The sequence below is a fragment of the Streptomyces sp. NPDC048442 genome (assembly GCF_040651475.1).
Classification (GTDB): Bacteria; Actinomycetota; Actinomycetes; order Streptomycetales; family Streptomycetaceae; genus Streptomyces.
The window spans coordinates 1-57176 of sequence record NZ_JBEZKB010000014.1 but is presented as its reverse complement, the minus strand read 5'-3'; the positions used below and the strand labels follow the sequence as shown (position 1 = coordinate 57176).

Sequence of the window (57176 nt, the reverse complement as noted above, 5' to 3'; positions counted from 1 at the left end):
GCGCTGCTCGCGCTCTGGCACCGCTGGGAGCGGGTGCGCGCCGCCGACCATCCGGCCGCGTACGCCCGTGGCGTCGTCGCCAATATGGCGCGCAGCCACATCCGCAGCGCGGTGCGCGAGCGGCGGCGCATCGCGCTGTTCTGGTCGAACCGCGACGAGGACTGCGCGGACCCGGACGTACCGGCGGTGATCGACGTGCGTACGGCACTGCGCGCGCTGCCGTTCCGCAAACGGGCGTGCGTCGTACTGCGGCACGCCTTCGACCTCTCCGAGAAGGACACGGCGCACGCCCTGGGCGTCTCGGTGGGTACGGTGAAAAGCCAGACCTCGAAAGGAATGGCGGAATTGCACAGGCGCCTCGGCCCGCACGCCACCCTCGAAGGGGTGCAGGCGGCCGCGGTGGACACGGGGGGAAGCACATGAAGGACGACGACACCGAGAACGATCTGCGCAGGCGGTTGCACGGCGCGGCCCACACCCACCGGCCCGACCGCGAGCGGATGCTCGCCCGGGTCGAGCGGGGCATGGCCGAGAGCCGCGTGCCAGGGGCCCGGGGCATGGCCGAGAGCCGCGCACCGGGGTCCCGGCGCACCGGCGGGAGCCGCGCGCCGAGGACCAGGACCGCCGATGCGCCGCGCCCGCCGATGTCCTGGCTGCGCGTGGTCACCACCACGGCCGCGGTGGCCGGAGTCTGCGCGGTCGTGGGATACGGCGCCGCCTCCGTACTGCGCACCGGGGAGCAGGACCCGCAGTCGGTGGCGGTCGGCTCCCGCCCCGACGACCTCCTGCAGACCCCCGGCCCCCGGGGCACCGGCGTCCCGGACACCCCCGCCGACGGACCGTCCGCGACCTCCGGCGGAAGCCGCCCCACCGGCCCCGCCACCCACCGCACGGTCATGCCGCCGCACACCGTGCCGCCCGCCCCGCGCACCGCGAAGCCCCCGGCGCCGGACCGCCCGGGGAAGCCGAAGTCCGTGCCGGTGGCCGAACTGCTGTGGGCGGACGGCTCGATCGCCCCGGGGGACAATCCCCACTGGGGGCAGAGCAACATCACCCTCAGGACCAAGAAGCCGCTGACCGCGCTCACCGTCGAGCTGCGCGTCGCCCAGAACGGGGGAGTCACCGACACCGGCCACTGGCGCACCCTGCCCCCCGAGGACTTCACGGTCTCGGTGGGGGAGCAGGGCGGGTTCGTCGTCTTCCGCTGGACCCTCAAGGCGGGGCGCACCGTGCCCACCGGGCAGCACGTCTTCGCGGGCCAGTACCAGCACGCGAAGGGCGAGCGGGACGCGAACGGCGACACGTACACCGTCATCGCGGGCACCCCGGAAGGCCAGGCCGACTGGAAGGGCGACTTCGCCCCCACCGGGGGCTGACGTACCTCGTGCCCGCATCCGACGACGCCCCGCACCCCCTTCCGGGGCGGGGCATCGTCAGCCGTCACACCCGCCGCTTCAGCGGTGCCGGAACCACCCGGTCGCGGGCAGCGCCCGGTCGTCGTAGTCGAACAGGGCCTGGTTCTCCCAGCCGTTGCCCGTTGCCCGTTGCCCGAGGCCGGATCGGCGGGGTCCCAGCCGTTGCCGGGGACCGCCGTCCAGGTGGCCTCCCAGGAGAAGACGCCGAGGCCACGGCCGTTCGGCACGGCCTCGACGACGCTCGTGATGTCCCGCATCCACGCCGTCCGACCGGCCGGCGTCGCGGGGTATCCGGCGACCGGTTCGGAGGGCGTGTCAATGATGTTGGTGTGCGCGTCCTCGCTGTCCAGCCGGAACGGATACGCGGTCTCGGCGACGAACACCGGCCTGGCGCAGCGGGCCGCCGCGTCGTCCAGGGTGGCCTGGAGTTTGGCTGGCTCCTGGTCTCCAGCCACTCCGGCGACCCGGTCACCGCCGAACTGCACGGGGCCGGGGTGCCGGTCGTGGCGTGCGGAAAGCCCATCGGGCAGGGGGCGAAGGTGAGTTACGTCGCCGCCGACGACCGGGACGGCGCCGCGACACCTGCTGGCCCAGGGGCGCCGCCGCATCGCCACGGTCGCCAGACCCCAGGACACCCCCGGCGGCGTCGAACGCCTCGCGGGCTACCGCGAGATGCTCGCCGAGGCGGGCGTCGAGGCGGACGAACGCCTGGTCGTGCCCGGCGACTACACCAGGGCGAGCGGTCAGGCCGCGGCCGAGGAACTGCTGCGCCGGGCCCCGGACATGGACGCCGTGTTCGTGGCCTCCGACCTGATGGCGCAGGGTGTCCTCAGCGCCCTCCAGCGGGTGGGACGGCGCGTCCCCGCGGACATCGTCGTCGGCGGCTTCGACGACTCACCTACCACGACCGCGGCGGACCTGGCCCTCACCACCATCCGCCAGCCATGGGACCGCATCAGCGCCGAGATGGTACGGGTGCTGCTCGCGCGGATCGGCGGCGAGGACCCGGCAGCGGTGATCCTGCCGATGGAGCTGGTGCTGCGCGAGTCCGCCTGACCCACGCGATACCTCCCGCGCGCGTAGTCAAGTGGCGTGAAGACACAGGTGAGTTGAAGGAAGGTTGCCCCGGTGCGCGTAGGTTGGGGGTTGCCCAACTTGCGTGCGCCGGCCCGTACGGCGTGCCGTGGCGCACGTACCGTCCGGAGCGAAGGGGAATACCTGTGGCGAACGACGACGAGATCCGAGCAGCCGGCATCGAGGACCGCGGGCACGTGGTGAAGCTCCTGTTCGGCAGCATGGTGTGCCAGACCGTGCGTGCGGCGACCCGGTTGCGGGTCTTCGAGGTTTTCGGGGAGAAGGAGCGGTCCGCCACCGAGGTGGCCGCGGAGACCGGGGCACACGAGCAGGCCACGTACCGGCTGCTGCGGGCCCTGGCGAGTCTGGGACTGCTGGAGGAGCGTGCCGTGGGCACCTTCCGCGCGACGCCCGCGGGCACCCTCCTCGACTCGGGGCGCGCGGACTCGCTCGTGGACATGGTGGGCATGTTCACCGAGCCGGAGATGCAGCGCGGCTGGGCGCTGCTCGACGACGGCGTACGGACCGGGGCCACCACCTTCGACACGGTCTTCGGCAAGGGCTTCTTCGCCCACCTCAAGGACCGCCCGGAGCTTTCGGCGCGTTTCAACGCGGCGATGAGCCAGGCCTCCGCCGAGACCGCCGCCGCGCTGCCGCACGCCTACGACTTCGGCCGCTTCCATCACGTCGCCGACATCGGCGGAGGCGACGGCACACTTCTCACCGCGGTGCTCCAGGAGTACCCGGAGCTGACCGGAGTCCTGAACGACACGGAGGAAGGGCTGGCGCAGGCCCCGGAGCGGCTGCGCAGGCTCGGGCTCACCGAGCGGTGCTCCCTGGTGACCGGGGACTTCTTCCAATCGGTCCCCGAGGGCGCCGACCTCTATCTGATCAAGAGCATCCTGCACGACTGGAACGACGAGCAGTGCGCCACCATCCTGGGCCACTGCCGCGCGGTACTGCCGCCCGAAGGACGCGTCCTGATCGTGGAGCCCGTACTGCCCGAGCTGGTCGACCCGGACAACCCCAGGCTCACCTATCTCACCGACCTGAACATGCTGGTGAACGTGGGCGGCAGGGAACGCACCCGCGCGGACTTCGAGGAGGTGTGCGGCCGGGCCGGCCTCTCGGTCGTGTCGGTCACCCCGCTGGGTGCCCCGCACGAGTTCAGCCTCATCGAGGCCGAGGCGGCCTGACAGCGGTACGGCGGCAACCTTCGCCTTCGGGTGGCGACTCCTTGAGGGGCCCACGGGTCCGTTCCCCTCATGGAGCCGCACAGGGACAGGAAGAGGAACTGCGATGAACCCCCTCACCCGCACCGGAAGCCACGGCCGCGGTCACGGCCGCACCCCCATCCGCCGCCCTGCCGTGCTGTCCATCGCCGCCGTGGCCGCCGCCGTCGGACTCGGCACCGCCCTGCCCACCCTGGCCACCGCCGGACCCGCGCCGCAGCAGGGCGCCGCCGAGACCTCCCCGGTCGGCTTCGGCGAAGGCACCACCCCGCCGTACAAGTACACCGCCGAACCGGCTTCGTCGGTCGTCGCCTCGGTGACCGGGGGCGCGGGCGCCGGAAAGCTCTGACGGCTCCTGTCCGCAACCCGAGGGGCGGCCGCCGGACAGCACCCGGCGGTCGCCCCTCCCGCTGACGCGACCCAGGCGGCCTACTGGGCGGCCAGGATCCGGTCGTACTCGGCCCGCGTCACCGGCAGGACCGTGCCGTGCCTGGCGTTCGCGGGCAGCGCGGTGTTCATCGACTCGGTCCACTTGCCCGAGTCGAGATCGGCCGTCTCGAAGAGGACATATCCGCGCCCGCCGAACTCGTCGATGAGCATGTACCACTTCTCACCGCCGGCAGAGGTATTCGCCTTGAACACCGCGGGCCCTTCGCCCCGGTCGACCGTGCCCTTTCCGATGCAGTCGGCCACGAATTCGTATGACGTGTCCGTCAGCTTCGCCGATTTCTCTGCGGTGATGAACTTGGAGCAGGGCGTGCCGGACGCGGGGTCCCGCTCGTCCTTGGTGAAGCGGTAATAGGCGCCGTTGTGCCGGATCACCGTCGAGTCGATGACCGAGTAACCGGGATCGTTCCAGACCTTGGGCTCGCTGAACGTGCGGAAGTCGCGGGTGGTCGCGTACAGCATCTTGTTGTACGTCGATCCCGTGTGGCCCGGGTCGTTGGCGGCGTACACCTTCGACGCCCAGAAGACGACGTACGCGCCGAGGGACTCGTCGTAGAACGCCTCGGGTGCCCAGGTGTTGCCCGCGGTGTCCGGGGCGACCTTCACCAGGCGCTGGTCGGTCCAGTGCACGAGGTCGGTGGACTCCCACACCATGATGGACCTGCTGCCGGTGCGCTGCACCTGGTCCCAACTGCCGCCGCTTCCCCCGTACATCCGCAGGTCGGTGGCGATCTGGTAGAACTTGTCGCCCTTCGGTGAGCGGATGATGAACGGGTCGCGCAGCCCCTTGGTGCCGAGCCCGGAGGTGAGCACCGGCCTGCCGCCGTTCAGCTCGCGGTAGCGGGTGGGGTCGTTGCCCCGGCTGAGCGCCATGCGGATCTGCTCGCCGTCGGCCGTGCCCTCGCCGGTGAAGTAGCTGAAGAGGTAGCCCGCGTACTTCTGCGGCTGCTGCGGTGTGTCCGGCTGTGCCTGACCGTGCGCGGTGCCGCCGCCGGGAACGAGGAGAAGTCCGGCGAGCAAGGAAAGCAGGGGTATGAACTGTCGGGGGCGCAAGACGGCCTCTCGGTGGTGGGAGAATGAGCGCCCGATACTAATTCGGCGGGAGCCCGGCGTGAAGACCCGTGAATTGAAGAGGTGAATCCGGATGCCCCCGCTATTCGACATCCCGAACGTGACCGAAATCCCGAACGGAAATCCGGTCGAAATACCGCAGAGATTCCCGAGCGGTCCTGGCAACCTGTCAGAACTCCAGTGGCAACTGGTGGCCGTGGCGTCCGCCGGGGCACCGGCATACGGCGTCGTCTCCGGTGTCTTCGGTGTCTTCGGGGTTCGGGGTCGGGGCCTTCGGTGAGGGGGCGCAGCCCGGGGCCCTGTACGTATACGCCAATGCCCGGACACTGCAGGGCGACACCGAGCGGGCGCTGCCGGCCCGTGCGGCGGCGTACGAGAAGGCCGAACGCGTGGGCCCGCCGCTGGTCCACCTGATGTGCCTCGCCTCAAGCAGCTATGCGCACCTGATGCGGGGCGAGGCCGACGAGGTGCGTACCAAGGTGCGGCAACTGCAGGAGCCGGCGGGGGACATCGGCGAGTTCTGGGCCGGGTCCTACGGCGATTTTCTCCTGGGTAACCTGGATATCGCCCAGGGCCGCCCCCGCGAAGCAACACCCCTGCTGCGTAGGGCACTTGAAGCGAAGTGGCTCCTGGAAGACCTGTACGGCACGGCCGCGACCCTCGACTCGTTCGCCGTCGCCGCCACCGGCGACGGGCGGGCCGAACTCGCCGCCCGGCTGCTCGTCCTCGCCGACCGGGCCTGGGACGCCCTCGGCACACCCCACCTCGGCGCCCTTCCCGTTCACCGGCGAACGAGAAGCGGTCATCCGGGAATGAATCACTACGGCCCGTGCGCCCCCATCACCCGCGCTGCTCGCCTGCGAGCGGTGCGGCCTCGGTGCGCAGGTCACGGCGAGCGACGTTCGAGTGCTCTGCCGACCGTGCCACCAGCAGCTCAAGACCGCTACGGACTTCGGTGCCCCTGCTCAGGGGACGGGAGGAGACGGAGAGAGCGGTTCCGACTCCTCCCGTCCTGCTCCAGCCGTGCGCGGCCGGCCCTGCCTCCCACTGGCCCCGCACTCGATCAACCCGACAGCAGCCAAACGCACTTGCTCTCTCCGGGCCCGCTCCTCGGCCGTCAGCCCACCACCATCGGGCTGCCGCATACCTCCGGCATGGCGCACACGACCTCAACCGTCAGCAGGACCAGAACCCCCACCATTAAAGATCCCCGACAAAAGCCGTTCCTGTGACGTCATGTCGTACCGAAGCCGGATGGTTAAAAAGCGGTCGGAGTTGGACTTACTCACTGAAAGCGCTCTCGACTGCAGGGATAAAAAGGAAAATGAGCTCCGTTTCCACATTGTGGAATTCTCAGTCAACCTCAGATGTTCCTCAAATGGAGAAAAAGCGCTGTACAGCGATGACTTTGAGGTGCATGATCGCACCATTCCCAAGAAGGGTAATGGGGATCCAGGGGTGCATCTGTGAGTTCGCTACCGGAGAACACCCCTGGGCATGAATTGAGATCGCGCTTGCAGGCCGGACCTAGCTTTTTGTGGAAGGGTGAATCGTGCGGAACAAAATGCGAACCACAATCCTGGTTGGACTTTCCTCGGCTGCCATATTTGGGCTCGGTACGGGGCCTGCGTGGGCAGGTACCAACGTCAACGTCACTGCCGTGGACTGTGGTGCGCTCTTCTGTGATGAGACTACTCATGTGGCCTCTACCAGCTTCAACAGTCACGGCGAGTACGTCAGCGTATGCGACCTTTCGTCGGACGGTGAGCGTGCCGGAGGGTCTGTAACGGCGACCTGGGGTGGCAATAGGCACTACTGGGAGGCATATGACACTGACGGAGACAATGGTGTCTGCAAGGTCGTCAACCTCAGTATTCCCGAAGGCACTAAGGTCACCGTGAGGGCATGGTCGCAGAATGGGGCGGGCGGCGCGCACCACCACGAGGCGAAGAGCTCTTCCGGCAGGGCCTGACAACTGGGCCTGACAACTGCGGACAAGGCCGCCCCTCGGCGCAAATGAACCTCCCTGCGGGTTGCGTCCTCCTCAGCAGTGGCCGCGTCCTTTCACAGCACTGGCCCTCTGGTGTGCAGTGAGCCGCCTGGGGCGCGAGGCTGCGCTGCCCCAGGCGGGAGGAGCGAGGGTTGCCTGCCGGAAACTGCTGTCGATTCACCGTCACAGAACTCTGAAGGGCTTCGAAATGAGCGTAACGCTGCGCCGGACCGCTTTGGTGGGTCTGTCCGTACTGTTCATGGGAGCGGGCCTGGGCGCCGCGCCCGCCGCGGTCGCAGATGCCACCACGGCAGCCGCCTGCGCGCATCCCCGTTGGTCCAACAAGGACTCGGGCGTGGACCATGTGCGCGACTCCCTGCTCAATGGGGCTCCGGTCAGGACCGGCCCCAACGAAGGCTGTGGCGTAGTGGGTCGCCCCAATTGGGTCTCGGACGTCTACCTGCACTGCTACGTCTTCAACAGTGCCGGAAACACCTGGAGCCATGTCCGGGCCTACAACCGCTTCACCGCCGACGAGTACAGCGGCTGGATCTACGACAAGAACCTGGAAGGAAAGGGCTCCACCCAGCCCTGCTGAACCAGAACGCCGGGCCTCTGGGGAGGGCCGAACCATCACCCGGTACAAGGAGCGGCTGGCGCGGCTGTTCGCAGACTGCAGGTCCGGAGTGGACAAGCGGATCCGTAGCCGTCGGAAGCCGTGGATCCACGCGTTCGTCCGCTCGACCAGCCGGCGGACCGAGCCCGGACCGGAGCCGTGCGGAACTCCGCGTCGGGCGATGACCGGCTTGATGCCGCGCTTCCACAGGAGCCGACGCTACGTGTCGAAGTCGTAGCCCCGGTCGGCAGCACGAACAGGATGCCCCGACCACGGTCGTCCAGTGGCAGACGGCCGGATGGCGCGGACGCCGCTGCCTGACCGGCAGCAACGGCTCGATCCGCCCCACAGGTCATCCGGCACCCTCCACGGAGGACCGTTCCCCTTCCCCAGAACTCGTTCAACAAGCAAGCCAGGAACGGGATATGGCCACGACCAGGCTTTCTGTCAGGTGCTCCGACTGTCCCAGCTGACAGCCTGGAAAATAGGGTGCGGCCGGCTGAGCCGGGGTGATAGGTAAGCGATGTGACAAAGAGTCTTGAGTTTCCCGCCCTGCTGCAACTGATCGACGAGCGGTCGGCCGCGTTCCGGAGTGCGGTTGCCGCCGCGCCCAGCCTTGATGCGCCGGTGCCGTCCTGCCCCGAGTGGACGCTGTTCGATCTGGTGCAGCACTTGGGTACGGGCCAGCGCTGGTGGGCCGCGATCGTCGCCGCGGGCCCGGCCGAGGCTCCGCCGGCCAAGGATGCCGGGCAGGCGCCGCGCGAGCTGGAGGCGCTGCTGGCCTGGTACGCCGAGTCGAACGAGCTGCTGCTGAGTACGCTGCGCGAGGCCGGCCCGGCGCGCGAGTGCTGGGCGTGGTGGGGCGCCGGCGTGTCGCCGGCGAATGCCTGGGGTGTTGCCCGGCGCCGGGTGCACGAGGTGATGGTGCACACCTACGACGCCCAGCTCGCCGCAGGCGCCGTGCAGCCGATGCCGGTGGACGTCGCGATCGACGGCGTGACCGAGTTCCTCGACACCTGCAACTCCACCCCGGCGGCCTGGCCGCACGAGGCCGCCACCATCCACTACCACGCCACCGAGGGCCGCTCCTGGCTCCTCGCGCTGGACGGCACCGGCGCCTGGCCCGCACCCCTCACGGACGACGCCGCGCCCGCCTCCGCTTCGGCCACGGGCACGGCCGAGCAACTGCTCCTCTTCGTCTGGGGCCGCCTCACGCTGAGCGACCTGAAGATCGAGGGCGACCCGCAGGTGTTCGAGCAGCTGATCGCCTGGGAGCCCGAGGAGTAGCCAGTCATTACCGCCGGCGGACGGCCGAGGAAGCGCACGGCGAGGGCGCCGTACACGGAGCCTCGGACAACTGCCGGCACGCGCGGCCGGTGGGACGAACCGCTGCGGGTGGAAATGTGCGCGCCACGCGTAGTTGTACCCGTCGTACAGCGCGAATGCACGGCCCGGAGGCCGGCCGACGGGCCCAGCAGGGAGCTGCCCACGCCCCCGGACATCCGAGATGACCACGTAGTTGCTGCTCAACGACCGTGTCGCATTGCCAACCACACGTCAGACAGGGCCTGTTGCAGTGCGTTGCCCTCTGCTGCGTCGGTGTCGGTGTCGGAATCCCATGGTCTCCGGCCCTGCAGATGATCAGCATCTCGGCTTCGGGCCGGGAGGCCTGGGATGTGGTGCGTCAGCCGCTGATCCGTGCACAGACGCCGGTTCTCATCGATGCCGATTTGCTCTTTGAGGACGCTCCCGGGTTTCCGGGGCCGACGACCGTGGTGCGTATCGGCAGGCTCCCGTCGTACCCGGGTCATTCGATTGGATCACGCGTTCAAGCGCGGGATCTCGCCGTGTGCGGCGGCCAGTCGCTGCTGTCGCCGATGCGCTCGCCACGCCGAGCGGCGGGGCGAGTTGGTGCAAGGCCAGGTTCGTGCCAGTACGCGGTCACCAGTAGCACCCGGTCCTCCAGCGGCAGCCGCCACGGCCGGCCCTGGCGTACGGGGTCCGCCCACTCGCGACGCGGCTCGGGCACCCACCTTGAACTTGGTCCGCTCGTACCCGGCGCGGGACTCTTCTGCCACCGGCTGTGCCTTCCACGCATACCCATAACCGCCGCGCAGGCGGCACCCGCACGCGGGCCTTGGGGGCGCGGGGCAACTTCCTCACCATGTGTGCGCAGGCCCGTGAGTGCGGCCGCGGTCATCAGGGTGCTGCGTACGCGCATCGCGTCCCGCCCCTCCGAAGATCACGGACTTGTCGTGATCCTCGCATCGAAGGGCATGGTGGTAACTGGGTGCAATGGCAGGGGAGTTGGCCCACCAGGGGGGTGACCGTGATGACCGGCCCGCTGGTCCGACGTCCCGCGGTCCGGCCTGCGGGACACGGTGGCCGAGGCGAGGCCAGCAGGGTGCTGGAGGCTGGATGCCGGGCCAGGGTGCCGTCCCGGCAGTACGCCGGCCCCGTGAATCACGTCACAGAGAAAACACACGTCCCGTGGGCAACTGTCGCAATTGACCGCGTTCGTTCAGGCACGTGTCGGTCGGCGGCCCCGGAGGGCGCGAATTTTCCCTTCTCCGGCCCGTCCCCCGGTCGTACGATCACGGAACCGCCGTCCGCGTGAGACACCACTCCGCAACGGCGTCCCCACTCTCTTGCTTTCTTCTTCCCTCGGGGTCTCTGCGACCGGAGACCCCCTTCCCAGAAAAGGGCCCGCGTGAAGATACGCCGCATGCTCGCGACGGCCGTTGCCGCCGCCGTCACCACGCCCGTGCTGCTCCTGTCGGCCACCTCCGCGTTCGCCGCGGACACGGTGCCGGCCGGTCAGGCGCAGGACCAGAAGCCGAAGCCGACCCCGGCCGAGCTGGAGAAGCTCAAGAAGGCCGCCGACGAGGCGAAGACGGCGTACGACACCGCCGTCACCAAGCATGCGGCGGCGCAGAAGTACGCCGACGACTACCTGAAGGACGACAGCCCCGCGCGGAAGCATCTGGCCGAACTGAAGAAGGAGGCCAAGGACGCGGAAGCCGCGTCGGACGCGGCAGACGCGGTGCTGAAGACGGCCCAGGAGGATCTGGCCAAGCTGCCCGCGGACGCCCCCGAGGCGGATGTCATCAAGGCCAAGGATGCCGTCACGAAGGCGCAGGGGAAGGCCGACCTCGCCGCCAAGGCCGAGATGGAAGCGAAGCGGACCCTCGCGTTCACCGAAGGCGGCCTCTACAAGGGGTACATGGACGCCAAGATGAAAGCCGACACCGCGGCCGGCGAGGTGACCAAGGCGAAGAAGACGTACGACGACGCGGTCAAGGCGTACGACAAGGCCAAGGCGCAGGCCGGTATTCCGGACCCGACGAAGCCTCCGGTCGACCCCACCAAGCCCCCGGTGGACCCCACGAAGCCTCCGGTCGACCCGACCAAGCCGCCCGTCGACGATGACTGCAAGGTCGACGCGAAGCTCAGCACCGCGCTGGTCGGCCTGCCGTCCAAGGTCGTCGCCGGTACGACGGTGAACTTCACCCTGCGCGTCACCAACGGCACGGGCAAGAAGATCGACGAGGTCAAGCCGTTCGCCGTGGTCTAAGGCGGCAGCAAGAGCGACTTCAACGACATCAGCGGCATGCTGCACCTGCAGGCCGCAGCCGCCGGCTCCTCCGACTGGAAGGACGTCAAGGAGGCCGAGTACGCGGGCACCGTCACCAACCTGGACGCCGGTAAGTCCGCCGACCTGAAGCTGCGCCTCACGGTCGACAAGAAGGCCCCGGCCGCCGACGGCATCGCCTTCGCGGCCGGAGAATACTTCAACGAGGACGGCTCCTGCGGTGGCAACGAGCTGAAGGATTATCAGTTCTCGATCCTCGCCGTGGGCAGCAACCCCGGACAGGTCCCGGACTCCAAGCCCACCCCGGTCACGGACGCCTCCAACGTGCCGGTCCCGCAGGGCAATGCCCACACCACGCCGGTCACCACCGACGCGGGAAACCTCGCCGCGACGGGTTCCTCGGGCACCACGCAGGTCGCCCTCGCGGCGGGCGCGGCGATCGTACTCGGTGCGGGCGCGATGGTCGTCGTACGCCGCCGGAAGGCGAGCCAGCAGGCCTGACCTGGCCTGAGCCGAGCCAGCAGGCTTGACCGGGCCTGAGCCGAGCTACTGGCACGGTTGCTGCACACGCCCGAGTTGCCGTTCCCTGATCTCCGGGTTCGCATGGGGGTCCCCGAGGACTGGATGTCACGCCGTGCCGCCAGTCCTCGGGAACGTCCCGGCGGTTCGCGTCCGGGGCCTGCCGCCGCAGATTGTGGTCGCGGGGCAGCAGTACGGGCTCCCCGCCGTCCGGGCCCTGGAGGCAGGCACGGGCGTCCCCGTACCGGGCGAGCGTGACCGGCTTGCCCGGCGCCACAACGACCAGGACCGCGACCGCCCCCACACCAGGGGCACCCGGGCACTGGGCTTCGGCGGCGCACAACCAGTGCGGCGCCCGCAAAGCCACGGGCTACGAGCAGCCGGGCCTCCACCGGCGCCGCTGGCCGGTCGTTGCCCTGCCGGCTGCGCACGCACCAGCCTGCCGGCTGCGCACGCACCAGGGAGAGTGCCTCTTCGGTGCGACCCGAGCTCTTCAGTAACTCCGCGCCCACGTGTCTCGGCACAGTCCCACACCCCCGCTCGTCCCGCGCGGATCGTGCGGGCGGCCTCGACGACAATGCCCCCCAACTTTGGCGGAAGGTTGGGGAATGCAGCCGGGGCGCCGGGGGTGCGAGGTCGGGCAGACAGATGAGTAGGAGTACGGATGCAGCGGGGCTGCCGATGTTGATGGGGTGGGGCCCATGAAGACGACGCAGAACCATGTGACGCGGCTCCCTGCCTTCCACAAGACCTGGTGGAAGGCGCCCCTCGTGGCCTCTGTGCTGGGTCTTCCGCTGCTCGCGATGGAGTACAGCGTGATCCGGGCCCACGACGGCATGGGCCAATACGGATTCGTGATCTATGGGGCCCTGTCCCTTCTTGCCCTCGCCTGGGCCCTGCCCCACCGCCGGTCCGTGCGGACGTACCGCACAGTGGCGGCTTCGCTCGCGCTCGGGTGCGTGTTTCTGCCCCTCCTGTTTGCGCTGCTGCTGTGGGCGGCACTGGCCTGAAGCTGAGCCGTGAGAAGCGTTCGAACTGAGCACCTGGCCAGCCACGGCGTAGAGGTACGCACTCGCGGCCACTCACGTCGTGGACTGCAGGGCGCTTCACGCGCCCCCTTCTCTCGGTTCGTACTGGCGGTGCCGTGCGGTCCAGCTGCCGCCTGCGACTGTCTGCCCCGCCGGCTCAGGTGCCACGGGATCAGAAACCAGTCCTTGTAGGGCAACGATCCGGTCCGGTCACGGCCGGATCCGTGCGGTAAGGCGTGCCTTCGCTCCGGGCCATTCGTCGGCGAGCAGCGAGAAGTAGACGGAATCGCGCCACGTGCCGTCCGGGCGGCGGCGGTGGCGCCGCAGCGTGCCCTCGCGCTGGGCGCCGAGGCGGGCGATGGCGGCCTGGGAGCGTTCGTTCATGTGGTCCGTCTTGAGCTGCACTCGTCCCATGCCGAGGTCCTCGAAGGCGTGGCCGAGCAGGAGGAGCTTGCACTCCGTGTTGACGGCGGTGCGCCAGTACGCGCGTCCGTACCAGGTCCAGCCGATCTCCAGCCGTTCGTCCTCCACGGCGATGTCCCTGTACGTGGTCCAGCCGACGGCCCGGCCGCTTTCCAGGTGGATGACCGCGAACGCGACGGACTCCCCGCGCCCGGCCTCCTCCAGCACGGCGCGGAGCTGCTGTGCCAGCTCGTCCTCGGTCTGCGGGGCGGGGCCGCCCTGCCACCGCCAGACCTCCTCGTCCTGGCCGCCCGCCAGGAAGAGGTCGCCGAGGTGATGCTCGGTCAGCGGTTCGAGGCGCACGTGGCGGCCGGTGAGCGTGAGGGGCTGCGGAGTCTTTGCGGGCATGATCCGTAACGTAACCAAGGATTGATCTAGATTCAAGACCTTATTGCTCTAGTGCAATATGCGGGAGGTGGGGGCCCGCCCTCTTTCGAGGGTCCTGAGGTCGATGCGGGGAGCGGCGTCAGGACCGGCGCACGGATCCTCACCGAGGTCGGTGACGGCAGTACCTTCCCGACTGCCGGCCACCTCGCCGCCTACGCGGGGCTCGCCCCCACGACCCTCCGTTCCGGGTCCTCGATACGTTGGAGGGAAACTCTGTGCGGTCGTGCCAGACCTGAGCGAAGGCGACCAGAAGGTTCCACGAGGCGGTTGCATGCAACTCGGTCTCTGCCGCCCGCTCAAGCGGAGCGGATCGATGGAAGCGCAGCGCCATGATCTGTTTGAGTGCGGCCAGACGCAGAGCCATGGCCGCGCGTCTGGCTTCGCCTTGAAGCAGGAGCGGGTCGGGGATGCGTCCCCACACGAAACTGCGGCCAACAAGCCTGTTTGCCTGGTGCGGCGCTTACTGGCCCCCGCGTACGGCCATGCTTCAGCGGTTCCGTCGAAGGCGATCCGCACCTGGTCATACCTGTATCGGGCATCGCGCACTGGCTGTTCAGCCCGACACGCTTGTCTCCGGCTCGATCAGGCCCTCGCGGTATGCGATGCCGACGGCTTCGGTACGGCTCGCGGCACCCAACTTGGCGAGGATGTGGGAGACATGGACGCTTGCCGTCTTGCCACTGATGTACAACTCTTCGCCGATCTGACGGTTGGTGCGCCCCCGGCCGAGCAGCCGCAGTACCTCGCTCTCCCGGGTGGTCAGGTCGGAGATCCGCTCCCCGGCGGCCGGCGCGTCGGCGAGACGGCCGCGTCGTACCAAGGCATCGAGCGCCTCCCGCAGCGGTACGGCGCCGAGCTGCACGGCCGTGTCCCGGGCCGCATACGCCTGCTCGGCCGCTTCGTTCCGGCGGCCGGCGGTGAGCAGGGCCTCCGCGAGCCGCCTTCGGCACCGGGCGAGTTCGTATGGTTCGCCGTAGCCGAACGCTGTCACGGCCCGCTCCCAGGCGGCGACATCCGGGCCGGTGGCGGCGCGCACTCCCTCGGCCTGGGCGCGGGCCAGCCAGGCCAGGCCCTCGGGTCCCTGCTCAGTGCCGTCCTCGTGGGCCGCCGTGGTCCGGGCCAGCTCTACGAGCTCGGCCGCAGTGTCCGTCCAGCGACTGGTGCTCGGCACGTCACCGGCCAGGCGGGACTCCTCCGCCGCGTCCGCGACGGCCGACAGGCCGAGCGCGGCCAGCCGGACCACGGCGTCGGGCCTGTCGGTAGGCGTGCCCTCCGTGAGTGCGTCGACCGCGGCGCTCAACTGCCGTACACAGTCCTCGGCATCGCCACGCAGCGCCGCGGCGTCGATGAGCACGATGCTCGCGACGAGCGAGGCCATCCAGTCCGGAGGGCCGTCCAGCAGTGCCCGGGAGCCACCGACCGCCACGTCGAACTCACCGCGCGCCAGGGCGACATACAGTGCGGGTGCGGTCGCGAACCCTGGCTTGGCCGTGAGCAGGGCGACATCGTCGGCGGCCGCCCGTGTGCACTCGTCCCAGCGACCCAGCGTGTAGAGCAGCAGGGACTGCAGATAGTGCAACTCCACGGCGTACGGCGAGGAGAGGAGGCCGGCCCGGCGGGCACGGTCGAGCCCTTCGCCGACCCAGGACAGGCACTGGTCCATCTCGCCGCACTCGTAGCAACCGAGCGCCAGGTTGTACAGCGCCCGCATTTCCACCTGGAGATTCCCGGCGGTGCGGGCCAGCTCACGGGCTCCGAGGAGCCGTTGCCGACCCTGCTCAGTACGCCGGTTGGGTGCCTCAAGACCGACCAGCGAAATCACCAGATCGGCCTGGGCGTCAGCCAGCCGGAGCCGCTCGGCGATGTACAGGGCCTGCCGGGCGACGCGTTCGGCTTCCTCGACACGGCCCACGGAACGGGCGGCCATGACATGGGTCGCGGCCGCCCACACCCAGGTGCGCGAGGGCGGCTCGGCCGGGATCAGCCCGAGTGCCTCGCTGCTGTACGCGAACGCGGCCTCCAGATTGTCGATCCGCATCAGGTTGCCCGCGAGGGTGTAGCGCACTCGGGCGGCGAGTTCGGAGTCGGCCTCCGAGCCGGCCCGCGCGAGCGCGGAACGGGCGAGCTGGACCGCGCGATGGGGATCCCCGGCGTGTGCGGCGGCGGCCGAGGCACGCAGGGTGAGAGTGACCGGGTCGCTGTGCTCGGGGTGCGCGGACGCGTCGACCACGGCCAGAAGTTCGAGCGCGGCCTCCAGGTGGCGCAGTTCTTCGGCAGGTGCACGGAGGTGCTGGGCGTGGTCGGCGGCTTCGAGGGAGGCTGCCAGCGCGTCGGCCAGGTCGTGGCTCGCGCGTGAGTGATGGGCCCGCTCCGCCGCGCTGTTCGCCGAACGGCCCTCGCCGGCGAGGATCGCAGCGAACACCCCGTGCAGTCTGACCCGTTCGCCGGGCAACAGATCCGCGTACACGGCCTCGCGGGTGAGGGCGTGCCGGAAGGAGTACGTCGCGGCGTCGTCGGTCACCAGCAGTTGGTGACCCACTGCCTCGCGCAGCGCCGATTCCAGCTCCTCCTGCGGCAGTTGCACGGCGTCGCGCAGCAGGTCGTGTCCTACCCGCCGCCCTGCCACAGCCGCCGTGCGCAGGACCTGCTGGGCAGTCTCGGACAGCTGCTCGATCCGGATGAGCAGGACGTCGGCCAGGCCGCTGGGCATGGCCGAGTCCGCTCCCTCGTCGCCCTCGGGCAGCGCGGCGAGCAACTCCTCGGCGTAGAAGGCGTTGCCCTCGGCGCGGTCGACGATGCGGCGGACCGCACTGTCGGAGACGGGGCCCGTGCGTTGCGCGTACACGAGCCGGGCCACGTCCGCGTCGGCCAGCGGGCGCAGTTCCAGCCGGTCGACGGCGGGCAGCCTGACCAGCTCGGCGAGCAGAGGCCGCAGCGGGTGACGGCGGTGCAGGTCGTCCGTGCGGTACGAGGCGAAGAGCGCGAGCCGGTGGGGCTGCCCGCTGGGCGTGGGTCGTTGCAGGACACCCCGGCTCAGCAGAAAGCGGAGCAGGTCACGGGACGACTGGTCCGCCCAGTGGAGATCCTCGATGACCAGGAGAAGCGGAGTCAGGATCGTCAGGTCCGCGAGGAGGCCGGCGATACCCTCGAAAAGCTGGAGGCGGCCGCCGGCGTCGGGCACGGGACCTGCCCCCGCTGCGGTGCCCATCAGGCGCTGCACCGCGGGGTACGCGGCGAAGGCCGGGGCGAGCCGTTCGTCGGCGGCGGCTGCGCCGAGGATCTCCGTGAACGGGAGATAGGGCAGGCCGACGTCCCCGAGGTCCACGCAGTGGCCGGTCAGTACGGTCATGCCCGTGGTGGCGGCGTGCGCCGCGGCCACGGTCAATGTGCGGGTCTTGCCGACACCGGCGTCCCCGGCCACGAGGACGACGCGCGGGTCGCCGGCCACGGCCCGCTCCAGCACGCCGGTGAGACGGGTGAGTTCGTTTGCCCGGCCGACGAACGGTGTATCGATTATCTGGGCCACAGGTCCATCCAAGCACGCCGTACCAGTACCCCCTCTTGCAGAACCTGGGGAATGGCACGATCCGCACGATCCGCACGAACGGCTCGGACCGCGGAGACCGTCGTGTACGAGCGCCCGCCCCCGGGGACGGGCGCCGCGATGACAGCCGCTGACAGGCTGACAGACCGACAGCGGGCTTGCTGTGCGTGGCGAGAGAGTCTTCGCGCTGTTCTCGCCGCGGTCGTACCTCGTGCCTCGCGGGCTACTGGCCCGTTACGCGGCGGATCCAGGCGAGCTCCTGGAAGATCTCCCCGGCCTCGGCGAACTCCTCCCGGTCGGAGCCGTTGAAGACGCCGAGGAGGACTTCCTCGCCCTGCGGGGCGATGCTCATCACCGGGCCGCCCGAGTCGCCCCCGGCGGGAATCCCGGACACCTTCTGCATGCAGAAGTCCGTGCCGCTGGGACCGGTGCTGCGCGCGCACCGGGGGTCGCCGGAACGTACCACCTTCAGGTCCGACTGCTTGAGCACGGGGGACTGGCACGTGCCCTCGTCATTTTCGCAGGTGGCGCCCCAGCCGTACTGGCGGACGGCCTGTCCGGCGCGGACGCCGGTGGTCGCCGGGCGCGCGGTGCGGATCTTCATCGGCGGCACCTTGACGAGCATCATGTCGGCCCGCGCGCTGTCCGCACGCTTGCCGGGCACCGGGCGGACGGTGGTGCCCTTGCGCATGTCGAGATTGCCGACCTTGAAGGCGATCCGCTTGTCGGCGATCGGCTGTCCCTGCTCGAAGAAGCAGTGCGCGGCGGTCAGGATCCACTGATCGCTGACGGCGGTCCCGGTGCAGGCCGGCTGGCCGTCGAGGAGCATCCGCACTGCCCACGGGCCGTATGTGCTCTTCGATCCGCCGATGACCGCGGAAGCCGGAGTGGACGACACGACCAGCCCCGTCACCATCAGGAGGGCAGTCAATAGCAGTGCACGCACGCGACGCACCATCCGGAACAACTCCATTCATCGGGGCTCAGCTGTACGGACGGTCAGACAGCCCCCAAGGGGAGTTGGTTCCGCGAAGAGGCCAATTTCCGCAGTTCAGTACGGAATCGGGCAGCCCACTGGCTGATCTGCCCCCCCGAGCCTTTGCGGCGTCAGATGCGGCCGGTCTCGTGGGCCCACATGGCGACCTCGACGCGGTTTCGGGCGCCGAGCTTTCGCATGAGGCTGGCGAGGTGGGCCTTGACGGTGCTTGGGGTGATGTGAAGCGCGCCGGCGATCTCATTGTTGGTGCGGCCTTGGGCTACCGGCACGAGGACTTCCTCCTCACGGGCGGTGAGCGGTTCTGTCGGCTGCCTCGGTGGTGAGGTCTGCGCGTGGGCGAACGCTGCGAGCAGTCGGACAGTCACGCTGGGTGCGATCAGTGCGTCTCCGGCGGCGGCGGCGTGGATGGCCTGGGTCAGCAGGGCGGGTCCGGCGTCCTTGAGCAGGAACCCGCGGGCGCCGGCTTTGAGCGCCCCGTGGACATACTCGTCGAGGTCGAAGGTGGTGATGACCACGATCGGCAGGGGATCGGTGACGCTGGGGCCGGCCAGGCGTCGGGTGGCTTCGATGCCGTCCATCAGCGGCATGCGGATGTCGAACAGGCCGACGTCGGGGCGCAGCTGGAGCGCCAGGCGGACTGCCTCGCGTCCGTCGGCGGCCGCGCCGACCACTTCGATGTCCGGCTGGGCGTCGAGCAGCATCGTCAGCCCGGTGCGCACGATGGGCTGATCATCGGCGATGAGGACCCTGATGCTCATCGTGGCGTCCCGGTTCGAGGCAGGACCGCCTCCACCCGCCAGCCCCGCTCGGCGGCGGGGCCTGCGTGGAAGGTGCCGCCGAGCAGTGAGGCGCGTTCCCGCATGCCCACCAGGCCGTAGCCCGCTGGGGCGCGGCCGCCGGCGGCGGAGCCGTCGTCGTCGATGGTCAGCCGTACCCGGTCGGCGTCGCCTGTGACGGCGACGGTGACCCGGGTCGCGTGGCGGGCGTGCCGCCGAGCGTTGGTGATGGACTCCTGGGCCAGGCGGTAGACCGCGGCCCCGACCGCCGGGCTGAGGTCGTCGAACTCGCCGGACAGCGTCACCTCGACGCAGGGACGCGTCTGGCCATCGGTGGCGAGCTGCTCGACCTCGGCCACGCCGGGCTGCGGCGCGAACTCGGTGTCCTGTGTGGCGCGGAGCACGCCGACGATGGCGCGCAGCTCGGTGAGGGTGCGGGTCGCCGCGTCCTCGATGATGGCCAGGGCCTCGATGGCACGCTCGGGGTGGGAGGCCGCGATGGCACGTCCTGCCTGGGCCTGGATGGCGATGCCCGAGACGTGGTGGGCGACGGTGTCGTGGAGTTCACGAGCGAGCTGTTCGCGTTCGCGGGCCTTGGCTTGGTCGATGTCGCGGGTGAGGATCTTCGTGTGATAACGGATCGCGGCGCCGAGCGCGGCGGCGAACAGGAAGAACCCGTAGGACGCGACCGAATCCGCCAGGCTGGTGGTGTCGGCGACGTTGGTGAGGGCCAGCCAGAGCAGGATGACGCCGAGGCCGCCTGCGGCTTCCCGACCGGAGCCCCACCGGAACAGGGCGTAGGCCAGGATCAGCGCCGCGGAGATGCTGTTCGGCAGGGCGCCTTGCGACCCGGTGAGGATTCTGACGATGTCGACGAACGTCAACGTGCCGAAGGAGACCGCAACCGCGACGAGCGGGTGCGTGCGTCGGCACAGCAGGGGGCCGAGGACCGCGAGCACCACGAGGAGCAGCAGCGGGCGTGGCGCCAGGTCCTGGCGAAGCGTCACTTCCAGCAGGGGCCAGCAGATCAGTACTGCGACCAAGGCCCAGTCCCGCGGCTTCCGGCCCGGGGCATTGGCGGGTCGAGGTTCGGCCCACAGCGAGCGGAGTGCGTTGGTGGCCATCCGATCAGCCTAGGCGGCCCGCCTGCTCGGTGTATCCGCCGAAAGTACAAGAGCCCGGCTGTGCCAACGGCCAGGTCGCATCAGGCTCTGCGGCTGATGTGCCCGCCGCCGGCAACCGTGAAGGTGGAGGCATCCACCCCATCAAGCCAGGGAGCATTGTGATGAGGACGCCTCAATCCCCTACCGCACGAGAGAATCCGCCGTCCCGGAGCACGCTGGAAGATCTGCGCATGCCCGTGCAGGCCAAGCTCGCAGCAGCATGGACCAGCTTCATGTTCCTCTACCTCTACGTCGACTACCTCGCCCTGTACAAGCCCGGTTTCGTCGACGACATCCTGGCCGGCACCGTCCACGAGTTCGACATCGGTCCCACCTTTGTCGCCCTTGCCCTCGCGCTCATGGCTGTCCCGATCCTCATGATCCTGCTCTCCGCGACCCTGCCCGCCCGTGTCAACCGCACCCTCAACCTCGTCGTAGCCACGCTCTACCTCCCCGTCTCGATGTACAACGCGGTAGGGGAGTCCTGGACCTACTTCTCCTTCTACGGCCTCTCCATCGGACTCGAGGTGCTGCTCCTGGCCTTCATCCTGCGCTCCGCCTGGACCTGGCCACGCCGCACCGCATCACCGGCGGCCCTGGCAGCCGACCTCGACAGCGAGCCACTCCGCAGGCCGCAGCAGACGTGACTGCCCGCCCCGCGCCCGACCATCCTTCGCTCGCGCCACCCGCGGGCACGGTCCATTCAGCGGTGACCTGACGGTCATGCCGGTGTGCCGATGCTCCAGGGATCGCCCAGAAAGGCGTCGCGCAGGGCTGTGAAGACCTCGACGCCGTGGGCTTGGGCCGTGGCGATGCAGGACATGTTTGCCTGGGTCATGCCCCCAAGTCCCCCGTTACGGGTAGGCATTCGGCGAGCAGGTCGACGACGTCGCGCCAGGCGCGCCGCGCGTGCTGTGGGTGGTAGCCGACGCCGGGGACCGTGGGGTGGTCGACCGTCGGGTGGTGGAAGGCGTGCAATGCGCCGCCGTAGACCGTGAGGCGCCAGTCGATGCCCGCGGCCTGCATCCCGGCGGTGAACGCGTTCCGTTGCGCGGGCGACATGATCGGGTCTTCCGATCCGACCCCGGCCCACACCGGGCAGCGGATGTGCGCCGCCTCGCCCGGCCGGCCCGTGGTAGTTGCGTTGACTGTCCCGATCGCGCGCAGGTTGACGCCGTCGCGCCCGAGTTCCAGCCCGATGGCGCCCCCGGTGCCGTAGCCGATGGCAGCGATCCGGTCGGGGTCGGTCCGTGGTTCGGCGCGCAACACGTCGAGTGCCGCGTGGCCGATGCCGCGCATCCGGTCGGGGTCGGCGAGCAGCGGCATGCAACGGGCCAGCATCTCCTCGGGGTCGCCCAAATAGCGCCCGCCGTGAAGGTCGAAGGCCAGCGCTACGTAACCCAGCTCGGCGAGAGCGTCAGCCCGGCGGCGTTCGACGTCGCTGAGCCCCATGCCCTCCGGTCCGAGCAGCACCGCGGGCCGGCGGTCGACACCGGCCGGGAGAGCGAGGTGTCCGACCATCGTCAAACCGTCGGCCGGATACTCGACCGGACGCGTCGTCATCGTCGTCATGAGACTGGACTGTAGTGATCGTCGAGCCGGGTCCGACCGGTGTTTTGCTGCTGGCTGAACAGCGCGGGTATCCCTCAGACGCTCACGTACGCCTCGCCCTCGGCGCCTTTGGCGAGATCGTCGTCCGCCTTGCTGGCTGACACCCCCGCCCGCCCCGTGAGCGCGGAAACTTCCTGCTGAAGGGGCATTGAGGGGCGCTCCACGTGGAAGGCGTGGTTCATGAGGCACGAGACACGAGAGGAGGCCAGTGATGGACTGGACACTCGGCGAGGAATTCGAGACGCCCGAAGGGGTGGTGCGGTGGGGGGCCATGGGGAGGGGAGACCCGATCGTGCTGGTGCACGGAACGCCGTACTCTTCCTTCCTCTGGCGTGACATCGCTCCGGCGCTCGCCCGTACCCGCAAAGTCTTCTTCTTCGACCATCTCGGCTTCGGCCAGTCGGATCAGCGCAAGGGCCAGGACCTCAGCCTGGCGGCTCACGCGAGGAACTTCGCCGGCCTCCTCGACCACTGGGAGCTGTCCCGCCCCAGCGTCGTCGCCCACGACATCGGCGGGGCGGTGGCGCTTCGGACGTTGCTGCTGGAGGGGAGGGGCTACCGGGACCTGACCCTCTTCGACGCGGTGAGCGGCGGCGAGTGGGAGCGAGGACTCTTCCAGCTCTTTCTGGAGCACAGGGAGGTTTTCGAGAAGTTTCCGGACTACGCGCACGAGGCGCTGGTCGCCGGCCACCTGCGGCACGCCACGCACGCCGGCTTCCGGCCGGGAGTTCTCGATGCGTTCCTCGCACCGTGGCGGGGGGAGTCGGGCCAGGCCGCGTTCTACCGTCAGTACACCCAGATCAGGCAGGCGGACACCCTCGCGTATGAGCACTTGCTGGGCGGCATGTCGCTTCCGGTACGGCTCGTCTGGGGCCGTGAGGACCGCATTCTCCCTCCGCAGTACGCCGAGTGGTTGCACGAGCGTCTTCCGCATGCCGAACTGCACTGGATCGAGGACGCCGGCCACCTCTTGCAGGAAGACGCACCGGCCCAGCTGCTGGCTTGCCTGACAGCAGAATTCCCCTCGGACTGAGCTTGACTCTGTGGGCAATCCTGGAGTTTTTCAGTGGGTCGGCAAAGAACTCGCTCTCATCACTGCACAGTTGGGGCAGGCCCGGGGCGGGCTGGAGCCGGAGGCCGAGGCGCAGGGCGGTGAGCAGGCGCCGTCGCCGTACGCCGGTACGGAACGGCGGGTGGTGGGGGTGTTGACCGTGCCGAAGTGGCAGGAAGCAGTGCAGGCCGGCCGGCGTCCGACGGTTTCCGGTGCGGACGGAAGTCCGCGTCCGTGGTGGGAGGCGGGTCACGGTCGCTTGCCGGCCTGCCTGTTCGGGCTCGTACGGGTGGCGGCCTGGGCGACGGTGCTCCGTCGGTCAAGTGACCGCGCGTTCGCGGCTTGCCCGGGTCCAGGACAAGAGTCTCTTTGCGTCCCAGGTGTTCACCACACGTTCGGCGGGCACCCCGCATTCCTCCGCCCGCGCGCACCCGATCACCTGCCAGTCCAGCTGCCCGGGGGCATGTGCGTCGGTGTTCACGGCGAACAGGGTTCCTGCCTCCACCGCCTTGCGGATCAGGCGGCGGGGTGGGTCGAGCCGTTCCGGGCGGCTGCTGATTTCCACGGCCGTTCCCGCCGCTGCACACGCCGCGAACACCGCGTCCGCGTCGAATTCGGACTCGGGCCTGCCCCGGCCCGTGATCAGGCGCCCGGTGCAGTGGCCCAGCACATCGGCCTGCGGGTTGCTGACGGCGGCCACCATGCGGCGGGTCATCGCCGGCGCGTCCATCCGCAGCTTGGAGTGGACCGACACCACGACCACGTCGAGCCGGTCGAGCAGTTCCGGTTCCTGGTCGAGGGCGCCGTCGTCGAGGATGTCGCACTCGATGCCCGTCAGCAGGCGAAAGGGTGCCCACCGGGCGTTCAGCTCCGCCACGAGGTCCAGCTGTCCGGCCAGCCGCTCGGGTGACAGGCCGTGGGCCACGGTCAGCCGGGGCGAGTGGTCGGTGAGCACGGCCCAGTCATGTCCTACATCCCGCGCCGCGCGACCCATCTCCTCTACGGGACTGCCGCCGTCCGACCAGTCGGAGTGCAGGTGGCAGTCGCCCTTCAACAGGGCGCGCAGACGATTGCCGGCGCCACCCTCGACGAGCGGAGTCCGGGCCTCTCTTTCGAGGCGTTCCACATAGGCGGGCACCTCGCCGGCCAGGGCCTCCATGATCACGCCGGCGGTCTTGGGGCCGATGCCCTTGAGCGATTCCAGGGCCCCGTGCGCCGTACGCTCGGCCAGCTCGGAGGGTGTCAGCTCGCGAACCACCGCTGCGGCGGTGCGGAACGCCCGCACCCGGTACGTCGGGGCGCGATGGCGTTCCAGCAGGAACGCGATGCGCTCCAGGGCCTCCACGGGCTCCATCGCCACCTCCGGCCGCTTTCGGGGCACCCACGCCTTGTCGCACTTCCAGGCTCCCCCGGTACGCACCGTTCGGCACCTCAGCCTCACCTCGGCTTGGCCACCCGTGATCCCTGCCGCCGCAGCCGCCGCTACCCGTGGTGCGACACCGGCCACCGGCGGCGCACACCCGAGCCGACGGCAGGGTGAAACAGGGTGGCGGTCCGAGAACCCCTGTCACCTCGCCCTCGGCCCCTCTTGTCCGAGCAGCCGTCTCATCAGCTCCGCAGCCGTCACCGAGGCGGTTGCGCAGCAGTTGTTGAACAGGACGTGGACCTGCCCGGTCCGTGCGGCGAGCGCTTCGACGCGCGCCACCCAGGGGAGCAGTTCGGCCTCCGTGTAGTGGTGCCGGTAGCTGTCCTCCTTGCTGCCGGCTCCCCACTGCGGGCTGCGCCCGTGGAACCGTACGACCGCGAGGTCCCCGGCCGTCGCCTCCGCCACCGGGGGCAGCGAGGAAGGCAGGCCCTGCGCGGTGTCGACGGCCACCAGCGGCAGGCCCCGCTGCCTCAGGAACGCGAGGGTGCCGGGCAGTGTGTCCGGCGCGTACCAGCCGGGGTGGCGCAACTCCACGCTGATCGGCACGTCGAGGCGTTCGCGGCACTCGTCGAGATACGCCAGCGAGCGGATCTCCGGGCCGAACCACGGGGGGAACTGGAACAGCACGCTCCCCAGCCGCCCGGCGTCGCGCAGCGGAGTGAGTCCGGTGCGGAACAACCGCCACACCTCGTCGACCACCTCCGGCGGAAGGTCCCGCCTGCGGACCCGGGTCGCGCCCCGCGCCACGTGCCGCAGTTCCGGGGGGAGCGCCGCGGTGCGGGCGCTGTGGCCGGTGAGCAGGGCGAAAGCCTTGACGTCGAAGACGAAGCCGCCCGGGGTCCGCTCGGCCCACAGGCCGGCCACGCGCTCGGTGGGCAGCGCGTAGAAACTGCTGTCCACCTCGGCCAGGGGGAACTGGGTGGCGTAGTGCCGCAGCCGGCCCTCCGCGCCTCGGGAGCCCGGCGGGTACCAGCCGCTGGAGACCAGGGCAGGGTCGGTCCAGGAACAGGCGCCGACGGCTACGTTCGCCGTGTTCGCGGCAGTGATGTCGCCTCCCGAGGGTGGTGAGGAGTACGAGTAGGTGTTCCCGACACGGGTACCTCGCAGGCCCCGGGCGAAGCGGCAGGAGAGCAAAGGAATTCCCGATGGCGGGCCAGCAGCAGTACGCCCCCATGCAGTTCTCGGTGCCGGTGGCCCCCGCAGCAGCGAAAACCAGAGGGCCGCACCGGCCGCCCACGGTCCGACGGGCGGGCGTTCTCCGTGGGCGAGACTCGGCTCGCAGGTACCCAGGTGCCCACGGCCGCGTTCTTCGCGTTCCCCACTTACACCGCCGCCACCGACGACGGCGACCGCCTCACACCGCTCGCCCAGATCGTGCTGCTGGTCCTGATCGGATGCTTCATCGGCACGCGGCCCACAGCGTCGTCGTGCCGCCCATGCGCCGCCGCAGCGCCGACGGGCGGACCCGACCGACGTCCTCAACGCCCGGCGAGGGCGAGCATGCGTACGGCGCAGGACAGCGTCAGAGGCGGAGCACCTGCGCGGGGCCCTTGCCGAAGAGGCCGTCCGGCGCGAACCGCAGTGAACATGCGTACAGGAACCGGGCCCGGAGAGTGTGCTCCCGCCAACTCCGGGTGCTCGTCCCCACCACATGCCTGCTCATGCCGCGTCGCCCGTACGCGAGGACGGCACCGGCTGCGTCGGCGGCCGAGGTGTTTCGCGGCGGCGCAGCATTTTCGCGCGCTCCTTCTCGTCGGTCCCGCCCCACACGCCTGTCCGCTGACGGGTCTCCAGCGCCCAGTCCAGGCATTGCGCCCGCACGGGACAGCGCGCGCACACCTTCTTGGCGTCCCCCGTCTGCGCCGCTCCTGGCCCCAAAGCGCTGACCGGGAAGAAGAGTTCGGGGTCCACCTCCGCGCACGCCGCGTCCTGCGTCCACCACTCCATTGCCCGCACTCCTGTCCTGCTCGACAGCTCGTTGACGACCCCGTCCGTACCGGGTGACCCACCTCGTGGCGCGTAAACAGGGCCGCCCCCACGGTCCTCGGCCTCACCGTGCTGCACGAGAAGGTCACCCGGGCGCAGGCGGTCGGCCTGGGCAGTCTCACCTCTGAGCTGCGGATTTCCGTTCGTACGTATGAATCCGGCCATGCGAGGAAGCCGACCAGGGTGCCCCGGGACATGACTGCCCGAAGGACATGACTGCCCGAAAGACATGACTGGAGGAGAACCGTTGAATCACGGAACCGATCCCAAGAACATCTTCGTGATCGGCCTCGACGAGGCCAACCTCCCCACCCTGCGTGCCGTCCCGCACTCCGACGAGTACCGCTTCCACCCCTTGCTGACCATCGAGGAACTCCAGTCGGGCGAGGTGTCCGTACCGGACCTGATCGGCAGGGCGACCCGCGTCCTGGACGCCTTCGACGGCAGTGTCGACGCGATCGTCGGCTACTGGGACTTCCCCGTCAGCACCCTCGTCCCGATCCTCGGCGAGCGTTACGGCACCCTCAGCACCAGCCTCGAATCCGTTGTCAAGTGCGAGCACAAGTACTGGAGCCGCCTGGAGCAGGAAAGGGTCGTCCAGGAGCACCCGAAGTTCGGCCAGGTGGACCTCTCCGCCGACGAGCCGTCCGTGCCCGAGGGGATGAGCTTCCCGATGTGGGTCAAACCGGCCCTCTCGTACTCCTCCGAGCTGGCCTTCGGCGTCAAGGACCAGCAGGAGTTCCGCGAGGCCGTCGCCGAGATACGCCAGGGCGTCTCCCGCGTGGGCCGGCCCTTCGAGTACGTGCTCGACAGGCTCGACCTGCCGCCGGAGATGGCCGGCGTCGGCGGCCAGGTCTGTCTCGCCGAGGAGACCCTGACCGGGGTCCAGGTCGCGGTCGAGGGATACGTGCACAACGGCGAGATCACCGTCTACGGCGTCCTGGACTCCATCAACTATCCCGACTCCTCCAGCTTCCTGCGCCACCAGTACCCCTCCGCGCTGCCCGAGCCGGTGATCCGCCGCCTGCACGACGTCTCCACGCGGGTGATCGGGCAGATCGGCATGGACGCCGCGACCTTCAGCATCGAGTACTTCTACGACCCACGGACGGACGCGCTCAATGTTCTGGAGATCAACCCGCGGCACTCGCAGGCGCACGCCGAGCTCTTCGCGTACGTCGACGGAGTCCCCAACCACCACTGCATGCTCAGCCTCGCACTGGGCCGCGACCCCCAACTGCCCCACCGCGCAGGCCCGTTCAAGGTTGCCGCGAAGTGGTACTACCGGTGGTTCGCCGACGGTACGGTGCGCCGGACGCCCCGCCCCGAGGACATCGAGCGCATCGAGCGGGAGATTTCGGGCGTACGGATCGACGTCGTGCCCGAGGAGGGGCAGCGGCTCTCCGACAGCGAGCAGCAGGACAGTTACAGCTACGAGGTCGCCCACATCTTCACCGGCGGCGACAGCGAGGAAGACATCCGGGCCAAGTACGACCGCGCGGTCGCGGCCCTCGGTCTGGACCTCGCGGGCACCGCGTCCGGCGGCTGGGAAGCGAAGAATGCCTGACCCGGCCGGCACGTGCCAGCGAAAGGAGCTGCCCCACCCCATGCGCCACGTCAGCAACCTGCCCCACACCGTCAAGGAGGAGGAGCACGTCCTCGTCCCCGTCCGGGACGGCACCCGCCTCTCCGCCCGTATCTGGCGTCCCGTCTCCTGCGACGAAGAGCCGGTCCCCGCGGTGCTGGAGTACATCCCGTACCGCAAGCGCGACCTGTCCGCCGTGCGTGACTCCATCCACCACCCGTACCTCGCCGGGCACGGCTACGCCTGCGTGCGCGTCGACCTGCGGGGCACCGGCGAGTCCGAGGGCGTGCTCGCCGACGAGTACCTGGAACAGGAACAGACCGACGCACTGGACGTCCTCGCCTGGCTCGCCGAACAGCCGTGGTGCGACGGGAACACCGGCATGATGGGCATCTCCTGGGGCGCCTTCGCCGCACTCCAGACCGCCGCACGTCGCCCGCCGAGCCTGCGCGCCGTCGTCCTCGCGTCGTTCACCGACGACCGCTACGCCGACGACATGCACTACATGGGCGGCACCATGCTCTCCGACAACCTCGCCGAGGCGGGCACCATGTTCGCCTACGCCACCTGCCCGCCGGACCCGGCCCTCGTCGGGGAACGCTGGCGCGACATGTGGCACGAGCGGATGGAGAACACCCGCCCCTGGATACTGAACTGGCTCCGCCACCAGCGCCGCGACGACTACTGGCGGCACGCCTCCGTCTGCGAGGACTACACGGCTGTGCAGGTCCCGGTGCTCGCCTCCAGCGGCTGGGCGGACGGCTACTCCAACGCCGTCACCCGCGTCCTGGAACACCTCGACGTACCGCGCAAGGGCCTGATCGGCCCGTGGTCCCACAAGTACCCGCACCTGGGCGAGCCAGGGCCCGCCATCGGCTACCTCCAGGAAGTCGTCCGCTGGTGGGACCACTGGCTCAAGGGTGTGGAGAACGGTGTCATGGACGGGCCGATGCTCCAGGCCTGGATGCAGGACAGCGTGCCGCCCTCCACCTCGTACGAGGAGCGTCCCGGCCGCTGGGTCGGCGAACCCTCCTGGCCCTCGCCGCACATCACCCCGGTCAGCCACCGGCTGTTGCGCCACCGGATCGCCGCAGAGGAGGCCTCGGAGACCGCCGGGGGACCCATGACCGTCCGATCCCCGCTCTCCGTCGGTCAGTTCGCCGGAAAGTGGGCGTCGTACAACGCCCCGCCGGACCTGCCCTACGACCAGCGCGAGGAGGACGGCGGATCCCTCGTCTTCGATACGGAACCACTGGCCGAGCCCGTCGAGATCCTCGGCACTCCCACCGTCGAACTCGACCTCACCGTCAGCGAACCCGTCGCCACGGTCGCCGCCCGCCTCTCCGACGTCGCCCCCGACGGCAGCGCCACCCGTGTCACGTACGGCCTCCTCAACCTCACCCACCGTGCGGGCACCGGCTCTCCGGAACCGCTCGAACCAGGCCGCCGTTACCGCGCCACCGTCCAACTCAACGGCGTGGCCCAGGCGTTCCCGCCCGGCCACCGCATCCGCCTTTCGCTCTCCACCTCCTACTGGCCGCTGGCCTGGCCGGCCCCCCGCCCCGCCCTGCTGAGCGTGTACGAGGGCACCAGCACGCTCACCCTGCCGGTACGCCCCACCGCCGAACCCGACGAACTGCCCCAGCAGCCCTTCGGGGAACCCGAGGGCTGCCCCCCGCTCGCCTCCACCCGCATCTCCCCGCCGGAGGAGCGCTGGGAGGTCCGCCGCGACCTCATCGGGTACGGATCCGCACTGGAGATCGTCAAGGACCGGGGCACCGTACGCATCGACGACATCGGCCTCGACACCGGTCTGCGCGCCGAGGAGCGCTACACCGCCACCGCCGACGACTTCACCTCCGTAGCCGGCGAAACGGCCTGGACCATGCGCTTCGGACGCGGGGACTGGGACGTTCGGGTGGAGACCAGGACCGAACTGCGTTGCACCGAGACGGAGTTCCACGTCGATGCGACTCTCGACGGCTACGAGGGTGACCGTCGCGTGTTCTCCCGGACCTGGAACGAGACCCTGCCGCGGGACTCCCTGTGAGGGCAGCCGGCCTGTCACGGCAGTCGGCGGCCCAAGTCAGCAACCCCAGCTCGCAGCGGTGCTGCCGCGTGACCGAGGTCGCCGCTCTCGCACCGACCGACCCCGTGCTCGCGTCCGAGGGGCGGGTGGGGGAGCCCACCGCGGACGCGAACGGCGTACTCGGCGGGCTGCTGATCGGCCGGCTGCGGGGCCGGCAGTTCTTCCGGCCCCGCTCATCGGTGCTGCGGCTCTCCACGCACCGCGAGGGCTTCGTCGCGGTGGGCGCCACCTTCCTCTCGTACGGGATGACCGAACTGGCGGGGGCGGGGGGCTACGGCTTCCTCGCGGTGTTCACGACCGCGTGCACGATCCGGGCCGCCGAGCGGGCGCGCGGCTTCCACAACGTGCCGCACGACTTCGTGTCCTGCTGGGAGCCTTCACTGCGACGGGCGGCCGCACCGCCCTGACCTGGCAGTGCGCCCTCACCGCGCTGGCGGTACTGCTGGTGATCAGGCCACCACCCTCCCGGCGGACCAGTCTCCACCGCCGTCGTCACCCGAGTGACGCACCGGGTTTGCGCGGCCCGGGAATGCGCGGTCGGCTCGATCGGCGCCCTGCGTCCGCGATGTCCCGGGCGTTCGCCGGCCGGTGTCACCCATGGCTCTGGGGGCAGGCGAGCGAGGTACGTACGGAAACGAAAGGTGTCCCATGGAGCTCGGACCGAACGGAACCCGCGCCTACCGGCGCGCGGCCGACTACGTGGCCGCCGCGCTGATCTTCCTCCAGGACAACGTTCTGCTGCGCGAACCGCTGCGCCGTGAGCACCTCAAGCCCCGCCTGCTCGGCCACTGGGGCTCCTGTCCGGGCATCACCACGACCTACGCCGCCCTCAACTCCCTGATCAGGGAACGTGACGCCGACGTACTCCTCGTCACGGGGCCGGGACACGGCGCCCCGGCCAACCACGCCAACCTCTGGCTGGAGGGCACGCACGAGCACTACGACCCCGCACTGGCCCGCACCGAAGAGGGCCTGCGCGAGCTGGCCCGGCGCTATTGCGCGCCCGACGGCTTTCCCAGCCACCTCTCACCCGCCCTCCCCGGCACCCTGCACGAAGGCGGCGAGCTCGGCTACGCGCTGTCCACCGCCTTCGGCGCCGCCCTCGACGCCCCGGACCGCCTCGTCGCGTGCATCGTCGGCGACGGAGAGGCCGAGACGGGTCCGACCGCAGCGGCGTGGCACTCGACCAAGTTCCTCGACCCGGTCACCGGCGGTGCGGTCCTGCCGGTCCTGCACCTCAACGGCTACAAGATCTCCTCTCCCACCCTGTTCGCCACGATGACCGACGGCGAACTGACCGCACTGTTCCGCGGGTACGGCTGGGACCCCCGCATCGTCGACATGACGCAGGATCCCCACGGCGAGTGGATGACCGGCGCCGTACGCGACGCGCACACGGCCATCACCGGCATCCAGCGCCGAGCGCGCGCCGGTGATGCCCCCGAGCGGCCGGCCTGGCCGATGATCGTGCTGCGCAGCCTCAAGGGACAGGGCGCACCCGCCGAGGTCGGCGGAAAGCGCATCGAGGGAACCTTCCACGCGCACCAGGTCCCCCTTGCCGAAGTCCACGACGACCCCGAACAGTTCGAGGCCCTGGAAGCCTGGCTGCGGTCCTACGCCCCCGGCGAACTCTTCGACGAGAACGGCCGGCCCCACCCCGACGTCGTAGACGTGTGCCCCAGGGGAGACCGGCGCATCGGCATGCAACCCGCGGGCGACGGCGGCCGGTTGAGGGAGCCCCTGCCCCTCCCGCCCCTCGACCCGTACGCGGTCGACGTCAAGGAAGGGCCGGGCAGCGTCTCCGCCGGCCCCAACGAGGTGCTCGCCCACTGGCTGACCGAGATCGTGCGCCGTACGGACACGCGCCGGGACTTTCGGATCGTGTCCCCCGACGAACTCGCCTCCAACAAGCTCGACGGAGTCCTCGACGCGACGGGCCGCGCCTACGCCTGGCCCGTCGACGAGTACGCCGAGAGCCTCTCCCGAGACGGACGCGTCATGGAGGTGCTCTCCGAGCACAACTGCCAGGGCTGGCTCCAGGGCTACCTCCAGACCGGCCGGCACGGCCTCTTCCCGACGTACGAGGCGTTCGCCTCCGTCGTCGACAGCATGCTCAACCAGTACGCGAAGTGGCTGAAGATGTCCGCCGAGGTGCCGTGGCGCACCCCGGTCAGCAGCCTCAACTACCTCCTCACCAGCGAGGGCTGGCGCCAGGAGCACAACGGCTACAGCCACCAGGGCCCCGGCTTCATCAACAACCTTCTCACCAAGAAGAGCACCGTCACAGGCGTCTTTCTCCCGCCCGACGCCAACACCCTGCTGGTCACCATGGAACGCGTCCTCGCCGACACCGGCAGGGTCAACCTGGTCGTCTCCGGCAAGCACCCGGCCGCACAGTGGCTCGGCCTCGACGCGGCGCGCAGGCACTGCGAAGCGGGCGCCTCGACCTGGCGCTGGGCCTCCACCCACGACGGCGAGGACCCTGAGCTGGTCCTCGCCTGCGCGGGATCCATTCCCACCGTCGAGACCCTCGCCACGGTCCAGCTCCTGCGCCACGACCTGCCCGACGCCCGCATCCGCGTCGTCAACGTCGTGGACCTGTGCGCGCTCGCCCCGCCGGACCGCCACCCGCACGGCATGCCCGACACCGAGTTCCGTGCCCTGTTCGGCTCCGACACCCCCGTGCTCTTCGACTTCCACGGCTACCCCTCGGCCGTCCACCAGCTCCTCCACGGACGCCCGAAACCTGACCGCTTCCACGTCCGCGGGTACGTCGAGGAGGGCACTACCACCACCCCGTACGACCTCCTCGCCAGCAACGGCGTCTCCCGCCACGACCTGGCCGCCACCGCCCTGGGCCGACTGCGCGGACGCGCCACCGTCACCGGCGACCTGGCCGCCGCACACCTGCGCCACCGGGACCGCCTGCGCGAAGAGATCCGCCGCACCGGCACCGACCCCGCCGAGATCACCGAGTGGAAGTGGCAGGCATGACCGGCCGGGAGACGACCGCACAGGACGGCACTGGCAGGGATGCGACGGGCCGGGAGACGTCCGGCCGGGAGACGTCCGGCCGGGATGCGACCGGTCGGGAGACGACCGGTCGGGACGGCACTGGCAGGGATGCGACGGGCCGGGAGACGTCCGGCCAGGACAGGACCGGTCGGGACGCGACCGGCCGCGAGACGTCCGGCCGGGACGGGGCCGGCCAGGAGCCGAACCTCCTGGTGGTCGACGCCGGTTCCTCCAGTCTGAGCCTCACCGTCCTCGACGGCGAAGGTCACGAGCTGACCGCGCAGCACCTCACCGAGGCCCCCGGCCCCGAAACCCCCGCCGTCCTCGCCGACTTCCTCAAGGACGCCCCGCCCGTCGGCGCCACCGGCCACCGCATCGTCCACGGCGGTCCGCGCCTCCTGCACCCCACCGTCGTGGACGACGACGTACGTGCCGAACTCGACCGCGTGGCCGAACTGGCTCCCCTGCACGTTCCTCCGGCGCTCACCGCCCTGGACGCCGCCCGCGCCCACCTCCCGGACGTACCGCACGTCGCGTGCTTCGACACGGCCTTCCACGACGGACTCCCTCCGGCCGCCCGTGCCTACGCGCTGCCCCGCGAGTGGCGCGAGCGGTACGGGCTGCGCCGGTACGGATTCCACGGCCTGTCCTACGCATGGGCCCTGCGCCGGGCGGCCGAACTGCTCGGCAGGCAGACAGACTCCCTGCACGTCGTACTGGCCCACCTGGGCGGCGGCTGCTCGGTCACCGCCGTGCGCGACGGCCGCAGCGTGGACACCAGCATGGGCTTCACCCCGCTGGAAGGCCTCGTCATGAGCAAGCGCAGCGGGAGCGTCGACCCGGGACTGCTGCTGCACCTTCAGACCTCGGCCGGCCTAAGTGCCGCACAGCTCGAAGACGCTCTGAACCACGAGTCAGGCCTCCTCGGCCTCTCCGGTACGTCCGGAGACACCCGGGACCTTGTGCGCGCTGCTGCCGGAGGGGACGCGGAAGCCGCCTTCGCGCTCGACGTGTTCACCCTGAGCGTGCGCCGGGGCATCGCGAGCGTCGCCGCCTCCCTCGACCGGATCGACGCCCTCGTGTTCACCGGGGAGATCGGCGAGGACCAGCCCGAAGTGCGCGAGGCGGTCTGCTCGGGGCTGGGCGTTCTCGGGGTCACCGGCGGTCTCACGTCGGACAACCGAACGGACGACGCCGTGGTGAGCCCGCACGGCGCGGCCGTGCCTGTCCTCGTGATCACGACGGGCGAAACCCGGCAGGTCGAGGCGGAGACGCGTGCCGTGCTCGGCCGGACAGGTGCGAAGGGCTGAGCTGTACGTCGCGTACCCGAGCGGGTGCGGGGGCACGCATCGGCGCCCCGCCTGGCGGCCCCTGCACGGGGCGGGTACCCAGGAGAGGAGAGGTGGACGCGCTCCAAGGTCTCCGGGAGAGGAGACGTGGACGCGCTCCAAGGTCTCCGGCCCATCGACGGTGGTTCCCGTTCCGCGGTCCCGTTCCGCGACGGTGGTCGGCCCGCGACGCACACGTGTGCAGGGTCACCCGTTCGGCTCAGCCTGTGGTGGGTACTCGCGGCGCCAGGGTCGCGATGGAGCAACCGGTTCCACAGGTGCGCGAGAGTCCGGTTCGAGAGATGTGAAGGGTGAGGCATGACGACGTACGGCTATTTCCTGTCCTCCGAGGAGTTCGCCCCGGCCGAACTGCTCTCCCAGGCCCGCGCTGCCGAGCAGGCCGGATTCCAGGCGCTGGCGATCTCCGACCACTTCCACCCGTGGAACGACGAACAGGGCCAGAGCTCTTTCGTCTGGTCGATGATCGGAGCCATCTCCCAGGTCACGTCGCTGCCCGTCACGACTTTCGTCACCTGCCCCACCGTGCGCATGCACCCTGCGATCAACGCGCAGGCGGCGGCCACGGCGGCAGTGCTGACCGGTGGGCGCTTCCGGTTCGGCCTCGGCACGGGGGAGGCGCTCAACGAGCACATCCTCGGGGGCCCCTGGCCGGAGGCACCGGAGCGCATGGAGATGCTGGAGGAGGCCGTCCACGTGATGCGGCGGCTGTTCACCGGCGAGCAGACCACGCACCGTGGCACGCACTACACGGTGCAGAACGCCCGGCTCTACACCTTGCCCGACGAGCCGCCGCCGCTCTATGTGTCCGGGTTCGGCCCGCAGGCCGCCGCGTTGGCCGGGCGGATCGGCGACGGCTTCGTGACGATGGGGCCGGACGCGGAACTGGTGGGTCAGTTCCGCCGGGCGGGCGGCGGGCGCAAGCCCGTGCTCGGCGGACTGAAGGTCTGCTGGGGCACCGACCGGGCACAGGCGCTCAAGACCGCTCACCGGCTGTGGGCCAACGAGCAGTTGCCGGGCGAGCTGCCCCAGATCCTGCCGACGCCCACCCACTTCGAACAGGCTTCGAAGCTCGTCACGGAGGAGTCGGTGGCGAACGCCGTCGTCTGCGGCGACGACGTGGACGCACATCTCGGTGCGGTGAGCGCGTTCGCCGACGCCGGCTTCGACGAGGTCTACGTCGGCCAGATCGGCCCCGACCAGCAGGGATTCTTCGACTTCTACCGCTCTCGTGTCCTGCCGCGGCTGCAAGAGACCGCCCGCAGGGACTGAAGCGGTCGCCGCGACAGTGCGGCGAACACCTCAACGAGACGAAAGGCAGTCATGCACCTACGCCTACGCCGCCGCCGTCCCACGCTCACCCGCTGGCAGCACTGGCGCTCGGGCCCCGCCCTGCGCACCCCCCGCGGAGCGGACGACGTGGAGAACGCCAACCGCAGGTTCCTGCTGTACGGAGTCCTGCCGCTGTGGTTCGTCCCGGCCGTCGCCGACTGGATGATGCACCGCCGCTCGGACATCGAACACACCAGCGGGGTACGGGAATCGGCCGTCCACGCCCTCATGATGACCGAGGCCGGGGTGCCCGTCGTCGCAGGTCTGACGGCCAAGGTCAACCCGCTGGTGCTGTCACTGATGGGCGGTGCGGCCGTCGCCCACGGCGCGACCGCGCTGTGGGACGTGTCGCTGGCCACCGACAAGCGCGAGGTGCGCCCCGTGGAGCAGCACATCCACAGCTTCCTCGAAGTGCTCCCGCTGACGGCCGCCGCCTTCACCACGTGCCTGCACTGGGACCAGGTCAGGGAAGCGCTCAGGGGCGGTGGCCGGGCCGACGACTGGAAGCTCGTCCCCAAGCAGCGCCCCCTGTCGGCCGGATACCTCGGCGCGATCGCCGCCGGGGTCGGGCTGTGCGTCGTCCTCCCGTACGCCGAAGAGATGATCCGCTGCGTACGGGCGCGCCGGGACCATGACGCCGACGCCCCCCGGTAGCGGCGTGTCCGCCGCGCTGCGTCTGTTTCCCCTCGGCGGCGAGGGCCCCGAGCACGTCACAGGCGACGGCGCCGGCGGCCTCCTCACCGGAGTGGCCGACGGCCGGATCCTGCGCGTCGATCCCGCCACCGGGCAGGTGCGGGAGGTGGCGGACACCGGCGGCCGGCCGATGGGCATGACGATGCGGGCCGACGGCACGCTGCTCGTGTGCGACGCCGAACGCGGCCTGCTGGAGGTCGACCTCTCCAGCCGCGCGGTACGCGTGCTGCTCACCGAGGCCGAGGGCGAACCACTGGGTCTGTGCAGCAACGTGGCGGAAGCCAGAAACGGGACGGTGTACGTGACCGACTCCAGCACCCGGTACGGCCTGCGGGACTGGAAGCGGGACCTTCTGGAACACGTCGGCACCGGCCGCCTGATCCGGCTCGCACCCGACGGCTGTGCGGATGTCCTCATCGACGCCCTCCAGTTCGCCAACGGCGTGGTCCTCACCGCGGACGAGTCCTACGCGGTGGTCGCCGAATCCGGCGGGTACCGGCTGCTCAGGGTTCGGCTCGACGGTGCGGAAGGACAGCACGACGTACTGGCCGACGAACTGCCCGGCTTCCCCGACAACCTCACCCTCGCGGCCGACGGCCTGATCTGGGTGGCGCTCGCCGGACCACGCGACCCGCTGGTCGACCTGCTGCACCGGGGCCCGGCCGCCCTGCGCCGTACGCTCGCGCACCTGCCGCCCCGGCTGCTGCCGGGCCCGCGACCGTCCGTACGGGCGCTCGCCCTCACGCCGGAAGGCCGTACGACGCACGACGTACGACGCACCCCACGGGGCTTCCGCATGGCGACCAGCGCGTACTGCTGCGAGGGACGGCTGTGGTTCGGCAGCCTGCGGGGGAGAGCCCTGGCGGCGACCGATCTCCTCCCGCCCCGTGCCCCCGCACAAGCCTCCCGGGACGGCATCCGGCCCTGAGCCGTGGGCGGACGGAATCCGCGGACGGCCCCCTCTCCGGGCATGCCCTCCCGCTCGACGGCTACTGGGGACGGGACACCCACCGGCGACTCGGGAGGGATTCATACGGCGGTCCGGCAGCGGGTGAACGCGCCCGCTCACGGGCCCGAGGAGTTCGCCGCGCGGCCGACCGTACGCCGGGAGAGCGGCCCTTCGCCGGGTGGCGGCGGCCACCGCCGCGGTGCACCCGCGCGCGGCGTCAACGGCCTTCTCGCGGCCTGGGGGAGGGCCGACAACAAGCCCGAGTTCATCCAGTCCCGCCACGAGGAGATGTCCGCGTTCCAAGGGATCGGCTACGCGAAGTTCTCCGGCAGGGCCGGCGTCACGTGCCCGTCGTGGCAATCGTCGGGCAGACCAACCGCAGCGCCCTGGGCGGCTCGTACCAGCGGCAGTTGCTCGGGGACCGTGACCCTCTCGCACCAGCCTCGGCATGTCCTCCTTCACGCCCGTCCCCGCCGACGAGGACCTCATGAAGGCGGCCGAGATCCTCAACGCGGGCGAGAAGGTCGCCGTACGCGTCGGCCAGGGCGCCCGCGGAGCACGCGCCGAGGTCGAACAGCTCGCCGACACACTGGGTGCGGGAGTGGCGAAGGCGCCGCTCGGCAAGGACACGCTGCCGACGACCTCCCTCCCGTATGTCACCGGTTCCATCGGGCTCCTCGGCACCCGGCCCTCGCCTCGTACGAGCTGATGCAGGGCTGCGACACCCTCCTGGTCATCGGCTCCAGCTTCCCGTACACCCAGTTCCTCCCCGAGTTCGGCCAGGCACGCGCGATCCAGATCGGCATCGACCCGCACATGATCGGACTGCGCCACCCCTCCGAGCCGAACCTCGTCGGCGACGCCCGCACCACCCTGACCCGGCTCCTCCCGCACCTGCGGCAGAAGCCGCACGGAAAGTGGCGCCAGAAGATCGAGAAGGACGCCGCCCGCTGGTGGGAGGTGAGGGAGCGGCGCGCCGCCGTCGACACCGACCCCATCAACCAGGAGTACGTCGTCCACGCCCTCGACGCACTGCTCCCCGACGACGTGATCCCCGCCGTGGACTCCGGCTCGGCGGCCAACTGGTACGCCAGGCACCTGCGTCTGCGTGGCGCGATGCGCGGTTCGTTGTCCGGAACGCTCGCCACGATGGGCCTCAAAGTCCCGTACGTCATCGGTGCGAAGTTCACACACCCCGGGCGGCCCGCGATCGCACTCGTCGGGGACGGGGCGATGCAGATGAACGGCATGGCCGAGCTGATCACTTCCTGCCCTCCCAGTCGATCCCCGACGTGCCCTGCGCGGACTTCGCCCGCTCCATCGGGCTCGACGGCGTACGCCACGCTCGACCAGATCGAAGCAGCGGCCACCGCGATCCTCGAGGGCGACAGCGACCGCGCGGACGTGGTGAAGCAGGGCTTCAAGGCGAAGGTGCAGGAGATGCTGCCGGGCGGACGCAAGGACATGTGACGCCTTCCGGCAGGTCTCTGGCGGGCGGCAGTCGTACGTCGACACCTCGTTTTCGGTCCCCCGGGGGCCGCAGGGCTGCTCCCCCGCTTCCTGCCGGCCAGCGGCTGCTGAGAGGTTTCTCCCCCGCCAGGCGAGCCGATTTCGCCACCTCTGGACTTTATGCACCTGTGGGTTCATGAACGAGAGGGAAGCGGGCACCCGCATCGCAGCGGAGGGGGAGGAAGACCCTCCGGATCAGGCCCGGCGCCCCTGCCAGGTCGAAGACGACGAGGAAGGATGGAGTGGCTGTGTCGAAGGTCGAGGAGTCCGTCGAGGTCGACGTGCCGGTGCGTACCGTCTACGACCAGTGGACGCAGTTCGAGTCGTTCCCCCGGTTCATGGACGGGGTTGAGCGGATCGAGCAACGCACCGACAAGATGACACACTGGATCACCAAGATCGGCGGTGTGAGCCGGGAGTTCGACGCCGAGATCACCGAGCAGATCCCCGACGAACGCGTCGCGTGGAAGGCACTCGGCGGTGAGGTCAAGCAGGCCGGCGTCGTCACCTTCCACCGACTGGACGAGAAGCGGACCAAGGTGATGCTGCAGCTCGACTACGACCCCGAGGGTCTGGCGGAGAATGTCGGCGACAAGCTCGGCGTCGTCAAGCGGCAGATCACGGGTGATCTGAAGCGGTTCAAGGCGTTCATCGAGGACCGTGGCCACGAGACCGGTGCTTGGCGCGGCCGGGTCTGACCCCCAGACTCATCCGCACCGGTCCCTCGGGAGAACCAGCTACGCCCGCAACCGAAGAAGACCCGACGCGGCCCCCGCACAGCTCGTGCGGGGGCCGCGCCCTGCCCCGGTCACTGACAGTGGCCGTACCCGCTACTTCCGGTTGAGCCGCTTTCGGGTGCGCATGAGAATGATGAACAGGGCAACCCCATGTGGTTGACGGTGACGTTCCCCTGCGGCGCGCTGTGCCGCCCTGTCAGTGAAAGGCAGTCCGGTCATGATCACTCCCAGCCCGCAGGTGCTGCGCCCGCTCCTTGCCCGCTACGCGGAGGCCCGGATCACCGCGAAGAGCAACCCGAGCGAGAGTGTCCGCCGCACCTTGGAGGATGTGTCGTACACCCTGTGCGTGTTGACCGGAACCTCACGCGTCGAGGTAGCCCTTGAAGCGGCCGACCTGATCCTCCAGCCCGCTGCAGCGCCTTCGGATGAGGCGGTCTCCACCACCCTCGCGGCCTGAACGAGAGGATTTGGGCCTCCTCCTGGGCCTGCCGACCGGAGTGCACATCGGATACGGGCCGGGCCCGTCGGGCGGCCCACGCCCGCACAACCGTGGGCGTGGCGGGCCGGCGGCCGCCGTGGACGGGCTGATCGCCGGCGTCGGGGCCGCCGTGCGGTACGTCGGGCCGGCGCAGGCCGACCTGGTCAACGGGCTGTGGCCGCCGGGCGGCCGGCCGCCGCCGGGCCCGGCCTCTGCCTCCTCGCCGCCCAGCAGCAGATGCTGGCCGTCCCTGTCGTCCTGGCCTCGCGGTATCCGGCCATGTTTCCGCTCTCCGCCGACGCGGAGACGGACGCGGTCGTCGTGGGCGCAGGCATCGCCGGGCTCAGCACCGCTTGGGAACTCGTCCGAGTGGGGCCCGTGTTGTCGTCCTGGAGGCCGACCGGATCGCCGCCGGTGTCACCGGCCACACCACCGCCAAGGTCTCCGCCCTCTCCGGGCTGGTCTGCGACCGGCTGCTCAGCACCATGCCTTCTCGTGAGTTGACGGACGTAGACGTCGTGCGCATCACCACTTCCCACGTTGCCCTGCAACGCGAAGCAGGGGCCCTGACGGCCGAACGCTCACGCGACTGACGCGCATGGGCCCTGCCGAAATGGACCAACGCCCAGTCGGGGGACGGGTGAGAAGGCCGGTGGTGTCGGCATTCAGGCCCGAGAAACTTAAGGTCGAACCAGGGCTTCCCCACCCGGAACGGGAATCTTTAAAACCTGATCCTTTGGGTACTCGGGGAGGTGCGGGGGGCACCTCGATTCAGGATCCTGAAAAGCTCCCGCGCAGCGCCGATCCATGTCACCATGAGTGACGAGTCGGCAATATCTGGGGGACAGCTATGTCGAGGATGAGCAGCGTAGACCGTAGGAAGATTTGGATCTACGCCCTGGGGGTATTGAGCGCCGTAGCTTTGGCCGTTGTCGGGGTCTTTACCGTGATGTCGATCGTCGGCGGAAGCAGCAACACCTGCCACGGTGCCGTTTGCGGTGACAACAACAACCACAACAGTGTGGGAAGCCAGGAACCCGGCAGGTGAGGGAGGTGCGTTCGCTCCCCGCGCTTGTTGCTCTCTGCTGTGCTGTCAGCCTGGCCGGTTGCACCAACAACAACTGCACCGGCTCCATCTGCGGCAACGACAATGACAGGAGCCGTGTAGGGGGAACGCAATCCCCCAAGACTCCAGTCTCCAAGTCTGCGACGCAGAAGATCAAAGAACTGAACGTGGGACTGGATGTGGATTTTTTCGAGAGAACACTTGGTCGAGAGAACCGTGTTTCCACCTATGCGGGAGACACGGGTGACTTCTCTATCTACGAAGGAGAAGGTGGCGCGGTTCGCCAACTGACCGCAAGGATCTACAAGGTAGAAGACTTCTACGTGCAAACGGGGGCGAACAAGGCAGGAACTGTGGTCGTCATGGTGATCCAATCCTGCAATCCGAAGGTCAAGGTCACCCTGCCTCGCCAAGGTGACCCGGTAACCCTCAACGAGACGCGCTTCGTGGAAATGTCACCGGCACTTCCCAAGAGGGCCCGCTACAACGTCCCCGTCTCCAACCCCGGCGAGTATCTTGAGTTCTCTTCCCCTCTGGGGGTTGATCACGGGGTGGCAGAAGTATGGGGTGCCGGACCCGCCTGCAACAGCGGCTGGGCAGGGAATGGGGATGAGCCCATCATCAACTGGATAGAACCGCCCATAGGGGCGGTGGGGCCTTCGGTCGAGGAATACAACCCCGGCAAGCCGAAGAGTGACCCATGGAAGGAAGTCGATCGCTTCCGCAAGGGGAAGGTTCTCAATCTGTACGGGAAAGCGTCACCCGTATACAGAGCCGAGGACTTTCCACTTCTCCCGGGGCACGGTACTCCTGAGCAAATAGTTACGAGGCTGGAACGGCCCACCGCCCACAGCGGCTCCCCCGGTGCGCTGACGTGAACAGTGCCCGCGCTTACGGGAGACTCAAAGGCGGGTGGGCTGTGGGATTATTGCTGCTCTGTCTGGTGGGCCTGACTTGCTGCACGACCAGCAACAAGTGCACCAACTCCATCTGTGGGAGCGACAACGATCAGGGGCACGTGGCGGTTGATGCGCGAAGTCCTGCCGCGCGCGTCAACACCTCATACCTTGCAGACCTGATCCGCAAGGGTCCCTTCCTGGAGCCCCTTCCCAGGCCACTCCTGGTCAAGGGAATCAAGGATGTCCAAATTGCGGATGGATCGTCGAGGATCGATGCCGTGGCACTGGAACTGGAATGGCCATCAAATCCGGAGACATTTGAGACAGGAATCAACGCAAGTGCTCACTTGGAGACCTATCGAGAAGTTGTGGATGCTAAAAAGCGGAGTGAGCGTCGATTCAACATGCTGCGCGACCAGTACAAAGAATTCGGAGCGATCCACGGAACTCCGGAGGGGTTCTTCCTCTCTGGCAACCACGAGACCATTGCCGGAGGGACTCGCGGATACGTCTACGTCGAGGCGTACTCGCTCCCCGATGCCAACGCGTTCATCCCGGTCGCCACGGGAACGGTCAACGCGATGCTGAAGTACGCGGACAAGATGACTGCTCTGGCGACCGGTCCGCAATAGCAGCACCGATTCGGCGCGGGCCGACGGCCAAGCCGCACATGGCGGTGAAGCCGGGCTGAAGGGGCTCTGCACATCAGTCTGCGCATCACGCTGGCGAAGCCGGAGCTGCGGGCTGCGTTGCTACAGCGCTCAGTGAGCCCATCCCAAGCCATCCCAACCTGGCGGAAATGTCCATCAGTTGGGCCGGCCTGCAACATGGTGAAGCTCCCGGCGGGCGGTGTCACGACCAAGATCCAGCTTGCGCCCCTCAGGAGAATCTAGGTTGAGACAAATGTACGGCCGAGCCAACTTCGACCTCCTGCGACGCCGCATCCTTCTCTCGCCGTGATCCACCAGTCGGAACCCCCAAATCAGCGCCAGAGCCCGGAAATCGAGCCAGAACCGATCCCGGCAACGGGCGAATCACCGTCGCCGGTGAGGGCCGCCCGCTCGACGACCCCACCCGCAGGCCCGTCCGGGACTGGCTCGACCACCGCCGAACCCGCTGGCCGTACACCGCCAACCCATACCTGCTGATCACCCAGAAGCCGGCCGTCGAACTCGGCCCGGCGGGCAAGCTCTGGACCACCCGGGCCACCCGCGACCTCCCCGCGATCCTGGAGCGACTCCGCATCGACCGCCAGTTCGAAGAAGCCCTGACTCACGGACCCGACCCACTCCACCTGTCCCTCGTCTTCGGTATCGACGAGAAGACCGCGATCCGCTACGCGGACTCCGCACGGGCCCTCCTGGTGCAGGCCGCCGAGCCCCGCCCCTTGTCCTCACGCGAACCCACAGGTCCATCCCGAATCAAGGCAGTGGTCCCTCAGGTTCGCGCTGAAGAACCTTCCACTTCCGTGAACTCGCGGGCCTCATGGCCCTGTTCTCGTACGGCCACCGCCAGGTGGCGTGGAGATCTGAGTGACTTCCGTAGCCTTCGTTCCCCTGCCCCGACTCTCGTGGAGCCGACGGTGTCCGGCCCGCGTACCTCTCAGCGAGGCAACCGCAGCCCGGGCGTGACACGGGCTCGCGGAGTCCTGACCGGAGCCCTGACGGAGGCAGCGTTGCGCGGGTTGCCCAAGCCGGGGGCGGGGTTGGTTCAGTCGCCCTGGCTGTTCGTTCGCTCGGGCAGAGAGAACATCAGGGCCCACATCGCGGCGAGGGCACCGCCGACCCACCACAGCACACTGGCGAACGCGTCGCGGTTGATCGCGGCTTCGGGCGAGCCATCGGTGACGGAGAAGAACCCGAGGGCGGTCAGCGTGGTGCCGAGAGCCATGCCCAGGTGCATGGCGGTGTTGAACAGGCCGGAGGCTGAACCGGCGTTCTCGTGCGGGACCTTGGCGAGGGTCAGGTCGGCGAGTGGTCCGCCGATCATGCCGAGGCCGAAGCCGATCAGTACCACGGGGACGGTCATCGCGAGGAGGGTCAGGTCGGCTTGCTGAATGCCGGTCTGGAGTCCGTAGGCCGCCATCGAGGCGAGTGCGATGAGGGCCCCGGCCTGGGGCAGGAGACGCCCGAAACGCCCGGCGATCTTCATCGCGACCGTTGCGCCGGCCAGCTCGCCGAGAGCGAGCAGCACGAAGGCCGCGGCCGCCCTCAGCGGACCCATGCCCAGGCCGCGCTGGAGGTAGAGCGTCCAGGTCATGAAGAACAGGCCGCACAGCAGGCCGAGCAGCAGCTGCGCGGACAGGCCGCCGGAGAACTGCTTGCCCCGGAAGAGGGCCGGCGCCACGAGCGGGGCGTTGTCCTGCCTGCGCCGCTGGTGGTGCACGAAGACGCTGAGTACGAGGAGACCTGCGGTGAGCATGGCGAAGCACCACAGCGGCCAGTGGTGGGTGTGACCCACGGTGAGGGGAACGAGGAGCAGGACCACGGCCAGTGCGGACAGCAGCATGCCGGTGAGGTCGAGCCGGTCGGCCTTCTGTGCGGTCGACTCGGGAATGAACCGGCGTCCGAAGATGATCACGGCGAGGCCGACGGGCACGTTGATCAGGAAGACCGGCCGCCAGGACAGCCCGAACAGGTCGACCTCGGTGAGCACGCCGCCCAGGACCGGGCCCAGGACGGATCCGAGTGACAGGACGGCCCCGTAGAGGCCGAAGGCCCTGCTGCGGTTCTCGCCGTCGAAGGTGACATGAAGGGTGGCCAGGACCTGCGGGATCATCAGGGCGACGCCGGCGCCCTGGAGCACGCGGGCGGCGACCAGGACCCCCGGGCCGGTGGCGAGTCCGCACAGCAGCGAGGCCAGGGTGAACACGACGGTGCCGAAGAGAAGGACCTTGCGTCGGCCGTGGATGTCGCCGAGCCGTCCGCCCGTGATCAGCCCGACGGCGACGGTCAGCGAGTAGCCGGTGGTCAGCCACTGCACCGCGGCCGGTCCGGCGTGGGTCGACGACTGGATCGCGGGCAGAGCGGTAAGGACGATCGACTGGTCGAGGATGTCCATGAGCTCGGCGACCAGGAGCACCAAGAGGGCGATCCAGGCCCCCAAGGCCATCTTCGACAGTCCGGGTGCCGGGTGGGTTGGGGTCTGGGTGGTGTGCTGCGGCTCGTTGTCGAGCGCGGAGGAAGACACGACGGGAAAACTCCTGATCCAAAGGAATCGGGGAGCCCTGCCGACAGCCGCACCGGGGCCGGAAAACACCAAAGCCCGGGGCAGACGGCAGAGCTGCACCCGGGAAGAAAACTGTGGGGAAGGGTGACGCAACTCAGGCCAGCGCGACGTCCGCCCCAGTACACGTGCGACACAACAGCACGAGGGGAACACGGACGACTACATGGCCTGGTTAATAAGACGTCACCTCAAGATCGACACAGAAGGAATAAGAACTCCGGTCACTGCCACCGACACCTCGGCACAGGAACCTCTTCACCATACGACACCCCCGGGCGCAGCCGCACACCAGATAGCCGACCCGCCCCGGGCCTTGCGTGGAACGTGGCGGAATACTCGGCGCGAGTCGGCCCAGTACTGCTCGGAGCCGGGAAGACCGGCGGCTTTACGCGCCCCCGATCGGGTAGAGCGCGAAGTCCGGGGTGTCTGGGTGGAGTTGCTCGTTACGGGTCGCAATTGCCCGGCCACATCCACGTCGACGTCGCCAGCGGTGCGAAAGCCTCCCGAACACGAACGACGGGTTAGCCTCCGCGCGGGCCCGCGGCCGGGTCGGCGGGCGTCGGCCGAAGCTCACGGCCGACCAGGCCGAGCTCGCCCAACAGCTCTACGACGCCCGGGAGAAGACCGTCCAGCAGATTGCCGGCATGTTCAACGTGCCCCCTTCCACGGTGTACGGGCACCTCGACAAGTCCAAGACCGTGCCCCGCCAGCCGACGAAGCCCGCCGCCGCGAAGCCCTGAAGGCTACCGGTGGGTTACTTGCTCCCTGGTGTCCGAGCCAGGACTACAAGGCCATACGAGGTGGAGCGGGTTGTAGTTGCGGTACAGGAAACGCCGCTGAGATTGATCACGGTCGGCCAGGCGGTGCGCCGCCTGACCGCGCTCCGGTGATCACCCGACAAAGGAGGTGCGGAGAATGCCGGGTGATCGAGGCCGGTATCGCCCCACGATGGGGGGCATGGAAGACACGACCTTGGTATCCCGTTTCCTCCGCGACGGCTTCGTGAAGTGGGAGGGCGCTGTTGCGCCGCGCGTGGCAACGGACTGCGCGCGGCTGCTGTGGCGAGCGACCAGGCTGCGACCCGGACACCCCGTCGACATGGACGCAGCCCGTTCACTGGGTGGGCGGCCTGGCGTAGGGGCCGTTCGCCGCCGCACCCAATCCCCCGTCGCTGCAGCGCGCGTACGACCTGCTCGTCGGCGCGGGACGCTGGGAGCCGCGCTACTCGCTGGGCACGTTCCCGTTGCGCTTCCCGCACGAGGAAGAACCGGACGACGCGGGCTGGCACATCGAGGGGAGTTATCTGCCGGAGGGCGAGAGCCGGTACTTCACCAGTCTGCGCTCCCAGGGCCGGGCGCTGCTGGTGCTGTTCCTGTTCAGCGAGGTCGGTGAGGAGGACGCCCCGACCCGGATCCGGGTCGGCTCACACCTCGACGTGCCGAAGGTGCTGGAGAAGTACGGGGAGAACGGGGCGAGCGGACTGACCCTCGCGGCGGGCCGACGGTGCGTACTCACCCGTGGAGATCGCGATCCGCCGGAGGCTGGGACAGGACACCCCGGTCCGGACGGGGCCGGCACCGACTGCAGCGCAGCGTAAACCTGCCGCCACCGCTGGCAAAGTGGCGGTGAGAGAAGAGGGAGGAGGCAGGGCATGCTGGAGCGGCTGAACCAGGCCATGGAGCACATCGAGTGCCCTCTCGACCAGGCCGCCGACGCGGAGGAGCCGGCACGCATCGCGGCCACCTCCGGTACCACCTGCGCCGGATGTTCTCCGCGCTCGCGGGCATGCCGCTGTCGGAGTACGCCAGGCGCCTTCGGCTCACCCTCGCGGCCGTCGCGTGGAATCGGGCCGGACGTCCTGGGGCCAACTGTTGTGCGTCTCGGCCCGGACGGCGACGTCGCCGAGGTCGCCGCCGCCCAGGTGCACCGGGTGGTCGTCGATCTGATCGAGACAGACCGCTGGCACCTCGGCGACAGGGACATCCTGATCGTGTTCGACGACGGCTACGACGGCCTGTGTATGGTCCACCTCCTGGCCAGGCTGCCGGTGGAGGTCCTGGGCCGAATGTGTACGGACCGGGTGATGCGCAAGCCCGTCCCCGGTTCCGTGGCTCTCCCGGCCGCCGGGCGGGCGGCCGCCGAAGTACGGCAAGGAGTTCCGCTTCGCCTAGGACCTGTCCGGTCGATCACCTCACGTCGATACTGGGACGGTCCGTGCCGGATGCTCGCGGTCAGAGATACGCCAACTCCATCCTGCCGGTGAACCGACCACCCACTTGCTGGGCTAGCCAGTGGACGCGGGCGGTCTGGGAGTCATTCGTGACGTGCACGTGGACGGTGTGGTCCTGTGACGGTTCAGTCTGATATAGGTCCCGTGAGTTCACCGTCAGCGTGAGATACGCGTACTTCTGCGAGACCTGTTCCAGGTCTGCGGCAGGAACCGCAGGCCATGCATTCAGATCCCAGCGAACAGCTGCGGGCTCTGGCCCCAGAGCGTCGATGAAGGGCTCGGCACGATCCAGCGGTCGGCTCCAGTCAAACACCTGAATCGGCAAACAGTTTGCAGGATCGGCACCGGCCTTCGATGAGCCGTGCTCTTCGCCGGCCGACGCTCCCCATTGGAGGTCTGGGAGTACGCGACGTACTCGCACGAGGACATCCGACGATCTGATCACCGCTTCGAAGTCGACTTCCGGACATCCACTTGCGATGCCCAGCAAAGTACGCACCGCACGTATGGCCTCGGACAGATCGGCGGTCGTAAGAACGGCAGCCGCAGTGGAGTTGCTCATCAGCGAACAATAGGACGGCAGCTTGCAGCAAGACCGGTCCGAGGGGGGCTTTGTCCTGACTCGTGCTCTGTCAGGACCGTAGCCACATGGCGAGCGAGGTGGCTGTCGCCGTGGCGAGGTAGACGTAGCCGCGCTTGTCGTACCGGGTGGCCACGGCACGGTGCTGCTTGAGCCGGTTGATTGCCCGTTCGACGGTATTGCGTTCCCTGTCGCAGTCCTCATCGAAGCCGGGTGGCCGCCCACCACGTGATCCTTGCGTAGGTGGACGGCCTGGCTGTCGGTCTTCTCCGGGATCGTGTGCCGGATGCCGCGGTGCCGCAGGTAGTCGCGGCACGGCCCGTTGCTGCAGGCCTTGTCCCCGGCGACGCTGTCGGGCTTTTTGCGGGGCCTGCCCGGTACGACTCTTGGGACGCGGATCTTCTCCAGGACCGGCTCGAACTGCGTGCAATCCGCCCGTTGGCCTGGTGTGACGATCAGGGACAGCGGGCGGCAGTGGCTGTCCGCGCTCAGATGGATCTTGGTCGTGAACCCTCCGCGTGAGCGACCCAGGCTCTCACCTCCAGCACCACCTCCACCAGGCGGGCGACGAGGCTCTGCACGGTGTCTCGTGCTGGTGTTCCTCTGACTCGTCCCCCTTTGAAGCAGGGGCCGGCGGTGGGTCGCTACGGGCACCCGCCGCGTGCTGATGCGCCCGCACGGTGGTGGAGTCGACTGAGACGTCCCAGTTGACCTCACCCGTCGCGTCGGCTACGGCCTGGACCTGCCGGAGAAGGTGTTCCCAGGTTCCGTCGGCCGACCACGGTCGGTGGCGTTCGTAGATGGTCTTCCACGGCCCGAACCGTTCAGGCAGATCACGCCAGTGAACACCGGTCCGAACCCGGTGCAGAATCCCGTCAATCACGTGCCGATGAATCCCGCCACCTGCCACAACGCCCATTACTGACCGGCAGGAACGGCCGCAGCCGTTCCCACTCGGCATCGCTCAGATCACCCCGCCCCATGACCACATCAACGACCTGCCCAGGGAGCAGTCACATGATCGCCCGGACAAGTCCTAGCCGGAGACCTGGGGTGAGCCGGACGCGGCCACGGCGCAGGGTCGGCGTACTTGAGAATGTGCTCGGTGAAGTACGGACGAACGCGCTCAGCGGGATGACAGGCTGTTCGCCCGGCTCGAGCGAGTCGTGGCACGATGACTCTGTGGAGAGTCCTGGTCTTTCAGCGCGTCGTCGCATGCTGATCGAGGCGGTCGTCGTGGTCGCGGCGCCTGCTTCGGACCAGGTGGTTTGGCTGGACAAATACGACGTGCCGCCGGACGAGATCGCCTTGGGCCTCGATGATGCCTTCCGCCTCGCTGGGCGACTGGTCGATGAGGGTCAGCTCAGTGGTGAGGTGTTGCCCTCGCTGCAGATGATCGATGAAGTTTTCAGCGAGATGTCCCAGGACACCGACGTGGATCGGTGGACAAGGGAGGCGTTGTTCACCGACGCCGGGTGGGGACGCGCCCGACAGTTGGCGCGAGAGGTCCTGGCCGCGGAAGGCGAAGGGACGTCTCCGCTGCCAGGCAACCGCATCATTCGATGAGCCCCCGGCCCGGCCCGCGGTCTAGGCTGCGGACTCGCGCTCGACGGCGCCGAACCGGTTCTTGAGTCTGTAGCTGGGGCCGTTGATGGAGACGACGTCGCAGTGGTGCAGGAGACGGTCGAGGATGGCCGTGGCCCGAACTTCGCCGCCGAACACCTGCCCCCACTCACCGAAGTTCCTGTTCGAGGTCAGGATGATCGAGACCTTTTCGCGCTTCGAGATCACTTGGAACACCAAGTTCGCCTCAGCGCGTTCAAGCGGTTGGTAGCCGACTTCATCGACGACGAGAACGTCGGGGCGAAGACAGGTGCGGAGGTTTGCTGTTGAGGCGGCCGGCTGCCTCCGCCACCCTCCACAGGCCGGCAGCAGACTGCCCACGATCAATCCGCGGTACGTCAAGAAGTGGGCACGTTCATCCGTACGTGACTGGGCACACTCACGTGTACGCCGACAATGCCGCCGCACATCGCGCAGCTCGTCGCTGGCCATCGCGTGATCGACACGACCATGGGCTACCTCGCGGTCCACCCCCGTGAAGTCATCGAAGCGCATCGGCCCTTCCTCACCCGCCGCCGGGCCGCCCGGCCTGGCGAGGAATACCGCACGCCTACCGATGAGGAAGGGGACTCCTTCCTCGACACTTCGAGAAGCGCAAACTCTCCATCGGCACCGGCGGCCGGGCCTTCTCCACCCCTTGCGTTCATGAGGTTCATGAGCACGCCTGTTTGAGATGCGCCATCCTCCGGCCTGACTCGGCCGAGCGTCCCCAGCTCGTCGAGATCCGCAACAACCTCATCGACTGCATCGCCGGAGCCAAACGGGAAGTCTGGCCCGGCAAAGTCGAAGGCCTCGAAACCAGCCTCCCCGGCGCCGAACACAAGCTCTCTCAGATGGACGCTGCCACAGCCCGCACGGCCACGGCGGTCGATCTCGGGATGCCCGGATTCACCCAGATCACCGGACGCGCCGGTGATACATGAAGACGGATATGCTTCGGCGACTCAGTAGATGGGGAGCGCAAAGTCGGGGGATGTCATGAGTCGGCCGTTGCTGTTCCTGGATGTCGACGGACCCCTGAATCCGTATGCGGCAAAGCCCGAGAAGCGCCCCGAGGGCTACACCACCCTCCGCGTTCCACAGGAGAGTGGGGCAGAGGGGGAGCCCGGGAGACTGAGGACCCGTATGCGGCCACTGCGGGTATGGCTCAACCCCAATCACGGGCGTGCGCTGCTGTCTCTCGGCTACGAGATCTGCTGGGCCACAACCTGGATGAGTGCCGCGAACAAGTGGATCGGACCTGTGCTCGGTCTGCCTGAACTGCCGTTCGTCGACTTCGGTAACGCCCTGCTCAACGAGCGCCCCGATGGCGTTCATTGGAAGTCCGAGCCGTTGGTGGAGTACGCCAACGGCCGACCGTTCGCTTGGGTGGACGACGAACAGGGCGACGCGGATCATGCGCACGTGGCTGCCCACCACCGCGCACCTGCCTTGCTCCATCACGTCAATCCTCGGATCGGTCTGCGGAATGACGACTTCACGACCCTCGCGGCCTTCGCAGTATCCATCGACACGTCGACCGCCACTCCCTGACGCCACTCCCTGAGCGGCAAGCAGCTGTGCCCAGATCAGAGAATCCGAGACCCTGATCACCTGGGCCGCCATCACTCTCATGAGCAGGCGCCTCGCGCGGAATTGAGGCCACCCCTGCCCTATGTCAGCGCGCGGTGGCTGCATACGCGGCGAGCGTGCGATTGCCGCGCGGTTTGGTGATGGCCCGGAGAACGTCGACCTGGCTCTCACGACGTTCCCCGGCTGCTGGTGCCCCCGGGGCCGACGGCCCGGCCCCGGGGCTTTTGACGGGACCGAGCTCAGCGAACGGGCTGCTCCGCCACGGCCGCCGCTTCCGGCCGCTCCTTCGGCTCGGTGGGGGCGAGGTGGAGGCCCTGGGCGTGGATGAGCACACCGGCCTGGGTGCGGCTGCGGGCGCCAAGCTGCTCCAGGAGCTCGGAGATGTGGCGTCGGCACGTGCGGGGGGAAAGCCCCAGGCGGCGTGCGATGACCTCGTCCTTCCATCCGTCGGCCAGCAGGATGGCCACGGTGCGCTTGATCTCCTCGGTGACCGTACGGGCCGCCACGGGACCGCTGTGGTAGGGGGCGGCCCGGTTCCAGGACTGCTGGAAGGCGTCGTACAGGAAGGCCACGGCCGAGGGCTGACGGATGACCACGGCGCCCCGGTGGCGGAACCGGTCGGGGATAAACGCGACGCGCTGGTCCACGATGATCATCTGGCCGGAGAGCTCGTCCAGCGTGCGGATCTGCGATCCTGCGGAGGTCACGGTACGGACGTAGTCCTGGGTGGGCTGGTGGAAACGTGCCGGATGCTGGTAGATGCTGCGGATCTTGATGCCGCGGTCGAGCAGGGCGAGGTCACGGGGCAGCGCGTCCGCGAGGATCTCAGGGGGGCGGCCGCCGCCGGGCTGGAGGGAGACCACCTCGGTGCGGCACTCGGCGGCGCAGGCGCTGATGGCGCTGCGTGCCGCGTGGACATCGGGCAGGAGTTCCAGGACCTCCTCGGAACCGGACCGCTCGTGCGCCCGGGGCAGCGGAAGGGCCTCCAGCGTGGCCCGGTGCTCCGTGAGCTGCTCCTGGTGCCGGCGCAGTTCCGTCCCGGTCCGGCGCAGGGCGTCCTCGTACGGGCCGATCAGGGTGGCGATCGCGTGGTGGGCACTGGCCGCCTCCCACGTTCCCGGCGCCGCACCCGGCTGCAGGAGCTGCCAGGCGCGCAACGCCGCCAGGCTCAGGGAGTAGGCCTGGGGCGTCATGCCGGAGGTCCCGGAGGCCTCGTTCGTCAGCGGCCCTTCTTCCAGGGCGTGATGGTAGAGCGTTACCGCGTCGCTGCCGAGCGGGGGGAGCGAGGGGGTGGCCTGCTGGCGAGAGTCGTCCTCCATGGGCGCCTTTCCTCGGAGTTGGCCGTGCAACGTGCTGCCGGAGTGCAGCTCCAGGCCGGGAGGAGTATCGCAATGGGCGTTATCGTTCCGCTAACGTCGACCAGGGGTACATCAGTTGGTCATCAGCCGGGTGCCAGGTCGACCGGATGCAGACCCGGCGTCTTCCACGGGGTGGGCTCGCTGCCAGAATCCCGTCCTGACGTACCGATCCACCGTCCGGGCCTCCGGGCCGCGGGAGCCGAGACTGCCCTTGCCCCTGCTGACTGCTGACTGCTGCACCGAGGCAGGACTGCCCGGGAGGCAGGAGGGCAGCGGCTTCGCCCTGTTCTTCAAGACTGGCGAGGAAGACCCGGACGGGCAGGCCAGTGGCCTGGGCACTCTGCCTGGTCACCGCCGGGCAGAGGGACCGACGGCGACCGAGTACGGGAAGCCCGTGCTGACCGGAAACGTCCCGCGTGTCTCCCCGGGCCCGTCGGCTTCGGCCGACCTGTGGCTGCACGACGGCGCGCCAACCCCCTGACGTGAGTCGAGCTCTCAGGACGCTTGGGCACCAGGCGCGGGGAGCCCGCGGCCGGTCCCCCAGTCGGCGGGCGTACAGCATGTGCCGTACGAGCGGCAGGCGCCGCTCAAGCGAACTCCCCTCCTGGTGCGTGAAGGTCGCCGGCACGTCACCTCGGACTTCCCTCAGGTCCTGGTCCCTCACAGGCGCGAAACCCGAGGGCGGTCACACCACACCCAGCCCCTGATACGGGGCCGACTCCTTCTGGTTTCAGAGGGTTTGGCTTCCCTCCGGATGGGCTGTGCCGTTTGTGGAGGGGTTCTGCGGGGGCGCCTGCGGGATGAGTTTCTCCCTCATTGCCCGGTTTTTTCTTCCGTCCGTATATGGCCTGCACATTCCGGACGGATTCACGCCATGGTTCCGGCGCGGGTGGTCCGGCAGTCTTTGTTCAGCGAGGGAAGCCCGCCGGGGGAGAGCCGGGAATGGGCGCCGAGAGGTATCGAGACCTGGGGAGACATGTTCGTGCACAGCATCATCCGAGCAGCAGCAGCAGCAGTAGCGGTGACGGCCTTCGCCCTGAGCGGTGCGGGTGGGGCACATGCGGCCGGCCACGCCACCGCTTATGCCGCCCCGGTCACCTCCGTTGCCGGGCCGATCAGCCCCCACGGCGACACCGGGTGGGGTAGTCCCTCCTGCCCGCAGGTGCCGGTCCCCGTGGGCTGCAAGCAGAACTAGCGCATCACCCTCGCCCCGGTCCCCGCCCATGGCCACGACGGCACTGCCGCAGAAGCAGTAGCCACGCCTTCTGCGGTGGCGGGCCCGGCCAGGCCCCTGCCGGGATGGTGCATCAAGACCCCCGCAGGCAGGAAAGGTTCGCACAAAGGGCCGTACGCCTGGCCGGGGCGACCCGCCACAGCCGGGTACCGGGCCCTTCCGGGTCCCGGCCCAAGAACCCCGACGTACCCCAGAGCGTTTCCGCCTACCGGGGGGGCCGCCGCGCGGCCGGGCCGTCCTCAAGACCGGCCTGCCCCTCAGTAGCAGCCGGCAGCCGGCAGCCGTGGGCCGCCCGACGGCCGGACCGCCGCCCGCCCTTCTCTGTCCCCGTCCCCGCCCGGCGGACCTGCCGATCCTCGACCGGCGGACTCGGTAAGTCCCGCGCGTACGGACCGACCGACCCGGCCCGACGCAGTTTCCGATGAAAGGTAGGTGTTTGTGATGGGCCTGACCGGGTTCGAACTCCACTGTCTTGCAGACCCCGTGTTCTTCGACGCCCCCGCGCGGATAGACGACGCACAGTCCCTGATCCGCCCCTCGGACCTGCGCGGCGGTGCGCTGCGCCGGGACGCGGCGGACGTGTGGACCCGGGTGGAATTCGACGGATCACGGGCACTGCCGGGGCAGGGATGGAAGATTCACGTCTCGGCGACGCCGGACCACGCTCAGCGGATCCTGGACACCGCGGCCGATGTGTGTGCCGAGCACGCTGTGCCGTACAAGTTCCTGCGCAGCACCCGCATGCTGGCGATGTTCAACTCGAAGTACGGTCTGCGTTCGTCGGCGGGCAAGTTCATCACCGTCTATCCGCACGACACCGACGAACTCGAAGTCCTCGCTGCGGCGCTGGCCGAGGCGCTGGAGGGCGAGGTCGGCCCGTACATCCTGTCGGACCTGCGGTGGAACGACACCAGCCCGGTATTCCTGCGCTACGGCGGGTTCGCCCCGATGTGGACCCTGAACTCCTCCGACCAGCCGACGCTGGCGCTGGCGGACCCCTCGGGAACCATGGTCCCGGACGAGCGGTCCGCCGCGTTTCGCCCTCCGAGCTGGGCACCGATCCCCGCCTTCGTCAAGCGCAGGATGGAGGAGGTCGCCGGACTCAGCCGCTTCGACCTGCCCTACGAGATCGTCAAGTTGCTGCACTTCTCGGTCGGAGGCGGCGTCTACCTGGCCAAGCACCACGTCACCGGCGATCTCGTGGTCCTCAAGGAAGCCCGACCGCACTGCGGGCTGGACGCGAACGGCCAGGACGCAATGACTCGGCTGCGCCACGAACACGAGGTGCTGACCGCGCTGGCGCCGACCGGACTGGTCCCGAGACCGCTGGACTTCGCACAGCAATGGGAACACTCCTTCCTCGTGCAGGAATACATCGAAGGCGACACCCTCGCCAATGCCCTCCTCCTGCGCACCCCCCTCGTCCGCCCCGATGCCACTGCCTCCGACTACGCGCAGTACACCGACTGGGCCACCGAGCTGATCTCCCGGATCACGGCCGAGGTCGGACGCATCCACGAGGCCGGGTACGTCCTGGGAGACCTGCACCCGAACAACGTCATGGTCCGACCGGACGGCACCCTCGCCTTCGTCGACCTCGAAGCCGCGCACCCGATCGGCACCGCGCGCACCGGTTTGATCGGTGCACCGGGCTATGCCGCGCCCGTGCACGTCCAGGGCCAGGACATCGACCGGCACGGGCTGGCCGCCCTCAAGGTGCTCCTGTTCATTCCCCTGCCCGGCTTCAGCACCATGACACCCGGCAAGATCGCGGAACTGGCCGACTGGGCCCGAGAACGCTTCCCCCTGCCTCACACCTACATGCGGCAGGCGCTCACCGAGATCGAACGGATCACGGGCAGGGACACCGCGGGCGAGCCTGCCACAGCTGCCATGGCAGGACGGCCCTGGCAGGAGCAACGGCAGGCCCTGGTATCCGCCATCGCCGCCTCGGCCACACCCCAACGGCCGGACCGACTGTTCCCCGGCGACCCCGCCGCCAGCCGACCCGGCGGCGCCATCAGTCTCTGCCACGGCGCTGCGGGAGTTCTCTACGCCCTGCACGCCTCCGGCGCACCCGTGGACGAGGCATGGGTGGACTGGCTGCAGTCCGCCGCTGCGAGGACGATCAACGGCCCCCACCCGCCAGGGCTGTTCAACGGAGCGGCCGGAGCCGCCGTCGTCCTGGACCTGCTCGGCCGAACGAGCGCCGGCCACGACCTGCTCGCGCACTCCACGGCCGTCTGTGACGACATGCGCAGCCTCAGCCTGCTGACTGACAGGTCTCCCGGGAGTCGGTATCGCCCTGCTGCGCTTCTTCGCCCGCCACGGTGAACCGGCCCACCTCCGGGCAGCCGAACAGATCGCCGACCGGATCCGAGGCCTCCTCGACGAGCGTACCGAAACGCCCCATGCTGCCGGATGGACCTCCGGCTCCTCCGGCGCCGCTCTGTTCCTGATGAACCTCCACCGCACCACAGGTGACCCCAGACTCCTGGACAGCGCCGTCGAGTGCGTGCGCCGGGACCTGCGCAACTGCGTGGAGTTCAACGGCTCCCTGCAGATCAGCGACGGCTGGCGATCGGTCTCCTACCTGGGAACCGGCTCCACCGGCATCGGCATCGCCGCCCTGGAATGCCTGCGCCACCGCGAGGAAGCCGACCTGCGTTCCGCCGTCGAGGGCATCAACCGTGCCGCCGGCAACCAGTTCAGCGTGCTTCCCGGCCTGTTCCAGGGCCGCGCGGGGGCCGCCTACTACCTCGGCCTCCACCACCCGAAGGCCGGCGCAGACCTCCAGGGACACCTCACGGAGCTGTGGAAGTACGCCGTACCCCACCAGACCGGACTCGCCTTCCCCGGCCACTTCCACCTGCGACTGTCCATGGACCTGGCCACGGGGTCCGCCGGTGTGCTCCTCGCTCTCGACAGCGTTCGGCGCAACATCGACCACCTGGCCCCCCTGCTCGGCCTGAGCCCCGCCTCGGCCGCCTAGAGACCACCGCGACCAAAAGGGTCCGGTGCACGTAGATACAACCGAAAGGGAACTCACATGTCCGTTCTCGACCTGCAGACCCTGACCACCGCCGACAACAACAACGAGGAAGACAACGCGCTCGTCGGCAGCACCACCTCCACGATCTGCTCCTGGCACCCCGCCTGCGCGACCTACTAAGAGATCGTCTCATTTGGTCGATTGGGTAGTCTGGGCGCGTGATGATGGTCGAGCGTCTGGTCCCGGACGGGTTGTGGGAGTTGTTCCAGCGGGT

At 69.3% G+C, this 57176-nt stretch carries 44 protein-coding genes and 14 pseudogenes (1 of these 58 running past the window's edge); 38 read left to right on the top strand and 20 right to left on the bottom strand.

Going from position 1 to position 57176, the window contains the following annotated elements:
- Positions 1–423: the 3' portion of a SigE family RNA polymerase sigma factor gene (locus AB0D18_RS21710; protein WP_362421146.1), read on the top strand. 123 nt of this gene lie to the left of the window's left edge; 423 of the gene's 546 nt are visible here — the last part of the coding sequence; the start codon falls outside the window, past its left edge; the stop codon is at positions 421–423.
- Positions 420–1376 (top strand): hypothetical protein, encoded by a 957-nt coding sequence (locus tag AB0D18_RS21705; protein WP_362420838.1) that lies wholly within the window; start codon positions 420–422, stop codon positions 1374–1376. Before AB0D18_RS21710 ends, AB0D18_RS21705 begins: the two co-directional genes overlap by 4 nt.
- A gap of 78 nt (positions 1377–1454) precedes the next feature.
- Here AB0D18_RS21705 and AB0D18_RS21700 read toward each other — a convergent pair.
- A pseudogene (locus AB0D18_RS21700) lies at positions 1455–1840 on the bottom strand (glycosyl hydrolase 53 family protein); the annotation flags it as partial.
- A 6-nt stretch (positions 1841–1846) separates the two neighbouring features.
- Between AB0D18_RS21700 and AB0D18_RS21695 the strand changes: the two are divergent.
- The 3 genes and pseudogenes from AB0D18_RS21695 to AB0D18_RS21685 form a co-directional block, all read left to right on the top strand.
- A pseudogene (locus AB0D18_RS21695) lies at positions 1847–2471 on the top strand (substrate-binding domain-containing protein); the annotation flags it as partial.
- A gap of 164 nt (positions 2472–2635) precedes the next feature.
- Positions 2636–3685 carry a methyltransferase gene (locus AB0D18_RS21690; protein ID WP_362420835.1) on the top strand — a complete coding sequence of 350 codons (1050 nt, stop codon included), beginning with the start codon at positions 2636–2638 and terminating at the stop codon, positions 3683–3685.
- A 103-nt stretch (positions 3686–3788) separates the two neighbouring features.
- Entirely contained in the window at positions 3789–4070 is a 282-nt protein-coding gene (locus AB0D18_RS21685; protein ID WP_362420832.1) for a hypothetical protein, read from the top strand.
- Positions 4071–4156: 86 nt separating this feature from the next.
- Here the strand turns inward: AB0D18_RS21685 and AB0D18_RS21680 are convergent.
- Both AB0D18_RS21680 and AB0D18_RS21675 read right to left on the bottom strand, forming a co-directional pair.
- Positions 4157–5221: pseudogene (locus AB0D18_RS21680) on the bottom strand (glycoside hydrolase family 43 protein); the annotation flags it as partial.
- A gap of 443 nt (positions 5222–5664) precedes the next feature.
- Entirely contained in the window at positions 5665–6045 is a 381-nt protein-coding gene (locus tag AB0D18_RS21675; protein WP_362420829.1) for a hypothetical protein, read from the bottom strand.
- A 1392-nt stretch (positions 6046–7437) separates the two neighbouring features.
- Here AB0D18_RS21675 and AB0D18_RS21670 point away from each other — a divergent pair.
- Entirely contained in the window at positions 7438–7827 is a 390-nt protein-coding gene (locus AB0D18_RS21670; RefSeq protein WP_362421158.1) for an SH3 domain-containing protein, read from the top strand.
- 96 nt (positions 7828–7923) lie between these two features.
- Here the strand turns inward: AB0D18_RS21670 and AB0D18_RS21665 are convergent.
- Positions 7924–8094 (bottom strand): annotated as a pseudogene (locus tag AB0D18_RS21665) (IS5/IS1182 family transposase); the annotation flags it as partial.
- A gap of 276 nt (positions 8095–8370) precedes the next feature.
- Between AB0D18_RS21665 and AB0D18_RS21660 the strand changes: the two are divergent.
- Positions 8371–9132, top strand: a complete 762-nt coding sequence (locus tag AB0D18_RS21660) for a maleylpyruvate isomerase family mycothiol-dependent enzyme (RefSeq protein ID WP_362420826.1) — start codon at positions 8371–8373, stop codon at positions 9130–9132.
- A 585-nt stretch (positions 9133–9717) separates the two neighbouring features.
- On the opposite strand, the pseudogene AB0D18_RS21655 reads toward AB0D18_RS21660, so the two are convergent.
- Positions 9718–9862 (bottom strand): annotated as a pseudogene (locus tag AB0D18_RS21655) (IS5/IS1182 family transposase); the annotation flags it as partial.
- Positions 9863–10555: 693 nt separating this feature from the next.
- On the opposite strand from AB0D18_RS21655, the gene AB0D18_RS21650 reads away from it, so the two are divergent.
- The 3 genes from AB0D18_RS21650 (at position 10556) to AB0D18_RS21640 (ending at position 12966) form a co-directional block, all read left to right on the top strand.
- Entirely contained in the window at positions 10556–11419 is an 864-nt protein-coding gene (locus AB0D18_RS21650; RefSeq protein ID WP_362420823.1) for a hypothetical protein, read from the top strand.
- A 36-nt stretch (positions 11420–11455) separates the two neighbouring features.
- Complete coding sequence (locus AB0D18_RS21645; protein WP_362420820.1) at positions 11456–11938, top strand: LPXTG cell wall anchor domain-containing protein; 483 nt, start codon at positions 11456–11458, stop codon at positions 11936–11938.
- Positions 11939–12657: 719 nt separating this feature from the next.
- Positions 12658–12966 (top strand): hypothetical protein, encoded by a 309-nt coding sequence (locus AB0D18_RS21640; RefSeq protein WP_362420817.1) that lies wholly within the window; start codon positions 12658–12660, stop codon positions 12964–12966.
- 228 nt (positions 12967–13194) lie between these two features.
- Here AB0D18_RS21640 and AB0D18_RS21635 read toward each other — a convergent pair whose 3' ends face one another.
- A complete protein-coding gene (locus AB0D18_RS21635; protein ID WP_362420814.1) occupies positions 13195–13794 on the bottom strand; it encodes a GNAT family protein in 600 nt (199 codons plus the stop codon).
- A gap of 79 nt (positions 13795–13873) precedes the next feature.
- Between AB0D18_RS21635 and AB0D18_RS21630 the strand changes: the two are divergent.
- Positions 13874–14034: pseudogene (locus tag AB0D18_RS21630) on the top strand (transposase); the annotation flags it as partial.
- Between the two features lie 352 nt (positions 14035–14386).
- On the opposite strand, the gene AB0D18_RS21625 reads toward AB0D18_RS21630, so the two are convergent.
- From AB0D18_RS21625 to AB0D18_RS21610, 4 genes are all read right to left on the bottom strand, one after another.
- The gene (locus tag AB0D18_RS21625) at positions 14387–17359 is read right to left on the bottom strand and encodes an AAA family ATPase (protein WP_362420811.1); all 2973 of its coding nucleotides are present in this window, start codon (positions 17357–17359) and stop codon (positions 14387–14389) included.
- A gap of 241 nt (positions 17360–17600) precedes the next feature.
- Positions 17601–18335 (bottom strand): trypsin-like serine protease, encoded by a 735-nt coding sequence (locus AB0D18_RS21620; protein WP_362420808.1) that lies wholly within the window; start codon positions 18333–18335, stop codon positions 17601–17603.
- Positions 18336–18484: 149 nt separating this feature from the next.
- Positions 18485–19132 (bottom strand): response regulator transcription factor, encoded by a 648-nt coding sequence (locus AB0D18_RS21615; protein WP_362420805.1) that lies wholly within the window; start codon positions 19130–19132, stop codon positions 18485–18487.
- On the bottom strand, positions 19129–20274 hold the full coding sequence (locus AB0D18_RS21610; protein ID WP_362420802.1) for a histidine kinase: 1146 nt from the start codon (positions 20272–20274) through the stop codon (positions 19129–19131). The genes AB0D18_RS21615 and AB0D18_RS21610 overlap by 4 nt, the downstream gene beginning before the upstream one ends.
- A gap of 230 nt (positions 20275–20504) precedes the next feature.
- Here AB0D18_RS21610 and AB0D18_RS21605 point away from each other — a divergent pair, with 230 nt between their 5' ends.
- On the top strand, positions 20505–20960 hold the full coding sequence (locus tag AB0D18_RS21605; protein ID WP_362420799.1) for a DUF6326 family protein: 456 nt from the start codon (positions 20505–20507) through the stop codon (positions 20958–20960).
- A gap of 187 nt (positions 20961–21147) precedes the next feature.
- On the opposite strand, the gene AB0D18_RS21600 is transcribed toward AB0D18_RS21605, so the two are convergent.
- Positions 21148–21885 carry a dienelactone hydrolase family protein gene (locus tag AB0D18_RS21600; protein WP_362420796.1) on the bottom strand — a complete coding sequence of 246 codons (738 nt, stop codon included), beginning with the start codon at positions 21883–21885 and terminating at the stop codon, positions 21148–21150.
- A gap of 250 nt (positions 21886–22135) precedes the next feature.
- Between AB0D18_RS21600 and AB0D18_RS21595 the strand changes: the two genes are divergently transcribed.
- Positions 22136–22957 (top strand): alpha/beta hydrolase, encoded by an 822-nt coding sequence (locus tag AB0D18_RS21595; protein ID WP_362420793.1) that lies wholly within the window; start codon positions 22136–22138, stop codon positions 22955–22957.
- A gap of 337 nt (positions 22958–23294) precedes the next feature.
- On the opposite strand, the gene AB0D18_RS21590 is transcribed toward AB0D18_RS21595, so the two are convergent.
- The 4 genes from AB0D18_RS21590 to AB0D18_RS21575 form a co-directional block, all read right to left on the bottom strand.
- Positions 23295–24329: a PHP domain-containing protein gene (locus tag AB0D18_RS21590; RefSeq protein WP_362421144.1), complete on the bottom strand. Its 1035-nt coding sequence runs from the start codon at positions 24327–24329 to the stop codon at positions 23295–23297.
- A 213-nt stretch (positions 24330–24542) separates the two neighbouring features.
- Complete coding sequence (locus AB0D18_RS21585; RefSeq protein WP_362420790.1) at positions 24543–25535, bottom strand: DUF72 domain-containing protein; 993 nt, start codon at positions 25533–25535, stop codon at positions 24543–24545.
- Positions 25536–25923: 388 nt separating this feature from the next.
- Positions 25924–26064 carry a hypothetical protein gene (locus AB0D18_RS21580; RefSeq protein WP_362420787.1) on the bottom strand — a complete coding sequence of 47 codons (141 nt, stop codon included), beginning with the start codon at positions 26062–26064 and terminating at the stop codon, positions 25924–25926.
- Entirely contained in the window at positions 26061–26348 is a 288-nt protein-coding gene (locus tag AB0D18_RS21575) for a WhiB family transcriptional regulator (protein WP_362421142.1), read from the bottom strand. The genes AB0D18_RS21580 and AB0D18_RS21575 overlap by 4 nt, the downstream gene beginning before the upstream one ends.
- Positions 26349–26634: 286 nt before the next feature.
- Here AB0D18_RS21575 and AB0D18_RS21570 point away from each other — a divergent pair, with 286 nt between their 5' ends.
- From AB0D18_RS21570 to AB0D18_RS21505, 14 genes and pseudogenes are all read left to right on the top strand, one after another.
- A complete protein-coding gene (locus AB0D18_RS21570; RefSeq protein ID WP_362420784.1) occupies positions 26635–27954 on the top strand; it encodes an ATP-grasp domain-containing protein in 1320 nt (439 codons plus the stop codon).
- 40 nt (positions 27955–27994) lie between these two features.
- Positions 27995–30022 carry a CocE/NonD family hydrolase gene (locus tag AB0D18_RS21565; protein WP_362420781.1) on the top strand — a complete coding sequence of 676 codons (2028 nt, stop codon included), beginning with the start codon at positions 27995–27997 and terminating at the stop codon, positions 30020–30022.
- A gap of 80 nt (positions 30023–30102) precedes the next feature.
- Positions 30103–30518, top strand: a pseudogene (locus AB0D18_RS21560) (hypothetical protein); the annotation flags it as partial.
- A gap of 191 nt (positions 30519–30709) precedes the next feature.
- Positions 30710–33055, top strand: a complete 2346-nt coding sequence (locus AB0D18_RS21555) for a phosphoketolase family protein (RefSeq protein WP_362420778.1) — start codon at positions 30710–30712, stop codon at positions 33053–33055.
- Complete coding sequence (locus tag AB0D18_RS21550) at positions 33052–34386, top strand: acetate/propionate family kinase (protein ID WP_362421140.1); 1335 nt, start codon at positions 33052–33054, stop codon at positions 34384–34386. The genes AB0D18_RS21555 and AB0D18_RS21550 overlap by 4 nt, the downstream gene beginning before the upstream one ends.
- Before the next feature lie 336 nt (positions 34387–34722).
- Positions 34723–35694 (top strand): TIGR03557 family F420-dependent LLM class oxidoreductase, encoded by a 972-nt coding sequence (locus AB0D18_RS21545; RefSeq protein ID WP_362420775.1) that lies wholly within the window; start codon positions 34723–34725, stop codon positions 35692–35694.
- Between the two features lie 51 nt (positions 35695–35745).
- On the top strand, positions 35746–36408 hold the full coding sequence (locus AB0D18_RS21540) for a diguanylate cyclase (protein ID WP_362420772.1): 663 nt from the start codon (positions 35746–35748) through the stop codon (positions 36406–36408).
- A complete protein-coding gene (locus AB0D18_RS21535; RefSeq protein WP_362420769.1) occupies positions 36386–37375 on the top strand; it encodes an SMP-30/gluconolactonase/LRE family protein in 990 nt (329 codons plus the stop codon). Before AB0D18_RS21540 ends, AB0D18_RS21535 begins: the two co-directional genes overlap by 23 nt.
- Positions 37376–37609: 234 nt before the next feature.
- A pseudogene (locus AB0D18_RS21530) lies at positions 37610–38866 on the top strand (thiamine pyrophosphate-dependent enzyme); the annotation flags it as partial.
- Positions 38867–39153: 287 nt separating this feature from the next.
- Complete coding sequence (locus AB0D18_RS21525) at positions 39154–39603, top strand: SRPBCC family protein (protein ID WP_362421138.1); 450 nt, start codon at positions 39154–39156, stop codon at positions 39601–39603.
- A 256-nt stretch (positions 39604–39859) separates the two neighbouring features.
- Positions 39860–40099, top strand: coding sequence for a DUF5133 domain-containing protein (locus tag AB0D18_RS21520; RefSeq protein WP_362420766.1), 240 nt, complete (start codon positions 39860–39862; stop codon positions 40097–40099).
- 300 nt (positions 40100–40399) lie between these two features.
- Positions 40400–40596 (top strand): annotated as a pseudogene (locus AB0D18_RS21515) (FAD-dependent oxidoreductase); the annotation flags it as partial.
- A 568-nt stretch (positions 40597–41164) separates the two neighbouring features.
- Positions 41165–42064 carry a hypothetical protein gene (locus AB0D18_RS21510; RefSeq protein ID WP_362420763.1) on the top strand — a complete coding sequence of 300 codons (900 nt, stop codon included), beginning with the start codon at positions 41165–41167 and terminating at the stop codon, positions 42062–42064.
- Between the two features lie 41 nt (positions 42065–42105).
- The gene (locus AB0D18_RS21505; protein ID WP_362420760.1) at positions 42106–42717 is read left to right on the top strand and encodes a hypothetical protein; all 612 of its coding nucleotides are present in this window, start codon (positions 42106–42108) and stop codon (positions 42715–42717) included.
- Positions 42718–43795: 1078 nt separating this feature from the next.
- Here AB0D18_RS21505 and AB0D18_RS21500 read toward each other — a convergent pair.
- On the bottom strand, positions 43796–45274 hold the full coding sequence (locus AB0D18_RS21500; RefSeq protein ID WP_362420757.1) for an MFS transporter: 1479 nt from the start codon (positions 45272–45274) through the stop codon (positions 43796–43798).
- Between the two features lie 461 nt (positions 45275–45735).
- Here AB0D18_RS21500 and AB0D18_RS21495 point away from each other — a divergent pair, with 461 nt between their 5' ends.
- The 4 genes and pseudogenes from AB0D18_RS21495 to AB0D18_RS21480 form a co-directional block, all read left to right on the top strand.
- Positions 45736–46053, top strand: coding sequence for a helix-turn-helix domain-containing protein (locus AB0D18_RS21495; protein WP_362420754.1), 318 nt, complete (start codon positions 45736–45738; stop codon positions 46051–46053).
- A 217-nt stretch (positions 46054–46270) separates the two neighbouring features.
- Positions 46271–46980 (top strand): annotated as a pseudogene (locus AB0D18_RS21490) (phytanoyl-CoA dioxygenase).
- Positions 46965–47143: pseudogene (locus AB0D18_RS21485) on the top strand (AraC family transcriptional regulator); the annotation flags it as partial. The pseudogenes AB0D18_RS21490 and AB0D18_RS21485, both read left to right, overlap by 16 nt.
- Positions 47144–47151: 8 nt before the next feature.
- Positions 47152–47481: pseudogene (locus tag AB0D18_RS21480) on the top strand (transposase); the annotation flags it as partial.
- Between the two features lie 63 nt (positions 47482–47544).
- Here the strand turns inward: AB0D18_RS21480 and AB0D18_RS21475 are convergent.
- The gene (locus tag AB0D18_RS21475) at positions 47545–48105 is read right to left on the bottom strand and encodes a hypothetical protein (RefSeq protein ID WP_362420751.1); all 561 of its coding nucleotides are present in this window, start codon (positions 48103–48105) and stop codon (positions 47545–47547) included.
- Positions 48106–48175: 70 nt separating this feature from the next.
- Positions 48176–49106 (bottom strand): annotated as a pseudogene (locus tag AB0D18_RS21470) (IS5 family transposase).
- Positions 49107–49338: 232 nt separating this feature from the next.
- On the opposite strand from AB0D18_RS21470, the gene AB0D18_RS21465 reads away from it, so the two are divergent.
- Positions 49339–49689, top strand: a complete 351-nt coding sequence (locus AB0D18_RS21465; protein ID WP_362420748.1) for a hypothetical protein — start codon at positions 49339–49341, stop codon at positions 49687–49689.
- A gap of 21 nt (positions 49690–49710) precedes the next feature.
- Here AB0D18_RS21465 and AB0D18_RS21460 read toward each other — a convergent pair.
- A pseudogene (locus AB0D18_RS21460) lies at positions 49711–49992 on the bottom strand (ATP-binding protein); the annotation flags it as partial.
- Positions 49993–50414: 422 nt separating this feature from the next.
- On the opposite strand from AB0D18_RS21460, the gene AB0D18_RS21455 reads away from it, so the two are divergent.
- Together AB0D18_RS21455 and AB0D18_RS21450 are read left to right on the top strand one after the other, a co-directional pair.
- Positions 50415–50669, top strand: coding sequence for a hypothetical protein (locus AB0D18_RS21455; protein ID WP_362420745.1), 255 nt, complete (start codon positions 50415–50417; stop codon positions 50667–50669).
- A 55-nt stretch (positions 50670–50724) separates the two neighbouring features.
- Positions 50725–51279, top strand: coding sequence for a hypothetical protein (locus tag AB0D18_RS21450; protein WP_362420742.1), 555 nt, complete (start codon positions 50725–50727; stop codon positions 51277–51279).
- Positions 51280–51557: 278 nt separating this feature from the next.
- Here AB0D18_RS21450 and AB0D18_RS21445 read toward each other — a convergent pair whose 3' ends face one another.
- Positions 51558–52637 carry a helix-turn-helix transcriptional regulator gene (locus AB0D18_RS21445; protein WP_362420739.1) on the bottom strand — a complete coding sequence of 360 codons (1080 nt, stop codon included), beginning with the start codon at positions 52635–52637 and terminating at the stop codon, positions 51558–51560.
- A gap of 1021 nt (positions 52638–53658) precedes the next feature.
- Between AB0D18_RS21445 and AB0D18_RS21440 the strand changes: the two genes are divergently transcribed.
- From AB0D18_RS21440 to AB0D18_RS21425, 4 genes are all read left to right on the top strand, one after another.
- The gene (locus tag AB0D18_RS21440; protein ID WP_362420736.1) at positions 53659–53871 is read left to right on the top strand and encodes a hypothetical protein; all 213 of its coding nucleotides are present in this window, start codon (positions 53659–53661) and stop codon (positions 53869–53871) included.
- A 480-nt stretch (positions 53872–54351) separates the two neighbouring features.
- Positions 54352–56244, top strand: a complete 1893-nt coding sequence (lanKC, locus tag AB0D18_RS21435; protein ID WP_362420733.1) for a class III lanthionine synthetase LanKC — start codon at positions 54352–54354, stop codon at positions 56242–56244.
- Positions 56186–56902 (top strand): lanthionine synthetase LanC family protein, encoded by a 717-nt coding sequence (locus tag AB0D18_RS21430; RefSeq protein ID WP_362421136.1) that lies wholly within the window; start codon positions 56186–56188, stop codon positions 56900–56902. Before lanKC ends, AB0D18_RS21430 begins: the two co-directional genes overlap by 59 nt.
- Before the next feature lie 57 nt (positions 56903–56959).
- Complete coding sequence (locus tag AB0D18_RS21425; RefSeq protein ID WP_362420730.1) at positions 56960–57082, top strand: hypothetical protein; 123 nt, start codon at positions 56960–56962, stop codon at positions 57080–57082.
- Positions 57083–57176: the final 94 nt, after the last annotated feature.

What these genes read in the sequence shown, in the direction of transcription:
- AB0D18_RS21445 (WP_362420739.1), bottom strand. Translation starts at nt 52,637, where the DNA reads ATGGAGGACGACTCTCGCCAGCAGGCCACCCCCTCGCTCCCCCCGCTC.
- AB0D18_RS21605 (WP_362420799.1), top strand. Translation starts at nt 20,505, where the DNA reads ATGCCCGTGCAGGCCAAGCTCGCAGCAGCATGGACCAGCTTCATGTTC.
- AB0D18_RS21425 (WP_362420730.1), top strand. Translation starts at nt 56,960, where the DNA reads ATGTCCGTTCTCGACCTGCAGACCCTGACCACCGCCGACAACAACAAC.
- AB0D18_RS21645 (WP_362420820.1), top strand. Translation starts at nt 11,456, where the DNA reads ATGCTGCACCTGCAGGCCGCAGCCGCCGGCTCCTCCGACTGGAAGGAC.
- AB0D18_RS21705 (WP_362420838.1), top strand. Translation starts at nt 420, where the DNA reads ATGAAGGACGACGACACCGAGAACGATCTGCGCAGGCGGTTGCACGGC.
- AB0D18_RS21590 (WP_362421144.1), bottom strand. Translation starts at nt 24,329, where the DNA reads ATGGAGCCCGTGGAGGCCCTGGAGCGCATCGCGTTCCTGCTGGAACGC.
- AB0D18_RS21545 (WP_362420775.1), top strand. Translation starts at nt 34,723, where the DNA reads ATGACGACGTACGGCTATTTCCTGTCCTCCGAGGAGTTCGCCCCGGCC.
- AB0D18_RS21565 (WP_362420781.1), top strand. Translation starts at nt 27,995, where the DNA reads ATGCGCCACGTCAGCAACCTGCCCCACACCGTCAAGGAGGAGGAGCAC.
- AB0D18_RS21620 (WP_362420808.1), bottom strand. Translation starts at nt 18,335, where the DNA reads ATGGTGCGTCGCGTGCGTGCACTGCTATTGACTGCCCTCCTGATGGTG.
- AB0D18_RS21475 (WP_362420751.1), bottom strand. Translation starts at nt 48,105, where the DNA reads ATGAGCAACTCCACTGCGGCTGCCGTTCTTACGACCGCCGATCTGTCC.
- AB0D18_RS21535 (WP_362420769.1), top strand. Translation starts at nt 36,386, where the DNA reads ATGACGCCGACGCCCCCCGGTAGCGGCGTGTCCGCCGCGCTGCGTCTG.
- AB0D18_RS21555 (WP_362420778.1), top strand. Translation starts at nt 30,710, where the DNA reads ATGGAGCTCGGACCGAACGGAACCCGCGCCTACCGGCGCGCGGCCGAC.
- AB0D18_RS21600 (WP_362420796.1), bottom strand. Translation starts at nt 21,885, where the DNA reads ATGACGACGATGACGACGCGTCCGGTCGAGTATCCGGCCGACGGTTTG.
- lanKC (WP_362420733.1), top strand. Translation starts at nt 54,352, where the DNA reads ATGGGCCTGACCGGGTTCGAACTCCACTGTCTTGCAGACCCCGTGTTC.
- AB0D18_RS21610 (WP_362420802.1), bottom strand. Translation starts at nt 20,274, where the DNA reads ATGGCCACCAACGCACTCCGCTCGCTGTGGGCCGAACCTCGACCCGCC.
- AB0D18_RS21465 (WP_362420748.1), top strand. Translation starts at nt 49,339, where the DNA reads ATGCTGATCGAGGCGGTCGTCGTGGTCGCGGCGCCTGCTTCGGACCAG.
- AB0D18_RS21580 (WP_362420787.1), bottom strand. Translation starts at nt 26,064, where the DNA reads ATGAGCAGGCATGTGGTGGGGACGAGCACCCGGAGTTGGCGGGAGCAC.
- AB0D18_RS21675 (WP_362420829.1), bottom strand. Translation starts at nt 6,045, where the DNA reads ATGACCGCTTCTCGTTCGCCGGTGAACGGGAAGGGCGCCGAGGTGGGG.
- AB0D18_RS21635 (WP_362420814.1), bottom strand. Translation starts at nt 13,794, where the DNA reads ATGCCCGCAAAGACTCCGCAGCCCCTCACGCTCACCGGCCGCCACGTG.
- AB0D18_RS21685 (WP_362420832.1), top strand. Translation starts at nt 3,789, where the DNA reads ATGAACCCCCTCACCCGCACCGGAAGCCACGGCCGCGGTCACGGCCGC.
- AB0D18_RS21550 (WP_362421140.1), top strand. Translation starts at nt 33,052, where the DNA reads ATGACCGGCCGGGAGACGACCGCACAGGACGGCACTGGCAGGGATGCG.
- AB0D18_RS21615 (WP_362420805.1), bottom strand. Translation starts at nt 19,132, where the DNA reads ATGAGCATCAGGGTCCTCATCGCCGATGATCAGCCCATCGTGCGCACC.
- AB0D18_RS21640 (WP_362420817.1), top strand. Translation starts at nt 12,658, where the DNA reads ATGAAGACGACGCAGAACCATGTGACGCGGCTCCCTGCCTTCCACAAG.
- AB0D18_RS21520 (WP_362420766.1), top strand. Translation starts at nt 39,860, where the DNA reads ATGATCACTCCCAGCCCGCAGGTGCTGCGCCCGCTCCTTGCCCGCTAC.
- AB0D18_RS21670 (WP_362421158.1), top strand. Translation starts at nt 7,438, where the DNA reads ATGAGCGTAACGCTGCGCCGGACCGCTTTGGTGGGTCTGTCCGTACTG.
- AB0D18_RS21450 (WP_362420742.1), top strand. Translation starts at nt 50,725, where the DNA reads ATGAGTCGGCCGTTGCTGTTCCTGGATGTCGACGGACCCCTGAATCCG.
- AB0D18_RS21595 (WP_362420793.1), top strand. Translation starts at nt 22,136, where the DNA reads ATGGACTGGACACTCGGCGAGGAATTCGAGACGCCCGAAGGGGTGGTG.
- AB0D18_RS21575 (WP_362421142.1), bottom strand. Translation starts at nt 26,348, where the DNA reads ATGGAGTGGTGGACGCAGGACGCGGCGTGCGCGGAGGTGGACCCCGAA.
- AB0D18_RS21540 (WP_362420772.1), top strand. Translation starts at nt 35,746, where the DNA reads ATGCACCTACGCCTACGCCGCCGCCGTCCCACGCTCACCCGCTGGCAG.